This window comes from Rhodococcus chondri (genome assembly GCF_036327435.1).
Taxonomy (GTDB): Bacteria; Actinomycetota; Actinomycetes; order Mycobacteriales; family Mycobacteriaceae; genus Rhodococcus; species Rhodococcus chondri.
Genome location: NZ_JAUZMZ010000021.1, coordinates 1 through 45,207, shown reverse-complemented (window position 1 = coordinate 45,207; position 45,207 = coordinate 1). Strand labels below are relative to the sequence as shown.

The window sequence follows — 45,207 nt, the reverse complement described above, 5'->3', positions numbered from 1 at the left end:
CGCCCAAGTGCTTCTGGTACCACGCAAGGTTGTCGGTGGAGCTTCCGAAGAAGCTCACGCCCGCGCCCGCGAAGGTGATCTTCGAGGTCGAGGCCAGCGCGAACACCCGGTTGGGATGACCGGCTTCGGCGGCGAGCCCGAGAATGTCGATGGCAGGTGCCGTCTCCTCCACCAGTGGATGCACGGCGTAGGCGTTGTCCCAGAAGATGCGGAAGTCGGGGGCGGCGGTCGGCATCGAGACCAGCTCGCGGGCCACAGCCTCCGAGTAGACGGTGCCGGTGGGGTTCGAGTACGTCGGGACCGTCCACATGCCCTTGATCTGCGGATCGTTCGCGACCAGATCTGCGATCATCGCAACATCCGGACCGTCCTCACGCAGGGGCACCGGAATCATCTCGATGCCGTATCGCTCGGTGATTGCGAAGTGCCGGTCGTAGCCGGGCGCGGGGCACAGGAACTTCACGGCCGATTCCTGCGACCACGGGCGGGGCGAATCGACGGTGCCGTGCAGCAACGACCACACGATCAGGTCGTGCATGATCTCGAGGCTCGCGTTGTTGCCGGCGATCAGGTTGTCGACCGGAACAGCGAGGAGCTCGGCGAAGATGGCGCGCAGTTCCGGCAAGCCGGTCAGTCCACCGTAGTTGCGGCAGTCGGTACCGGATGCGTCTCGGTAATCGTCGGCGCCGGGCAGCGACAGCAGCTCCGCGGAGAGGTCGAGTTGTGCGGGCGACGGCTTGCCGCGGGTCAGGTCCAGCGTCAGCTTTTCCGTCTTCAACTTCTGGTAGTTGGCGGTCTGGCGCTCGTGCTCTGCAACGAGTTCCTCATGGCTCATCAACCCGATCTGGGTCTGCGTAGGCATGCGGAGGAACCTTTCACCGTGCACGGTGACACGGGCATCGGCGGAAATTAAGGGGACCCCGCGCACCCGGCAGAGCCCGTTGACCCTTGCTGCCTTCCGGCCCTGGGGGAGTTCACAGGATGCGCGCCGCGCGGGATCCATCGGCAAGTGTAGAGCAAGCCCGGCACGGGTGTGCACCACCCCCTCCGATGTCCGGCAAATACTCGGCAGACCTGCCCGTTTGGGTAATCCGCCGCGGCATTCGGTATGCTTCCCCACGGAGGATTCGCCTAGTGGCCTATGGCGCTCGCCTGGAACGCGGGTTGGGTTAACGCCCTCAGGGGTTCAAATCCCCTATCCTCCGCCAACGGGAAGCCCGTGATCGACAACAATGTCGATCACGGGCTTTTTCGTCGTCGGTGCCACGCAGCACTCGACGGGACCGCTAGCGTGGTCCAGATACGACGCGGCACCGCGCGTCTGGACAGAAGGAACCGCCGAGACCGTGCCCATCGAGAAGAACAGCGCCCTCGACCGCGAGGCCGATGCACTGCAGGCCGCCCAATGGCGCGAGATGCTCGATCGAGAGATCGACGCCGTCTCGGCGGCGATCGAGGATGTCGAGAAACGCGCCCTGGTCGAACACCGTGTCGGCGCCGTCGACCGTGCCCGCAAGTTCGACGCCGAAAGCGGACGCCTCCGCGACAACCTGCGCGAACTGCATCGGATGCGCCGCAACCTGAAGGATCGGTTCGCCTAGCCGAGCAGCGGCGCCTGCCGAGTCACCCCGGCTTCCTCCGATGGCCGATTATCTTGTGCCACAACCCCACCCGCATGGGATCGCGCGGCCTCGACCGTCGTGACGGCGGTCGAGGCCGGCCGCGAGATGCTCAGGCGCGGTTCTGTTGCCGGGCCGCTTCGAGACCGGCGAGGTAGCCGAACACCAGCCCGAGAGAGATCGTCCCTCCGGCGCCACCGTAGAACCCCTTCGTGGGGGCACCGCCCGAATTGCCGGCGGCGTACAGGCCCGGGATGACCTTGCCTTCGGTGTTCAGGGCGCGTCCCGAGGCATCGGTCCTGGGACCACCGACGGTGCCGAGCGCACTGGCGTGGACCTCGAGCGCGTAGTACGGCGCGGTGTCGACCGGCCCGAGCACACTCGACTTCGGGCTGTTCAACATCGGTCGGATGATCTTCGCGAGAGGGCCGACCACCGCGGAACGCATCCGGTCGGGGTCGTTCTTCTTCGCCACCCGTCCTGCGAGTTTGCTCACGATCGGACCGATTGCCGCCGCGATGACCGTTCGGGTCTTTGCGGTGGCGGCGGGGAACCGTGCGTCGGGCGAATTCTTGCCCAGGCGAGGGTAGAAGGCGCCGAAATACCGGTCGAACAATGTGTCACCGCGGTTGAACTGCGGGTCGCGAGCACGTGCGGCCTCGGGATTGAAGCGGTCGACCGTGCGGAGCAGACCCACCTCGTCGATCCCGATCTTGCGCGCCAGTTCGGCCAGGTTGTCGGCGCGGTGGAGGTAGTCGGGCACCTCTCCGCCGGGCGTGACGCCGAAGATCCCGAACTTCGTCCAGTAGTTGTGATCGAAGATCAGCCAGGCCGTGGCGTTGGGCATGGTGCCCGTGGCCGGGTCGACCTCGCGCATGATCCGGCCGAACTGGTCGTAGGCCAGGGCCTCGTTCGCGAAACGCTCGCCCTTGCTGTTGACCATGATGCTGTGCGGCAGCGCGCGCTCGCCGAGGAACACACGGCTCAGCGGACGGCCCTCGAGTTCCTCACCGGGCAACTGCACGCCGGGCATCCACCAGGCGTCCTCCATGCCGGTCAGGTCGGCGCCCACCTCCTGGGCCAGCTGCACCGCGATGCCGTCATGCCCCTTGGGGGAAACCTGCACATCGAACGGCGCGCCGAGGTAGGTCGTAGTGACCTCGGGCGAACTCTCGAACCCGCCGCTGGCCAACAGGACGCCCCTGGTGGCACGGACCGTGTGCTCGACGCCGTCGGCCTGGACCACGATGCCCCGTACCCCCGACTCGTCGGTGACGAGCCGCGTCGCGGGTGCCTCGACGCGCACGTCGACACCGTTGCGGAGGCCCGCCTCGAGCAGGGCTCCGATCAATGCCGGCCCGGCGAGCCACACGTCATCGATTCCTATGCCACCGAGCAGCCAGAACGGGAGCGGATTCTTGGCCATCCCCGTGGTCAAGGCCGGTCGGACATATTTTGCGTTCTCCCCCAGCCCCTCCGGAGAATACGGACCGGGGAACAGCGCCCGGCCGACGGATGCGCCGTCGATATCGGACCGGTAGTCCGGCCAGATCGTCGGGATCCACCCGAAGGCCGTGTTCTCCTCGATGTAGCGGGCGACGTGGGGGCCGGTTTCGAGAAACTTCTCGATCAGGTCGTGGTCGAGGATCTTGTCGCGGCCCTGCCCGTAGATGTATCGCCGGGTCTGATCCAGGTCGTCGTTCACCTTCAGGTCCTCGGTCGAGAAACCGTGGTTGGGGATCCAGGCGGCGCCCGCGGAGATTCCGGTGGCACCTCCGACGATCTCCCGGGATTCGACGACGAGAACTCGCGCGCCCTCCTTGGCTGCGGTCAGTGCCGCCATCAGGCCGGCGCCGCCGGACCCGACGATCACCACGTCCGCCTCGTCGGGGATGCCCTTCTCGGACACGTTCCCGATGGAGCCACTGCGCTGAGTCGATGTGCTGTCCATGATCCTCCGTACCGTCCTTTTCGGCCCTGCCCCTCCTCGAACCGGGAGAGTGCACCTCCTGCCATGTAGTTGAACACTCAACCATATTTTTCTATTCCTCGGAGCTGGGACCTGCCGGCCGGCGATACCCGTACGCCTGTCGTGGGCCGTTCGCTACGCCGTCCTACGGGTCCGACGGATACCGACGACCAGTCCGACGGCACAGGTCGCCACCGCTGCGGCGACGCCCTGCAGGACGTCGGGGTCGGTGAACGAGCCGCCGAGCAGTGCGCGTTCGAGATCGACGATGTAGGTCAGCGGATTGAACAGCGCGACCGTGCGCATCCAGCCCGGGCCGGTATCGAGCGGCAGCATCATGCCCGACAGGATCAGCAGCGGGAACAGAACCGTTTGCTGCACTGTCCAGAACAACCATTCGCGGTTCTGGGCGGCGAGCGCGAGCGCGCACGACAGCGCGCCGACCCCGATCCCGAAGATGCCGAGGACCACGAGCCCGGCAAGCAGATGCAGCGGGTGGAGGATGAATCCGAACGGCACGCACAAAACGACGATGAGCAGACCCTGCACGACGAGGGGCGCGAATTCCTTGAGCGCCCGCCCCACCAGGAGTGACGACCGGCTCAGCGGGGTTGCAAGGATGCGCTCGTAGGATCCGGTCATCAACTCGTACAACAGATTCGATCCGGTCATCGATGTTCCGAAAAGCGAGATCATCACGATCACGCCGGGCACGAACCACTGCAGCGTCTCCGCCGTGGAACCTTGGCCGAGAGCGCCGGTGAGCAGCGGTCCGAACAGAGCGAGGAAGACCAGTGGCTGCAGCAGCGAGAAGATCAGGGTCATCGGATCGCGCAGCAGCAGCAGGATCTCGCGAACGAAGACCGCAGAGGTGTCCGAGACGAATTTTGCGAGTCCGCTTCTCTCCGGTGACGACGCGTAGCCCCCGGTGCGCACCGGACCGGTTTCGATCCCGACGTTCATCACGCGGCCTCCTCTCGCAGGCTCCGGCCGGTGAGGTTGAGGAAGACGTCGTCCAGGCTGGCCTGCGCGAGCGACGCCGACCGGATGGACCAGCCCGCCAGACGTAGGGATTCCATTGCGGCAGGTAGACGTTCGGCACCGTGCGTGGTTGCGATGGTGACGGTGACGTCGCCGGCCGAGCCGTCGGAGCCGGATTGCACCCCTATGTCGCCGATCTCCGGGGGCAGGCACCGCGCGACGCCGGACACGGTTGCGCTCGATGCATCGGCAGGGCACGCGACGAGAGTGATGACGTCGTCGGCGTACTCCCGCTCGAGCTGGGCGGGCGGGGCGTCGGCGACGACCCGGCCGTGGTCGATCACGACGACCCGCTCGGCCATGTGGTCGGCCTCTTCGAGGTAGTGCGTCGTAAGCACGATCGTCATTCCGGATTGCTTCCGCAGGGCTCCGATGTGCTCCCACAGGTTGGCGCGACTGTGCGGATCGAGACCGGTCGTGGGCTCGTCGAGAAACAGCAGCGGCGGACGGTTCATGAGGCCGAGCGCGATGTCGAGGCGTCGCTTCTGGCCGCCGGACAGCGACTGGATGCCGCGTTTCCCGAGGCCGGTGAGCTCGAGCGATTCGACGAGATCCGCAGCGCGACGACGATATTCGGACGACGACAGCCCGTAGAAGCGGCCCTGGTTGTGCAGTTCGTCCCGCACCTTGTACGAGTAGCCGCCTCCGTTGCCCTGCCCGATGTAGCCGATGCGGGCGCGAACGCGCGCCGGGTCGCGGACGACGTCGAACCCGGCGACTTCGGCCGTTCCGGATGTGGGCGTGAGCAGACTGGTGAGCATTCGAATGGTGGTGGACTTCCCCGCACCGTTGGGGCCGAGGAACGCTACCAACTCGCCGTCCGCGACGTCGACATCGATGTTTTCGACCGCTCGGATCGTTTCGTTCTTGCGATGAAAAGTCTTGGTCAGACCGCGCGCTCGGATCATGGATCCTCTTTTCGTACGTTGTACCGAAATGAGGTAGCCAAGATTACCATGCGGTGTACGAGAATGGCTTCGACAAGGAGGAATACGTGACGAGCGAAGAGGGCGGCGAATGCGTTTCGCCGGACGATGACGAGATCGTCCGCACCCCCGAAATCACCCGTCGTCTGGCGTTGCTGTGGGATCCACCGGAACCCAAGACCCGGGGACGGCGAGCCAGCCTGACCCGCGCCGATGTCGTCCTGGCCGGCATCGCCCTCGCCGACGAGGGTGGCCTCGATGCACTGTCCATGCGCCGGGTCGCCGCCGCCCTGAACGTGGGCGCGATGTCGCTGTACACGTACGTCCCCGGTCGCACCGAACTGATCGACCTCATGATCGACCGCGCCTATGCCGAACTCGACCTACCCGAGGCCGGGGCACCGTGGCGCCCCGCGCTGTCCCAGTACGCACATCAGTGCTGGATGCTCTACCAGCGGCACCCATGGATCCTCCAGACCAACATGTGGCGCGCACCGCTGGCACCCCATGTCCTCGACGCTCAGGAGGCCGGACTGCGCATCCTCGTCGATACCGGCCCCACCGAGCGTCAGGTAGTCGAAATCCTCAGCGTGGTCGATAATTTCGTTCAGGGTCTGGCACGGACCGCGATCGCCGAGGATCGTGAACGGGAGAGCACCGGCCTCGACAGCGACGCCTACTGGACCTCCATGAGCAGCTTCTGGGCCGACTGGTTCGATGTCGAACGCTTCCCCACCATGAACCGCATCTGGGAGAAGGGCGGTTTCGACGACCCCGCCGGCCCACTCGAATCGAGCCTCGAACGGCTCCTGGACTCGATCGAGCTCACGATCGACCGGGCGCGAAACAGTTCGTGACACCGCCCGCTATTCGCAGGCGACACCGTCGCCGTCGCCGTCCATCTTCGGTCGGTAGCCCGGCTGGCCCACATAGAGCGGGGCGGCGCCCGCGGCGCGCGCCGCCGCGCAGTTCTCGTAGTACACCGACGACGACACATCGGGCGCTACCGGCGCAGGCTGGGGCTGGGGTGCGGGCTGGGGTTGAGGTGCGGGCTGCGGCTGGGGTGCGGGCTGCGGTTGAGGTGCAGTCGTCGGCGGCGGTGCGCCGACCGTGGTCTCGGAAGCGAGCCCGCCTCCGCACTCCGTGAGGATCCGCGCCATCGCATCGTGCTCGGCCTGCGTCACCCACAGCTGGTAGACGGCCTTGACCTGCACCTGACGAGAGACATACGTGCAGCGGTACGAGCGGTTCGGGGGCAGCCACGTCGCCGCGTCTCCGTCGCCCTTCTGCTGGTTGGTGGGTCCGTCGACGGCCTGCAGGTTGCGGGGGTCGTTCGCGAAGTCGACGCGGGTCTGCGGGTCGAGCTGCTGGGCACCCTTCTGCCACGCGTCGGACAGGGCGACGACGTGGTCGATCTGCACGGCGCTCGAGGTGTCCTGTCCGCGGGTGAACGCGATGGTGGTGCCGGTATACGCGTCCTGCAGCGTGCCCGAGAGCACCACGCAATCGCGTGTTCCCTGCCGGAAGGTGAGGTCGACGAGGTCGCGGCGCAAGATGTCGTTGCGGGTGTCGCAGCCGTTGTGTCCGCCGTCGACGTCGACGTCGTCGCTCCACGCCTGCCCGAACAGGTCCCGGTCGTAGCCGGTCTTGGGCGCGCGGCCCTTGATCGGCAACGTCGCGAGCTGCGTCAGCGCCGCGGACGCCCCCGACACCGCCGCGCCACCGCTGGGCACTTCGGCTGCGGGGGTGACAGGCGCGGGCGCTACCGTCGCCGTGGCCGATGCTCGGGTGGTGGGGTCGGTTGCCGACGTAGCCACCGGCGCGTCCGGTGCGCTCGATTGGGTAGCCGTATCGCCCGGAGAGCCGGCGCATCCCGCGAGCAGCACGGCGGCGGCGGCGAACCCGACGATGCCGCGGGCAAGACACGAGCCGGACGGTGCAACGCGTTTCGATACCAACGGGGGTTCTCCTGGGCGAAAGAAGGAAGCGACTACCCGCGTCTATCGTGACCACTCCCAGGTTGTTACATGTGCTACACAACTGTCGGCCGGAAGCGACCGATGCCCCGCAACTCTCTACCATGGCGCGAGTGGTGGGATACGGCAGGAAACTCCAAGCGCTGGCGGTCGCGCTGTCGTCACTCGCCGGTTTCGTCGACGCGATCGGATTCATCACCCTCGGGGGTGTCTTCGTCTCCTTCATGAGCGGCAACTCCACGCGCCTGAGCGTCGGACTCGCCGACGGCCTGTGGCACGAAGCAGGGATCGTCGCGGGTGTGCTCGCACTGTTCGTCGTCGGCGTGATCATCGGCGGAATCGTCGCCGAGCTCAACGACCACAGTCGGCGGGCCCGCAAGACCGCCGTGCTGGCCACCGTCACCGGATTGTTGTTCGTCGGCTCGATCGGTGCCGTACTGGACTGGACGCCCCTGTCCATCATCGCCATCATTCTCGCGATGGGCGCCGAGAATGCGGTGTTCCGCCGCAACGGTGAAGTCAGCATCGCTCTGACCTACATGACCGGCGCCCTCGTGAAGATCGGTCAGCGCATCGCCGCGGCATTCTTCGGCGGTCCTCGCTGGACCTGGTTGCCGTACCTCGGGTTGTGGGGTGGGCTCATCGGCGGAGCCATCCTGGGAGCCCTCGCACACAAGTTCCTCGGTCTGCACGCTCTGTGGATCGCGACCGCGTTCGCCGGAATTCTCACGGTCGGGGTCCACTCGCTGCCCTACCGTTCCTGACCGACTCCTTCGGGCGCCTGCCGGATATGTCCGGTGCCGGTCGGGCTGTACCGTGCGTCACCCATACCCCCGTACGGTACCGGTGCTCGGATACGGTGCATCCATGCGCGCCCGTCCCTACGCCACTACGAGCCCCTCCCGGCTCGCTGCTGCCCTTCTCGAAATCGCCGCCCGTAACGGCCTGGAGGCAGCCAGCGTACGCGAGGTCGCGAACGAGGCAGGCGTATCGATCGGTGCAGTGCAGCACCACTTTCCGACCAAGGACGAGATGCTCGCCTTTTCGTTCCGTGCACTCGCCGACCGTGTGCTCACCCGACTCGCGAGTGCCGATCCCGACATCGATCCGGCGCGTAGCCTGTTCTCCGCGCTGAGCCAACTGCTGCCCCTCGACGACCAGCGCGGAAGCGAAGCGCACGTGATGGGGGCATTCGCGGTGCGCGCGGTGACGTCGCCGTCGCTGAGGACCATCCGCAGCGCGACCCTGTTCACGATCAGGTCCGGCCTCGCAGCCGTATTGATCCGTATGGAAACCCCGGACCCCGAGACCCGGGCAGCACTGCTGCTCGCCGCAGTGAACGGTTTGGCCCTCGACGCCGCCTCGAGCCCGGAGCTGTACCCGCGCGAGTACCTCACGCATGCACTGCACACCCAGATCCACCTCGCGCTCGATTGCGCCGACGCGCGCTGAGACCCCGCTCCCGACCGTGACGGCCGGATGTCGCATCGCGGTGGTTAGTCTGCATGAATGTCACATTCGGCCCCACCCGGAGACGGACGCGGAGCCGGGGACGACCGGTACGACAACGGTCGGAGCGGCGCAGGCCGATTCGCGCCCAGCCCGTCCGGCGACCTGCATCTCGGTAACCTCCGCACCGCCGTCGTGGCATGGTTGTTCGCCCGCTCCACCGGCCGCCGGTTCCTGCTGCGCGTCGAAGACCTCGACCGTGTCCGATCCGGCGCCGAACAGTCGCAGCTCGGGGACCTCGCCGCGATCGGCCTGGATTGGGACGGCGAGGTGGTGCACCAGTCGCGCCGACTACGGTTGTACGACGCGGCGGTCGCGCGCCTCACCCGCGCAGGCCTGACATACGAGTGCTACTGCACACGACGAGAAATTCAGGAGGCGACGTCGGCTCCCCATGCTCCCGCCGGCGCCTATCCGGGCACGTGCCGGCATCTGAGCGCCGACGAGCGGGAAGCGAAGCGGGCTGCGGGCCGCCCACCCGCCGTCCGGCTACGGTCGGGCGAGCCGTTCTACACGATTCACGACCTGTTGCACGGCGACTTCACCGGCATCGTCGACGACCTGGTGCTGCGTCGCAACGACGGCACACCCGCCTACAACCTCGCCGTGGTCGTCGATGACGACGCGCAAGGCATCGACCAGGTTGTGCGCGGCGACGATCTGCTCACCTCCGCCCCCCGCCAGGCCTACCTCGCGGCGTTGCTGGGGTTGTCCGTCCCGGTCTATGCGCACATACCGCTCGCGTTGAACGCCGACGGAAAGCGCCTCGCCAAGCGCGACGGTGCCGTCACTCTCGCCGATCAGGCCGCCCGCGGCCACACGCCGGCCGATGTTCTCGGGACCATCGCCGCTTCCCTGAAATTGGCCGACCCCGGCGAGCCGGTATCCCTGCCGCTGCTTCTGGACCGTTGGAATCCGAAGCGGTTTCCCCACGAACCATGGATATTTCGCGATGATGCCGCTCCGTGACACCTCGGGTCCTGCCACACCGAAATAGTGCATTTCGACCGACCGACACGTAGTCTGCGCGGGAGAATGCATGTCATCCATCCATCCTTTGGAGAGGATCAGATGAGCAGCGGCGGCTTCGACCCGAACAAGGACCCTCAGGACCAAGGCGGCGATCCGGACCGGCCGGGTGGTTCATATCCTCCACCCGGCGGCGGTTACCCTCCTCCACAATTCGGCAATTACCCGCCACCGTCCGGTGAGGGCTATCCCCCACCCGGTGGTGGCTTTCCCCCGCCGCCACCCGGCGGTTATCCACCACCTCCCGGTGGTTACCCACCACCTCCCGGTGGTTACCCACCACCTCCCGGCGGTTACCCACCACCTCCCGGCGGGTTCGACAGTGGCTTTTCCTCCGCAGCACAGCTGAGTGTGGGCGACGCGATCTCCTACGGGTGGCGGAAGTTCAGCCAGAACCCCGGCGTGTGGCTCATATTCATGGTGATCGCCTTCGTCATCCAGGCTGTCCTCAACGGCCTCTTCAACGGATTCGATTTCTCGTTCTCGATGGACGGCACCGATAACGTGTTCACCGTCTGGTCGCTCGTCGGCAGCATCGTCACCGCCGTCGTCGGGTATCTGATCCAGGCAGCCTTCGTGCGTGGCGCGCTCAGTGAAGTCGACGGGCAGAAACCCGCGCTCGGAACATTCCTTCAGGTCGGTGCGGTCGGAGCGGTGATCGTCGCAGGTCTGCTGGTCGGCATCGCTACGGCAGTCGGCTTGATTCTGTGCATCGTTCCCGGCCTCGTCGTCGCGTTCCTGACGTGGTGGACCATGCAGTTCGTCGTCGATCGCAACCAGGATGCGATCACCGCGATCAAGTCGAGCTACAAGGCGGTGACGTCGAACGCCGGCACACTGCTCCTGCTGGCCTTGGCCCTGATCGGCATCAACATCGTCGGCGCGCTGTTGTGCGGACTCGGGCTCCTCGTCAGCATCCCGGTATCGATCATCGCGTCGACCTACGCCTACCGAGTCACTACCGGCGGACCTGTCGCTCCCTGATACCACCGCGTCACCCGGACGCTGTACGGTGGCGAATCCGCATGTAGATCATCAAGGGAGGCCCATGACCACCGGTGGATATCCGCCCCCGCCGTCCGACCCGCAGAATCCAGGCCAGTACCCCGGTTCGAACCCGCACTACGGCGGGCCACAGCCCGGATACGGGCAGCCGAACGATTACACCCAGCAGTTCCCCCGCCAGGGACAGCCCGGGAGTGCGCCCGACGGTGCCCAATACGGCAATCAGTACGGTGCGCCGCAGCAGGGGGCGCCGCAGTACGGGGCACCGCAGCAGGGCACGCCCCACTACGGCGCACCGCAGTACGGAGCACCGCAGTACGGAGCACCGCAGGGCGATCCGTACGGAGCCGGCCCCCAGTTCGGCAGTGGCGCTCCCGGATTCCCGCCGGCACCGGGTCCGGGGTTCGGTCCGAGTCGACCCGGAGATCTGTTGCCGCGCCTCGGTGCTCGCATCATCGACGGACTCATCGTGGGCATCCCCATGGGCATCCTCACCGCGATCGTGACCTTCGGCAGCAGTAGCGGATTCATGGCGCTGCTCATGTCCGTCCTGTCGGGCGCAGTGGCGTTCGGGTACTGGACGTATCTCGAGTCGTCGAAGGGCGCGACCTTCGGCAAGCAGCTGCTCGGGCTGTCGGTCGTCGCGCCGGGCGGGGGTCTTCCCACCCTCGAGCAGGCGGGCAAGCGCAACGCGTTCGTGGCGCTTCAGGCGCTCACCGGGATCCCGATCCTGGGCTGGCTGGTCAGCATCGCACTGCTCGCCGCGTATATCGGAATCGCCGTGACCATCGAGCAGGACGGCAACAAGCAGGGCTTCCACGACAAGTTCGCCGGAGGCACGCAGGTCGTCAAGTCCTGACGTTTCGGTTCGATCCACAGCAGGCCCTGTTCCTACCGGACGGGGCCTGCTCGGGGTCAGGGCGAGCGAAGCGACGGGGCTCGGTCGGGACAGGGCGAGCGAAGCGACGGGGCTCGGTCGGGACAGGGCGAGCGAAGCGACGGGGCTCGGTCGGGACAGGGCGAGCGAAGCGACGGGGCTCGGTCGGGACAGGGCGAGCGAAGCGACGGGGCTTGCGCAATCCTGTGCAACTTCGCGATCGGCGACCTGGAGTGCTTGGATATCCGGGTGACCGAGCACGGAACCAATTCCCCGACCATCGCACCCGCGCATGTGGCCTTCGCTCGGGTCGGGCACAGCTTCTACCCCGGGATCCTGGTCCTGTTCACCGCTGTGCTGATGATTTCCAACATCTCCGCCACCAAGGGCGTCGCCTTCTTCGGCGACACGGAGTTCGCGCTCGGCCCGCTTCAGATCCTGCCGATCATTACCGACGGCGGGTTCTTCCTGTTTCCCCTCGCGTACATCCTCGGCGACGTCCTCAGCGAGGTGTACGGGTTCGCCGCGACACGGCGCGCAGTCCTGTTCGGTTTCGGAGCTGTGGCGCTGTCGGCGCTGTGTTTCTGGCTCACGGGGCTGTTGCCGCCCGCCGACTTCTACGAAAACCAGGACTCGTTCGACGCGGTGCTCGGTGTGGTTCCGCGCATGCTGCTCGCGGGTCTGGCCGGATATCTCGTGGGGCAGTTGCTCAACTCGTACGTGCTCGTCCGCATCAAGGCGCGCACCCAGGAAAAGCACCTGTGGGCGCGGCTCATCGGGTCGACGGTCGTAGGCGAGTTCGCCGACACCCTCATCTTCTGTGCGATCGCGGCCGGTGCCATCGGCATCACCACCTGGTCCGACTTCGTGAACTTCGTGGTGGTCGGCTTCCTGTGGAAGACACTCGTGGAGATCGTGGTCCTGCCCGTCACGTATCGCGTCATCGCATACGTGAAGAGCCGCGAACCGAGCTACGGCTGACGTTTCGAGGCGTAGAAGCGTCCCAGCATCTCGGCCTTGTACTCGGCGAAGTAGCCGCCCTCGATACTGGCGCGGATGTCGTCGACGAGCCGCACCGTGAACCGCTCGTTGTGGATCGTGCACAGCGTCGAGGCGAGCATCTCCTTCGCCTTGAACAGGTGGTGGATGTACGCGCGGGTGTAATGCGCGCAGGTGTAGCAGTCGCAGTTCTCGTCGATGGGCGTGAAGTCGCGCCGGTACCGGCTGGTGTTGATGTTGAACCGGCCGTCGGGTCGATAGATCGCCGCGTTGCGTGCCACTCGTGACGGGTTGACGCAGTCGAACGTGTCGGCGCCCGCCTCGATCGCGACGAACATGTCGTCGGGTTCGCTGATGCCGAGCATGTGCCGGGGCTTGTGCTCGGGCAGTTCCTCGGAACACCACCGGACGATGGTGCCCAGGTTGTGCTTCTCGAGGGCACCGCCGATGCCGTAACCGTCGAATCCGCGCCCCGACTCGCCCTCGATCGATTCGAGCCCTCGGCATGCCTGGCGCCGCAGGTCCTCGTACTGCGCGCCCTGCACGACCCCGAACAGCGCCTGATAGGGACGGTGGGTGCGCTGTGCGGTGAGCTTCTCGTGCTCGGCGATGCATCGCACCGCCCACGCCTGCGTGCGCTCGATCGAACGCTCCTGGTAACCACGGGTGTTCATCAGGGTGGTCAGCTCGTCGAACGCGAACATGATGTCGGCGCCGAGCTGATGCTGGATCTGCATCGACACCTCGGGGGTGAACCGGTGCCGCGACCCGTCCAGATGCGATTTGAAGGTGACGCCGTCGTCGTCGACCCGTGCCAGACGTTCCTTGCCGTGCGCGATCACGTCGTCGTTCTGTTCGCCGACGGCTTCCATCGCAATGACCTTCTTGAAACCCACCCCGAGCGACATCACCTGGAAACCACCGCTGTCGGTGAAGGTCGGACCGGGCCAGTTCATGAATTTTCCGAGTCCACCGGCCTCGTCGACGATGTCGGCTCCGGGCTGGAGATACAGGTGGTAGGCGTTCGCGAGCAGCGCCTGCGCGCCGAGGTCCGCCATCGATTCGGGCAGCACCGCCTTGACCGTGGCCTTGGTGCCGACCGCCACGAAGGCCGGAGTCCGGATGTCGCCGTGCGGCGTGTGGATGGTGCCCGTGCGGCCCGAGTCGTTGTCGAGGCGGGCTCCGAGGGTGAAGAACGGGGAAGGCGGGGTCGGCACGGGAAGATCGGCGCTACTCGGGTCGGTCACCCCACGATTGTGTCATCGGTGCCCGTGACCGCTTCGTGCGCAGGGCAGCAGTCGCTCAGGTCGGGGTTGCTCAGGTCAGGGCCGCCGTGTCGGCCGACCTTCCCTGGCGAGCGTCGAAGCGGCGCGCGATCACCTTGCCGATCTCGTCGATCCACAACACCGAAGACCCCACCGCCACCGCCAGCAGCCACTGCTGCGAGGTGAGTGCCGTCGTGTCGAAGAACCCCTGCAGCACACCCATCTGCACTGCGCAGACCTGCAGGATGATCACGACGATGATCGCGATCCAGATGGTGTGGTTGGTCAGGGTCTGCATGGAGAACACCGAGCCGAGGTTCGACCGCACGTTGAACAGGTTGAACACCTGGAAGAACACGAACGTCGTGAACGCCAGCGTGGTCGCGAACAGCGGGTCGTCAGCGCTGTCGGGGAACAGCTCCGGACCGAAGTGGAGGACGGACAGGGTGCCGATGGCCATCACGACACCGAGGCCGAGGATTCGCTGGAGTCGCGACCTGTCGAGCAGAGCTTCCCGCGCCGGTCGCGGTGGCCGTTTCATCGCCCCGGGCTCGGCGGGATCGACACCCAGCGCCAGCGCCGGTGGACCGTCCATGATGATGTTCACCCACAGGATCTGCAGCGCCGTGAACGGTGCACCGCCCGCGAGACCCAGCACCCCCGCCGCGAGGAAGATGAGCACGAATCCCCATGCGGTGGTGAGCTGGAATTTCACGAATTTGACGATGTTGTCGTAGATTCCCCGGCCCTCGGCCACCGCGGCGACGATGGTCGCGAAGTTGTCGTCGGTGAGGATCATGTTCGCGGCGCCCTTGGACACGTCGGTGCCGGTGATGCCCATTGCGACACCGATATCGGCCTGCTCCAGAGCGGGCGCATCGTTGACGCCGTCACCCGTCATCGCGACGATCTGCCCGTCGGACTGCAGCGCCCCGACGTACCGGATCTTGTGTTCGGGCGCTACACGCGCAAGAACACCGAATTGCGGAGCGCGACGGCGAAGTTCGTCGTCGTCCAGGGCATCGAGATCGGCTCCCGATGCCGCCTCGCCCCGGATACCGAGTTCTGCGGCGATCGCCGTCGCCGTAACCAGATGATCACCGGTGATCATGTGCACGGCGATCCCTGCCTGATGCGCAACCTCGATGGCTGCCTTCGCCTCCGTGCGCGGCGGATCCACGATTCCCACCACCGCATACACGGTCAGCTCGGACACGTTGCGCTGCAACGCATCCGAGTCACCGCGCGGTACGGCTTCCAGATCGCGTCCCGCGATCATCAGCGTACGCAGGCCTTCTCCGGCGAGTGTATCCACCGCATCGCGGATGCGCCGCCGAGCCACGTCGTCCAGCGGGACCGCTCCGTCCGGGCCCCGGGTCGCCACGGCGCGTTCGAGTAGCACACCGGGCGCCCCCTTGGTGAAACAGCGGTATCCGCCATCGGGCAAGGCGTGAAAGGTCGCCATGTACTTGTAGTCCGAGTCGAACGGCACCTCTGCAAGCCGGGTCAGCGCCGCACGCGCACCCTCGACGTCGATGCCGCCCTTTTCCGCGAGCACCACGAGCGCACCCTCGGTGGGGTCGCCGACGAGTGTTCCGTCGCGCACCGCAGCGTCGTTGCACAGGGCCATCCCCAACAGGGCGTCGGTCAGGTCGGGGGCGGGCAAACCGTCGCCGACGAGGATCTTGCCGTCGGTGCCGTAGCCGCTGCCGGTGACACGGAAGTGGCGGCCGTGCGCCAGCAGCCGCTTCACGGTCATCTCGTTGAGGGTCAGGGTTCCGGTCTTGTCGGTCGCGATATGTGTGGTGCTGCCGAGCGTTTCCACTGCGGCAAGCTGTTTGACGATCGCACCCCGTTCGGCGAGCCTCGACGCACCCATCGCGAGGGTGAACGCGACCACCGCCGTCAGGCCCTCGGGAATGGTCGCCACCGCCAGCGACACCGCCGTTACGAGCAGCTCCGACCAACTCTGACCGCGCAACAGACCCAGCACGAACACGAGAATCACCGTGACGATCGCGACGATCGTCAGTGTCTGCGCGAGCTGCCCGATACGGCGCTGCAGCGGGGTCTGCTCGACACCGGCCGAGCCGAGAAGCGCCGCGATCGCCCCCATTTCGGTATGCATGCCGGTGTCGGTGACGACCATTGCCGCCCGGCCCCGCGTCACCTCGGTGTTCATGAACAGCATGTCGGTGCGGTCGCCGAGGGGCGCCTGCGGGTCGTCGACCGGGTCCACGCTCTTGTCCCCGGGTTGCGATTCGCCGGTGAGCGCCGCCTCGGCCACCTGCAGGCGCACGGCGGTGACGAGCCGGCCGTCGGCGGGCACCGTGTCGCCGGCTTCGAGGAGCACCACATCGCCCGGCACCAGATCGGCGCGAGAGAGCGACTGTTCGCGACCGTCGCGGCGCACTCTGGTCGTGGACACCGACATCTGTTTCAGTGCCTGCAGGCTGCTCTCGGCACGCGACTCCTGCACATAGTTCAGGACGGTGTTGAGGGTGATCACGGCGAAGATGACGACGGGTGTCTCCCACTCGCGCGACACGACAGCGCTGACGACCGCAGCCACCACCAGCACGATCGTCATCTTGTCGGCGAGCAGCGAGAGCACCTTGCGCCATGCAGGGATGCTTTTCGCCTCGGTGATCAGGTTCGGGCCGTGCTCTCGAAGTCGCTCTTCGGTCTCCGCCGCGGTCAACCCGCGCTCGGGGTCGACGGCCAATGCCTCGGCCACCTCGGAAGCCGGCACGGTATGCCATCGGAAATCGGTTGCGACGGGCATGGGCACTCCTCGGGGCGACGTCCGGCCGGCTCTACCGTAACCGCGCAGCGGGTTGCGAGTGCGTTCTGTCCGCATTCGTGATGAGGTGGAGAAACCCGGCATCGAATTCGAGGAGGATCGTCGTGAGTGAGATTCCGAACGACGACGAGCCCGTCACCGTTCTAACCGAAGAGCAGTGCTGGGACCTGCTCACGTCGGAACAGGTGGGGCGGCTCGTCGTGGTGGTGGACGAGCGTCCGGAGATCTACCCGGTCAACTATGCCGTCCGAGACCGCAAGGTGTATTTCCGCAGCGGCGAGGGCAGCAAGCTCGCCGAGCTGACTGTCCATCCCCAGGCCGCCTTCGAGGTCGACCACATTTCCGAGGACAACGCGTGGAGCGTGGTGGTGCACGGCCTCGCGCACATTCTGCGGCACTTCAGCGACGTGCAGGCCGTCGATGCACTCGGGCTGACACCGTGGGTTCCGACACCGAAATACAACTACGTCGAACTGACCGCCACCGAGATCACCGGCCGAAAATTCATCTTGGTCAAGCACTGAACCGATGACAGACGTGGGGCAGCACCGGTTGCTGATGCGGTTCATGCTGTTGTCCGTCGCAGCGGCCGTCGTGACGATTGTGCTCAAGGGGACCGCCGCGTGGCTCACGGGCTCAGTCGGTTTGCTGTCCGACGCGCTCGAATCGGGTGTCAACCTGGTCGCGGCGATCGTGGGGGTGCTCGCGCTGCGCACTGCCGCGAGACCCGCCGACTACAACCACAATTTCGGTCACGGCAAGGCCGAGTATCTGTCGGCGGCGGTCGAGGGCACGATGATCTTCGTCGCGGCGGCGGCGATTCTGTGGACGTCGGTGGACCGGTTGTTGTCGCCGCAGCCGGTCATGGAGGCCGGGATCGGTCTTGCCCTGTCGACATTGTCATCGGTGATCAATCTCGCGGTGGGTGTCACGTTGATACGCGTGGGCCGCCACCACCGCTCGATCACGCTCATCGCCGACGGCAATCACCTGCTGACCGATGTGTGGACGTCGGTCGGAGTGCTGATCGGTGTCGCACTGGTGGCGATCTCCGGCTGGCACATCCTCGATCCGATCGTCGCGATCGTGGTGGGGCTGAACATTCTGCGTATCGGTTACGGGCTGGTGAAACATTCGATTGTGGGGATGCTCGACAGCACTCTCCGTCCGGAGGACGTCGCGGAGGTGAACCGCGTACTCGACGACTATCGCAGCGAAGGCCCGGTCGAGATTCTGCCTCCTCGTACCCGCGAATCGGGACGGCAAAGATTCGTGTATCTGACGGTGCGGGTGCCGGGCGACTGGACCGTGCGCGCCGGGCACGACCTACTCGGCCGGCTCGAGGCGGACATCGAGCGGGCGTTGCCCGGCACAGTGGTGTTCACGCACCTCGAACCGGCGATGCGTGCCGAGCAGCCGTGACCGACGGCCGTCAGAGCAGCTCACGGATACCACACAGCGGCAGATGGATCCACCCCTCCCGGCTCGCGACAGCGTACTGCGCCGCATCGGGCCGAGCGGTTCTTCCGAGCGCTGCCGAGCGGGCGACGAGCGCGGCGACGACCGCGTCGAACGCGTCGTCGGAGGAGACGCAGAGCTCTCGGAAGCCGCCGAGCCTCAGCCCGGGAAGCGCTCGTTCCAGAGCCTCCACCGAGGCCGCCCGCGCCTCGCGGTTCTTCGCGTTCTTGTAACCCTTGAACGGCAGCTTCCAGCCTTGCAGCGCAGCCGCGGGATACACCTCGACCACGTCTCCGTCGACGCGATCGACATTCACCCCGACGGCCTCGAGCTCTGCGAGCAGGCCAGCGCACCGCAGCGCCACATGCGCGATGAGATCCGCCGACACGCTCAGTGGAACGATTCCCGTCCCGGCATGCACGACGCGGTCGGTCAACCGCCGTACCAGCGGGAGCCGTCCGGCGCGGCTGTTCAGTGCGCGTTCGCGCGAGTACTCGAGGCGATGGTGCGCGCCGACGAAGTCGACGAACGCGTCGGGCCATCCGAACGGCGCGTCGATGCCGCTGCGGCCCGCCGCGGCCACCGCGGTCACGACATCCGGGTCGGTCGCGCCGAGCCGTAACTCCGCAACTGTCGCGGTGCCGTGTTCCCAGGCGACGGTGGCGATCGCCGTCTTCGCCGGTTCCGCCGCGAGATCGACCCCTACCGTCTGCACGGACGCCACGGTATCCGCTGCCCGCGCCGACCGGCGGACGCACAACCGTGGATTACGTGCCACATCCGTGCCACGGTGGAAGCGGATATCACTTCCAGGAGGTGCAAACGTCATGGAGCCCACCCCGCAGAACAGCACCGCACACGAATGCCCGGACTGCCATGCGCTCGCCGCGGACCTCGAGGCCCACAAGCGATGGCATTCCAGGATCGTCCACGATCTCGCCGTCGCCGTCGAGAAAGAAGTGGAGAGACGAACGCGGACACCCTGACCGGAGCCGTCGGCAATCCTGTCCTGCAATTCTTCGGCCTGCGACGGATGACGCGCTGGTGGCGCCTCGCGGTCGCAGCCGTGCTCGTCGTTCTGCTCGCCGCAACGGACGCGATCCCTACGTGGCCGGGGCTGATCCACCTGGTGGCACTGCCGCCGCTGGATCAATTCGCCGACCTGCGCATCCTGCTGTCGCACGCATCGTCGTGGCCGCTGTTCCTGGTATTGCTCGCCGGGGTGACCGCGGTCCGGGTGGCGCTGATGGCGTGGCTCCTGGGTGGATTCGATGCGCGTCGTCTGCGTTTCGCGGCGCTGTTCTACACGGTTGCATTCGGGCCGGTGCTGCTCGCGGCGTTCGCCGACGCCACCGCCTACGCGGTCCTGTACTCGCGGCTGTTCTGGCCCGCCGTCGCCCTGATCGCAGTGCTGCTGCTCGTCCTCGGCCCGGTGCCGTGGCAGGGCGAGTCCCGGTTGCGCGACGCCGTCGCATCGACCTGGCGGCGGGGGCTGCGGGTCGAGGTGATGCTGCCGTACTGCGCGGTGGTCCTGACGCTGGGCGCGGTGGCCGACCGGGTCCCTGCCCTGACCTTGCCGCTCGTGCCGGTCTCGGCCGTCGCGACCGGCCTTGCGATCGCGCTGATGAACCGCCCGGCGCTGCGCCGGCCCGGAGCGGTGCCGACTGCGCTCGCCGCGGTGCTTGTCGTCGCGTCGACCGTATTCGTCGCGACCCGCGGATACGACGAGCCGGAACCCGGTCCGCCGCAGTCGGGTTCGCTGTTGCTCCTGTCCGGGATCAACTCGACGTCGGGACGGGGAACGATCCACGCGACCGACGTGCACCGCCTCGGCTATCGCTGCGATCAGGTGTACTACTTCTCCTATGCCGGGCCGGGCGACGGGCAGCCGCAGCGAGGCGCGACCTGCCCGATCCGCACGGGCGCCCCTTACGGCCCGAGCGACACCCAGCGTCCGTTCCAAGTGCAGGTCGATCTGTTCGTCGGGCAGGCGTCCGCGTTGCCTCGTCCACTGGTGGTGGCCGCACATTCGCACGCCGTCTGGGTGGTGTGGGAAGCGATCGCCACCGGCCGCGTCGGCGCCGATGCACTGTTGCTGGTCGGGCCTTTCCCGAGTACTCCGACCGGCTACCCTTCACCCCACGTGGACGCGCCCGGTCGCGTCTTCGGCGACCTGCTGCGGGTCGCAACACCGGTCGCCGATCTGGTCCGCTTCCACTTCGACCCGGACACCCCGGCCGCGCGGGAGCTACTCGGCACGGCGGGAGCTGCGGAATCCATCCTGTCTCGGCCACTTCCCGCGACCGTGCGGGCAATGGCCCTCCCCTCGGCCGCCGATCTACCCCTGATGCCGGACGGCCGGCGACTCGATGTCGAACGAAACGGTTGCCCGGCCCGCGTCTCCCACCCGAACCTGCCCGAATCGGCGGCATTCGAGGACGCGGCGATCCGCTTCCTCAACGGTCGTCCTCCCCCACCCTGCCCGCTCTGGCGGGACTGGGGTGCCGTGGTCGTGCGGCCGTTCGGAATGCCGCCGTCGCAGCGATGATTCTGCCGGCGCCCGCAGGTCTATCTCTTCGACCGAGACAAACCCAACTCATCGGGAGCACGGCATGGGCATGATCGATATCGAACTGTTCGCAACGCTCGATCTCGTCGGGCAGGCACCCGGTGGCCCCGACGAGGATCCGGTGGATTTCCCGTTCGGCGGCTGGCAGGCGCCCCTGATGGACGAGGTCACCGGAGCGCAGGTCGGCGACGCGTACGAGGGCACGGACGCCCTCCTGCTCGGCCGGCGGACGTATGACATCTTCGCCGCCTACTGGCCGTACCAGGGCGACGGCGAGGACAACGCGATCGCCACGCTCTTCAACAGCATCCCGAAGTACGTGGCTTCCCGCGGCCGGCCCGACCTCTCGTGGGCCGGCTCCACACAGCTCGGTCCGGATCTGGTCGACGCGGTCCGCGAGATCCGTGACAGGCACGAACACGTCAAGGTCGTCGGGAGCCTGAACCTCGTCCAGACCCTCCTGCGCGAGAAGCTCTTCGACCGTCTCGACCTCTGGGTGTACCCGATCGTGCTCGGTGTCGGAAAGAAGGTGTTCGACGACGGCGCGGTGCCCACGAACCTCACCCTCCTCGAGCCACCGGCAGCCGGCCCGAAGGGCGCTGTGCGCCTGCGGTACGGGCTCGCCGATGGCACACCCGAGACGGGAGACATGGGCGCACCCGATCGCGACGAGCCGTAGGTCTGCGCCGGCCGACCCCGGTCCACCGGACAGCAGATCCGGCTCCTTATCCGGCGGTGACCAGTCCGGCACCCAGTCCCAGCATCAATACCGCGACGCCGCCGTCGAGCACCCGCCACGACGCGGGCTTGGCGAACCACGCCCGCAGGTAGCGGGCGCCGTAGCCGAGCGCGGCGAACCACACCACGCTCGCCGCGACCGCGCCCGCCCCGAACCACCAGCGGCCCGGATTTCCGTAATGGTTCGCGACGGAACCGAGCATCAGCACGGTGTCGAGGTAGGTGTGCGGGTTGAGCCAGGTCAGCGCGAGGCAGGTGGCGAGAGCGGCGCCGATGGTGATCGCTCCGCCCGGCGCCGCGGACAGCGCCGACGGCCGCAGTGCTCGCCGGGCAGCGAGCAGTCCGTAGGAGATCAGGAAAGCCGCACCGCCCCAACGCATCACATCGATCGCGCCGGGCGCACGGTCCAGAATCGTCGCAATCCCGGCGATTCCTGCCGTGATCAGCACCGCATCGGAGATCGCGCATACCGCAATCACCGGCAGCACGTGGCGGCGGGCGATGGCCATGCGCAGCACGAATGCGTTCTGCGCCCCGATGGCGACGATGAGGGACAGACCTGTAGCGAAACCGGCGACGACGAGGGACATACCGGCCACGCTACGAACGCGCACAGAACAAGCAAAGTTGATTTTTCTAACGCAGCATTAGACTTTCTTCATATGGACGTCGACTTCGCGCAACTGCGCACCTTCGCCGCGGTGCTCGACGAAGGCACGTTCGACGGCGCCGCGGCCGTTCTCCGGATCACGCCGTCTGCCGTCAGCCAACGCATCAAGTCGCTCGAACAACACGTCGGGCAGGTTCTGCTGCGGCGCACCCGGCCGGTGACGGCCACCGAGTCGGGCGAGGCCGTGATGCGTCTGGCTCGTCAGGTTGCCCGCCTCGAACAAGACACCGCCGAAGCCCTGGGATTCACGGCCGACTCCCGCAGTTACGTGACAGTGCCACTGGTGGTCAACGCCGACTCGATGTCCACGTGGCTGCTGCGTGCGCTCGCTCGGATGCCGGTGCGTCACCGTGCCCTGTTCGAACTGCATCGCGAGGACGAGTTCCATTCCACCGCACTGTTGCGCGACGGCACCGCGATGGCCGCGGTGACCTCCGTACCCGAACCGGTACAGGGCTGCACGTCCGAAAAGCTCGGCGCCATGCGGTATCACGCGATGGCGAGTGTCGATTTCGCCGCCCGCTGGTTCCCGGACGGGATGACGTCGGCCGAACTGCGCGACGCACCGATGCTGACCTTCGATCGCAAGGACGACCTGCAGGACAGCTTCCTGCGCAAGCGCACCCGGCAACGGTTCGATCCGCCGCGCAACTATGTTCCCGGCGCTCTCGAATTCGTCGCCGCCGCGCAACTCGGGCTCGGCTGGGCGATGATCCCCGACGCCATGCTCACCGACACGACCGACCTCGTGCATCTCGCTCCCGACGACCCGTTCGACGTGCCGCTGTACTGGCAGCGCTGGCGCCTCGAATCGCCGGTACTGGACGCGCTCACCGACGCGGTGCGACGGACGGCACGGGAAGTGTTGCGCTAGCACAGTTGTCGTTCGCGACCACCTCGACCGGTTCGGCGCAGCGCTGACTGCTGGGCAATACCGCGAACTCTCCGATGTACAACATCGGCTCTGTCACTCCACGAGCGCCTTGAACTGCGCGTCGTACAACCGCGCATAGGCGCCGTTCGATTCGAGCAGGCCCTCGTGCGTACCCTGCTCGACGATCCGTCCGTCCTCCATGACGACGATGCGGTCGGCGTCGCGGATGGTCGAGAGGCGGTGGGCGATGACGAAGCTGGTGCGGTCGTCGCGCAACCGCGCGGTGGCCTGCTGCACCAGCAGCTCGGTGCGGGTGTCGACGGAGCTCGTCGCTTCGTCGAGGATGAGGATCGACGGCTTCGATACGAACGCGCGCGCGATCGTGATGAGCTGGCGCTCACCGGCGCTGAGGCTGCCCGACTCTTCGTCGACGACGGTGTCGTATCCGTCGGGCAGTGCCCGCACGAACCGGTCGACATAACTCATTCGGGCGGCGGACATGATCTGGTTCTCGGTCGCGTACGGGTTGCCATACGCGATGTTCTCGCGGATCGTTCCGCCGAACAGCCACGTGTCCTGAAGAACGATCCCGATGCGGGAGCGCAGCTCGTCGCGCGACATCGACGTGATGTCGACCCCGTCGACGAGGATCCGGCCGGCATCGACCTCGTAGAACCGCAGGATCAGGTTCACCAGCGTCGTCTTGCCGGCGCCGGTGGGACCGACGATCGCGATCATCTGGCCGGGTTCGGCCCGCAGCGACAGGTTCTCGATCAGCGGACGGTCCGGCAGATACGAGAACGACACGTCCTCGAACTCGACCAGGCCGTGCCGGCTCCACGGCATCGTGGGCGCCGGCGATTCCGGTTGCTCCTCGTCTTCGTCGAGGATCGCGAACACCCGCTCGGCCGACGCCGCTGCCGACTGCAGCAGGTTCACCATCGCGCCGATCTGAGCAAGAGGCTGCACGAGTTGGCGCGAGTACTGGATGAGCGCCTGGATCTCGCCGAGAGTCGCGGTGCCCGACGCGACCCGCAGGCCACCGAGAACCGCGACGACGACGTACCCGATGTTGCCGAGGAAGGTCACCAGCGGCATCACGAGCCCCGACACGAACTGGGCGCGGTAGGCCGCACGGAACAGCGATTCGTTGGTGTCGGTGAACCGTTCCTGCACCACCTCGGTCCGGCCGTATGCGGTGATGAGTTCGTGGCCGGTGAAGGCCTCCTCGATCTGCCCGTTGAGCACACCGGTCGCTTCCCACTGGGCTGCGAAGTGTTTCCGCGACCGTCGCGCCACGAGCACGGTGGCCACCACCGAGGCGGGCACCGTCAGGATCGCGACGAGTGCGAGCAGTGGGGAGATAACCAGCATCATCACGACGAGGCCGATGAGGGTGAGCACGGCCAGTACGAGCTGACTGATGGACTCCTGCATGCCGGCCGACACGTTGTCGATGTCGTTGGTGACGCGGCTGAGCAGATCGCCGCGCGAGTGGGTGTCGAAGTACTTGAGCGGTAGTTTGTGGATCTTGCGTTCGACGCTCGATCGCATGTCGCGCACCACACGCTGCACGATCTCGTTCAGGCCGTACGCGGCGGCCCAGATCAGCGCCGACGACAGCAGATACAGTGCGAGGACGATGACGAGGATCCGGCCGAGGTTGCCGAAGTCGATACCCACGCCCGGCACCACCGACATGCCCGACACCATGTCGGCGAACTGGTCGCGGCCTTCTGCGCGCAACCGGGCGACGGCGGCCTCTTTCGAGAGGCCGGCGGGCAGTTGCTGCCCGATGACCCCGTTGAAGATGACGTCGGTGCCGCGACCGAGCACGAACGGCGCGATCGACGAGCTCACCACTCCCAGGAACGCGGCGAGAAGCACCGAGTAGACCGCATACCGATGCGGGTGCAGCAGCCCGAGGACGCGGCCGACCGTGCGCATCCGCGACGGCGCGGCCTCTTCCGGAGTCGTCATAGCACCGCCATCCGCTGGGACTCGACGATTTCCGCGTACGTCCGGCACCGACCGAGTAGTCCGAGGTGGCTGCCGGAGTCGACCATGGTGCCGCTGTCGAGGACGACGATGTGGTCCGCATCCTGAACCGTCGACACGCGCTGCGCGATGATCACGACGCATGCGTTGCGGGTCTCCGGTTCGAGTGCCGCGCGCAGTCGCGCGTCGGTGGCGGGGTCGAGAGCGGAGAAGGCGTCGTCGAACAGGTAGATCGAGGGCCGGCGTACCAGCGCGCGGGCAATGGCCAGTCGCTGTCGCTGCCCGCCGGAGACGGTGGTGCCGCCCTGGGACAGCACGGTGTCCAATCGGTCGGGAGCGGCGTGCACGAAGTCGGCGGCCTGCGCGACTTCCAGCGCGTGCCACAGTTCGTCGTCGGTGGCGTCGGTGCGGCCGTACCGGAGGTTGTCGGCGATGGTGCCCGAGAACAGGTATGCCTTCTGCGGCACCACACCGATGCGGGCGCGTAGCACCGCGGGATCCATCGTCCGCACATCGAGGCCGGACACGAGCACCGCGCCGGAAGTCACGTCGATCAGCCGGGGTATCAGCCGCATGAGCGTGGTCTTGCCCGATCCGGTGCCGCCGATGATCGCGGTGGTGGTGCCCGGATCGGCCCGGAACGAGATGTCGCGCAGGACGGGCGCGTCCGCTCCCGGGTACGAGAAGCCCGCGCTGCGGAACTCGAGGGAGACCTGCTCGGGCAGATGCTGCACGGGCCGGGCAGGTTTCGCGACGGACGGTTCGGTGTCGAGGACCTCGAGGATGCGCTCGGCGCACACCGCGGCGCGCGGTGCCATCATCGCGACGAACGACGACATCAGTACCGCCATGAGGATCTGCGCGACGTAGGTGATCATCGCGGTAATCGAACCGACTTCCATGGCACCGGAGTCGATACGCTGCCCGCCGACCCACAGAACGGCGACCGTGCTGACGTTGGCGATCAGCATCACCGCCGGATACAGCATCGAGTTGACCCGGCCCACGCGCAGTGCCGTGGCGGTGAGGTCGTCGTTGGCGCGGTCGAAGCGGCCACGCTCGGTGTCGTCCTGGACGAATGCCCGCACCACCCGGATACCGGTGATCTGTTCGCGCAACACGCGGTTGACGCCGTCGATGCGCTTCTGCATGACCCGGAATCCGGGCAGCATCAACGCGATCAATCCGACCATCGTCAGGATCAGTGCCGGCACCGCGACCGCCAGGACGACCGAGGTGCCGGGATCCTCGCGCAGCGCCATGAAGATGCCGCCGATCCCCATGATCGGCGACACCACCACGATGGTGCAGGTCATGAGGACCAGCATCTGCACCTGCTGCACGTCGTTGGTGTTGCGGGTGATCAGCGACGGCGCACCGAACGTGCCGAATTCTCGGGACGAGAACTCTCCGACATGTTGTACGAGCGCGAGCCGGACGTCCCTGCCGAACGACATGGCGGCGCGCGCCGCAAAGTACAGCGCAGCGATCGAGCAACCGACCTCCACCGCGCTGAACAGCAGCATCAGCAGTCCGGTGCTCAGGATGAAGTCGATGTCGCCGACCGCGATACCGCGATCGATGATGTCCGCGTTGAGGCTCGGCAGCAGCAGCATGCTCCCGGTGGCGACGAGCTCCAGGAGCACCACTGCGATGAGTGCGCCCCGGTAGGGCGCGAGAAAGCGCCGCAGCAGCCGAACCAACATGGGCATTACGCTACCTTTGCAGATCGGCCGCTGCGGACGCCGTCACACCCGCGCCGTTTCCGGGGTGGGTTCGGACAGGCCGAGCTCGCGGGTGAGCTTTTCTCCTTCGACGTCGACGTTCGGCAGGATCTTGTCGAGCCGAGCCGGTAGCCACCAGGCCTTGTCGCCGAGCAGCGCCATGACCGCGGGGATGATGACCATGCGGACGATGAAGGCATCGAAGAAGACTGCCACGGCGAGCGCGAAGCCGATCGACTTGATCAGCGAGTCCGGTTCTGCGATGAACGCGGCGAACACGGAGATCATGATGACGGCGGCGGCACTGACCACGCGGGCGCCGTGGCCGAAACCGCTGCGGACCGCGTCGAGGGCGGACGCGCCGTGCACGTAGTCCTCACGCATGCGCGTCACCAGGAACACCTGATAGTCCATGGCGAGACCGAAGACGACGCCGATGAGGATGATCGGCATGAAGCTCACGAGGGGCTGCGGGTTCGAGATCAGCCCGCCCCAGCCGTTCTGGAATACGGCAACCGTGGCACCGAAGGTGGCCACAACGCTCAGCAGGAAGCCCAGGGTTGCGGTGAGCGGTACCAGAATCGAGCGGAACACGAGCATGAGCAGGATGAATGCGAGGCCCACGACCACTGCGAGGTATGGCACGAGCGCGCTCTGCAGGCTCGCGGACACGTCGCCCTCGAGCGCGGTCTGCCCGGTGACGCCGTAGGACACACCGAACTCGTCCTGCAGTTGCGCTTCCCCGTCCCGAATGCTCGAGACCAGATCCATGGTGGCGGGATCACTCGGGCCGCTGCGCGGGGTGACGAGGATCTGGGCGGTGTCACCGGCCTCGTTGACTGTCACGACCTGGGCATTGACCACTTCGTCGTGCTCGGACAGGGACGCGACGACGGCGCCGAAGGCGGCCGGCGGCGACACGTCGGCGTCGCGGGCGTCGGCGACGACGAGCAGCGGTCCGTTACGTCCGGGCCCGAAGCCTTCTTCGATCAGGTCGTAGGCCTGGCGGGCGCTGGTCTTCGGATCACCGGTCGCCTCCGACGGCAGGGCGAGCCGGAGACCGGTCGCGGGCAGTGCCAGCACACCGAGCAGCACGACACCGGCAACCAGCGGCACGAGTGGGCGACGGGTGACGGCACCGATGAACTTCAGGGCCGCACCGGGGGTGGCCTGGTCGCCCTCGGGATCGCTCTGACTCAGGCCCGGGATGCGGCCGGCGAACGCCTTCTCGCCGAACAGCGCGAGCACGGCGGGCAGCAGCGTGATCGCGATGAGCACGGCCATCAGCACCGTGAACGCGGCGGCGTAACCCATCACCGACAGGAACGGAATCCCGACGACGCTGAGCGCCATCAGCGCGATGATCACGGTCAGGCCGGCGAAGACTACGGCGGAGCCTGCGGTGCCGACTGCACGACCGGCGGCTTCGGCCCGATCGGAGCTGAGGGTGAGCTCGTGGCGGAACCGGGAGACGATGAACAGCGAATAGTCGATGGCGACGGCCAGGCCGATCATGATGGCCAGCGTCGGCGTCATCGAGCTCAAGTCCGCGAAGCCGGTCGCGATGGTGATACCGAGACTGCCGATGCCGATGCCGACGAGCGCGGTGATCAGGGGCAGACCGGCGGCGACGAGGGAGCCGAACGTGAGCGTCAGCACGATCGCGGCAATGCCGATACCGATGAGTTCGGCGGTGCCGCCGGGCATGGTCATCTCGGCGGCAGCGGTGCCGCTGACCTGTACATTCAGACCCGCATCCCGACCGAGGTCGGCGGCGGCGACAATCTTCTCACGCATCGTCTCGTTGGCGTCGGTGATCGCACCGTCGAACGGGACGGTCACGAAGCCGACGGTGCGGTCTGCACTCAGCGGCGACAGCGCCCGGGCGTCGGCGAGCGCGGCTTCCTCGGGAGTGCCCTGTTGCGCGGCGGCGGCCTTCATCTGTTCGACGAGGCCCGCGTCGGCGCGGACCGGATTGACCAGCACCCCGGCCTGCTGTTCGGGAGAGGCGGTCGCCGGATCGATCTTCGCCGGCGCGGAGACGCGCTCGATGCCACGGACCGCGGCGAGCACCTCCTCGACGGCCTCCTGGTTGGTGGGGTCGTCGAGGGTCTGCCCCTCGGGGGCCTGGAAGACGTACCGGGCGCTGAGGGCGCTCATCGGATCTTCGGCCGCCGGGAAGCGTTCGGCCATGAGGTCCTGCGTCTGCTGCGCCGGGGTGCCGGGCAGCGTGAACGAGTCGGTGGTGGGTCCGGACAGGGTCGCGGCACCGACTCCGAAGAGTACGAGGACCGCGATCCAGAAGGACAGGACCGCGCCTTTTCGCCGGTAGGCGAACTTGCCGATCCGATACAGGTAGGTTGCCACGGAAGGCACCTTTCTCGGGGAAACGTGTCGTGCGGGTGGTCGGCGGGCGGTGGACCGCTAGGGGAAACCGAGCCGTAGTTGGGCGAAGGCATCGCGGATGAGTGTTTCGGGCGACTGTTCGGCTCCGGCGAGATGCATTTCGATGGCCGCCTTGATGGCTCCCAGGGCCGTGTGGTGGACCAGATTGGGATACAGCTCCGTCGCCGGATCGGTACCGGTGCGTTCGGCGATGACGTCGACGAGCAGCCGCGCCGACCGCTTTTCGACCTCGATGCTCCGGGCAAGCAGTGCCGAGCTTTCCTCCACGACGGTGACGCACGCGCCGATCTCGTCGAACGACCAGTGCGGATCGGTCACGAGCCCGATCGCGCACTCCTGGAGCGAGAGCATGATGTGTTCGTCCGCGGGCCGCCGGCGCAGCAACCCGATCCACACTTCGATCAGACCCTCGAGGTGCACGAGGACCGCTTCTTCCTTGCTGGTGAAGTAGTTGTGGAAGGTGCGGGTGGACACACCCGCCCGCGCGGCGATCGCGTCGGCGGTGACGTCGTGCAGTCCGTACTCGCGGGCGAGTTCGGCTGCGGCTTCCGCCAACGCCGCCCGAGTGGCGGCTTTCTTTCGGTCGCGCAGACCGGGTTGGAGACTCACTACATCGACGGTACCGATTTTGCAGAGCTCTGTAACTTTGCAGAGCTCTGCAAAATTATGGAATCGGCCACACCCTCACCCCGACAGTCGCGCCGCTCACACCCCGCGCCGGGTCCAGGCCCCGGGATCCGCCGTGAGCTCCCGCACGAACGCGGGCAGATCATCCGCGACGACGTCCGCCAGCGTCACTTCTTCGAGCACCGCGCGCAGGTTCACCCGCACCGCAATCCATACGTCGCGCAACCGCTCGGCCGGGCCGGAGTAGACGACCTCCTCGGGCCGCTCGCCGCGCACCGAAGCGAGTGGACCCTCGACGGTGCGAATGACATCCGCGATCGAGATCTCGCTCGCCGGGCGGGCCAGCCAGTAGCCTCCCTCCGGGCCGCGGCGGCTGTTGACCAGTCCGCCGCGCCGCAGATCCGCCAGCACGGCCTCGAGAAACTTGTGCGGAATCCTCTGTGCCGTCGCAAGCCCTTCCGCCTTGGCCGGGCCGTCGCCGGCAGCCGCCAACTCGAGCAGCGTGCGCACGGCGTAGTCGACTCTCGCGGTGATGTGCACCCGTACGCCTCCTCGCGCGCTCGGCCGCGGGGAGCGACCGGCAATTCCTACCAAGATTAGGGAGAAGCCGGGCCCGCCCCTGCACCCTGGTGATACACAACACACTGCGGGTACATTGGACAGTCGTTCACATCTTCACCGGAGGTCCCGATGTGGGAGACCCTGCTTCAGTCGTGGGGATCGCTTCTCGAGCCGTTGCACGATCCCGTGACACTGGCGATACCGGCGTTCCTCCTCTTCCTCGTCCTCGAATGGACGGCGGCCCGCACTCTCGAGCACACCGAGCCCGGTCTCGACGGTCGCGCCCATCCCCCGCGCGGGGGCTACGAGCTGCGCGACGCCCGGGCGAGCCTGTCGATGGGGATCGTCTCCGTGGCGACCAGCGCCGCATGGAAGCTGCTCGCGCTCGTCGGCTACTCGGCGATCTGGGTGTACCTCGCGCCGTGGCACCTGCCCGCGGACGCCTGGTACACCTGGGTGATCCTGCTGCTCGGCGTCGACCTGCTCTGGTACTGGTACCACCGCATGGCGCACCGGGTGCGCCTGGTGTGGGCGACCCATCAGGCACACCACTCCAGCGAGTACTTCAACTTCGCCACCGCACTGCGGCAGAAGTGGAACAACAGCGGTGAGATCGTCATGTGGCTCCCGCTGCCGCTCATCGGCATTCCGCCGTGGATGGTGTTCGTCGGTTTCTCCGTGAACCTCGTCTACCAGTTCTTCGTGCACACCGAGCGGGTCGGCAAGTTGCCGCGCCCCGTCGAGTTCGTGTTCAACACTCCCTCGCACCACCGCGTGCACCACGGATCCGATCCCGAATATCTCGACCGCAACTACGGGGGCATCCTCATCCTGTGGGACCGGATGTTCGGTACATTCCAGGCCGAGACGCACCGCCCCACCTACGGGCTCACCAAACCGATCGGGACGTACAACATCTGGGATCTGCAAACCCACGAGTACCGGGCGATCGCGCGGGACTGGCGCGCGGCGGCCACGTGGCGCGCCAAGCTCGGCTACACGTTCGGGCCGCCCGGATGGGTACCGGCGGAGCCGTCGATCGAGCCGGTCAGTTCCGCTCGAGGGTGATCAGGAAGTCGACGCTGCCCGCGTCGTCCACCGTCACGAAGCCGAGGCTCGGCGGTTCGATTCCGTAGTCCGGCCAGGTGGTGGGGATGCTGCCGGACGCCACGATGTCCTCACCGCTGCGCAGCACCTCGATGTCGACGGTCGCCGGCCGCTCCGCACCGCGCAACGTCAGAGTTCCCGTGGCCCGCACGGTCGCGGTGGTGCCGTCGGTGGGCAGCGACGACAGATCGACGGGCTCGGTCAGCACGAATCCGGCGGTCGGATGGTTCGCGGTGTCCATGACCCGGGTCCGGAACTGCCCGTCGCGCTGCGAGATGTCGGTCGTGATGTCCTCCACCTGCACCACGACCTCACCGGCGGTCAGGGTTTCGTCCTCGATCGTCGCGGAACCGGTCACTTGATCGGTGCTACCCACCACCGTCACGTCGGCGCCGCGCAGGACCTCGTGAACGGTGTAACCGGCTGCGGTGCGGTTCGGTTCCGTTCCGGGCACCACCGTCCAGGTGCCGTCGAGCTCACCGGTCGCGGCCTCGGCTCCCGCCGTGGACACCGAAGCGGCCGGCGCGTCGTCCTCGGCTATGAAGTTTCCGTACACCCACGGCGCGACGAAGAAGCCCAGCAATGCCAAGATCACCACGGCTCCGAGCGAGAACCAGATTTTTCGCATGCGCCGAGAGTATTTGAGGCTCGGATCCGCGGGGTGCCGTCGAGGTGACAGGTTTCAGGATCGGTCCGGCTACCGCGCCTCGGCCGGTCCTGCCTGCGCGGCCACCGCGGTACCCACCCACCGCTGCAGGTAGCGGCGCATCTCGTCGTCGCTCCGCGGCGGGGTACCCGGCGACACGAAGAACGACTGCATGGTCCGCAGAAGATATTCGACGAGCTCCTCGAGCGAGGAGTCGTCGTATCCGTAGCGCTCCCAATCGACGTCGAAACGCTTGATCATCGTCATCCCGAACGCTTGCGCTTCGGTGGAGGTCAGACCGTCGGGGTGCACGGCCGAGTGCGAGCCCGAGAGCAGGATGCCCAGGTGCGGGGTTCGCCGCACCTCCGCGAGCGTGTAGACCACTCCTTCGACGACGGCGTCGACCGGGTCGTCCAGACCCATCACGTGCTGCGTCAGCCGATCGAGGAATCCGGCCACCGATGCGATGGCCGCGGCTCTGATCAGGGCTTCGGCGCTGGGAAAATACCGGTACACCGTCTGGCGGATGACGCCCAGCGATTCGGCCACGTCGGCGATGCCGATCGGCGCCCCGGTGCGTCCGATGAGCTCGACGGCAGCAGCAACAATTCGACGGGACGCCTCGTCGTCACTGTCCGGGGGGCTGCCGCCCCACCCACGTCTTCGTGCCACTGCGCTTCCTCCTGCATGAAGGGCCGACGCTAGCACGCGGCAACGTCCGCGACCTCTCACAGAAATGCTCCGCAAAAGTGATCATACAGACGGAGCGTCGTGTGTATGATTCACGCCACTGGGGCTTCCGCGCGTCCGAAAGGCCGCCGACCCGCCGACTTCCGAATACGAGGTGTCGCACCGTGACCGATCTTCAAGTTCGAAAGATGCGCTTCGCTTTCGAGGACTACGACGTGCCGTTCCTGTGGAACGAAGAAAATCCCGCCTTCTCGAGCATGGCCAACGCCGTCTCGTTCCTCGCGGTCGGCTTCGAGAAGATGATCGTGCAGATGATCGCGCAGACGAAACCGCTGATCACCGATCCTGCTGTCGCCGAGGAAGCCGACGCGTTCACACGCCAGGAGGGCCAGCACTCCACCGCGCATCGCCAGCATGTCCGAGCCCTGATCGCCCGGTATCCGGGCCTGCAGGAAACCCTCGACGACGTGATCCGCGCCTACGACAAGCTCACCGCCGAGACGTCTCTGAAGTACCGCCTGGCCTACACCGCCGATCTCGAAGCGACCTTCACCCCCGTCTTCAAACTGATGCTCGACAACGATTCGACCCTGTTCCGGCCGGGCGACGACCGGGTCGCGTCGCTGTTCATCTGGCACTTCGTCGAAGAAGTCGAGCATCGCAGTTCGGCCCTGATCATCTTCGAATCCGTCGTCGGCAGCGATCTCTACCGGATGCGCGTGGCGCCGTCCGTGTTCAAACACGTCCTCGACGTCATCAGGATCGCATGCGACGGTTTCAACCGGCACGTGCCGATCGAGGAGCGCAAGATCGACGCACTGTCGATGTTCGCCTCGCACCGCCGTAAGCAGAAGCTGCACAAGCTGATTCCGGGCTTGAAGGCCCAGGACCACGGCCCGATGCCGCGCGCATTCGACGATCTCTCACTCGGCGAACAACTCGTCGCTCTGCGGGGCGTCGTCCGCAGTCAGATGCCCCGGCACGATCCCGCACACGAGAATCTTCCCGCGCTGGCCGGGGTGTGGTTCGACCGCTACGACGCCGGCTACGACGTCACCAAGTGGTACACCGCCGAGACCGTCGCATCGCCGGGAGCCAACTGATGTCCGATCTGTGCTCCCCCACCTTCTCCGATCTCGCGGTGCGACTGGGCTTCTCGTGCGAGGAAGCCGGCGGTGTCGTCGAATTCCGCAGTCCGTTCGCGCTCGAGAACTGGACGCTGCCGGTCCTCGAGCTGACCATCGTCGTCGGTGCGGTGCTCGCGCTCGTGTTCGCCGTGCTGCGCTGGCGCCGGAACGGTGATCCCACCAACCTGGCGCTCTGGTTCGGCGCGACCGCGTTCCTGTTCATCATCGAACCGCCCCTGTACTTTCCCGGTGCCTTCGGTATCGAAGAGCACGTGGACACCATGTTCGCGCACAACGTGTTCACCGTGGACTTCATGTGGGGTCGGCTCCCGCTGTACATCGTCGCGATCTATCCGCTGATGGCCACGCTGGCCTTCGAGATCGTCCGGATGCTGGGCGTGTTCCGGAAGTACGGGCTGCTTGTCGGCGCCGCGTCCGTGGGCTTCGTCCATCACGCGTTCTACGAGATCTTCGACCACCTCGGACCGCAGCTGCGGTGGTGGGAGTGGTCGCTGGAGAACCCCGTCAACCAGCCCTTCTTCGACGCGGTGCCGCTCCCGAGTGTCGTCGTGTTCGCTGCGCTGTGGCCGATGTCGCTGGCGCTGTGCGTGCAGTTCTTCGTCGGCCGCCACGCCGACCAGGGCAGGAACTTCGCCGGGCCCGCGCTGGCTTGGCGCACGGTGGTGGTCGGTCTGCTGGCGTCGCTGGGCACCTTCATCCTGCCGCTTCCCGCGACCGTTCTCGGCCTGGCCGGCACACCGGTCCGCGGCATCGTCTACGCACTCGAACTCGTCGTGGTCTCCGTAGTTGCCGTGTGGGCGCTGACCGGCCAGTGGTCGCGGTTGCGACGGGAAGGCCCGGGTCCCGCCCCGCACACGAACGTTTTCGTCCAGCGGTTCAGCGTGATCTACCTGGGTGTGCTGGCCGTGCTGTGGGCGACCGCGTTGCCGGACTACTTCGCCGCCGAAGACGGTGTCACGAGCAACGGCGATCCCATCGGGAACCTCTGGTACACCCTGGCCTGTTTTGCCGTCGCAATCCTCTGCGTGATCGCCACGTACACCGTGCCGCGCGGCACGACGGCCGAGACCGACAAGGTGGAGGAATCCGCCACGACGTAGCTCCACGAGCTCGTTCCCGATCTTTGCGCGGTGAATGGGGATATACGTCGGCAATTCCGGCAGTAAATCTCCGTAGGGCGCGCAAACTTGCGGAGGCCGGGTTTCTGCAGCGGGCCGGTCGGGTATCCCCGCGTACCGGGTACCCGCAGCGAGTAGGTTCCTCGGCACGAGAGGAACGACCATGACTCGAGTCGGTGAAACGCGCAAGGGCGGACTCTTTCGCGTCAAGTCCGTGGAGCAATCCATTCGGGACACCGACGAACCCGACTCGAAACTGCGCAAAGACCTCACCGCGTGGGATCTCATCGTGTTCGGTGTCGCTGTCGTCATCGGCGCCGGCATCTTCACGCTCACGGCCCGCACTGCCGGCAACGTCGCCGGTCCGTCGGTGTCGCTGGCATTCGTCTTCGCGGCGATCGCGTGTGCGCTCGCGGCCCTGTGCTACGCGGAGTTCGCCTCGACCGTGCCCGTCGCCGGTAGCGCCTACACCTATTCGTTCGCGACGTTCGGCGAGTTCGTGGCCTGGATCATCGGCTGGGACCTCATCCTGGAGTTCGCACTTGCCTCTGCGGTGGTCGGCAAAGGCTGGTCGCTCTATCTCGGCGAAGTCATGGGGATCGCCCCGAGTTTCATGATCGGCTCGGTGAAGGTCGACTGGGGCGCGATCCTGATCGTCGTGGTGATCGGTGTGCTGATCGCGACAGGCACGAAACTGTCGTCGCGGGTATCGCTGGTCATCACGTCCATCAAGATCGCGGTGGTGCTGTTCGTGGTCGTCCTCGGCGCCTTCTACATCAAGGCGGAGAACTACTCGCCGTACATTCCTCCGTCGGAAGCCGGAGACACCGGCGAGGGCCTGCATCAGTCGCTGTTCTCGTTCGCCACCGGGGCCGGTGGCAGCACCTTCGGGTGGTACGGACTCCTTGCGGCGGCGAGCCTGGTGTTCTTCGCGTTCATCGGATTCGACGTGGTCGCTACGACCGCGGAGGAAACCCGCAATCCGCAGAAAGCCGTGCCCATCGGCATTCTCGGTTCCCTCGCGATCGTGACGGTGCTGTACGTCGCGGTGAGCCTGGTCCTCACCGGGATGGTGAACTACAAGGACCTCGAGGGCGACGACTCGACACTCGCGACAGCCTTCGCGCTCAACGGCATGGACTGGGCGAAGAATCTCATCTCGATCGGCGCCCTGGCCGGTCTGACGACGGTCGTGATGGTGCTGATGCTGGGGCAGACACGTGTGTTGTTCGCGATGGCCCGCGACGGCCTCATGCCGCGCCGGCTCTCGCACACCGGAAGGCACGGGACCCCGGTACGCACGACCGTCCTCGTGACCGTGGTGGTCGCCGTGCTCGCCGGCCTGATTCCGCTGGGCACGCTCGAAGAGATGGTCAACATCGGCACCCTGTTCGCGTTCGTCCTGGTGTCGCTCGGCGTGATCGTGCTGCGTCGTACCCGGCCGGATCTCGAACGGGGATTCCGCGTGCCGTGGGTACCGCTCGTGCCGATCCTCGCGGTTCTGGCATGCGTGTGGCTGATGGTGAACCTGTCGGTCGAGACATGGCTGCGGTTCGTGGTGTGGATGCTCATCGGCGTGGTCATCTACTTCGCGTACAGCCGGAAACGTTCCGTTCTCACGAGCTCGCCATAAAAAAGTCCCTCACCTGCCTGAACAGGTGAGGGACTCTTGGCGGTGGCGGTGGGATTTGAACCCACGGACGGGGGTTACCCGTCACACGCTTTCGAGGCGTGCTCCTTAGGCCGCTCGGACACGCCACCGCTAAAAGACAATACCGGATCGCGTGCCGGTGTCGAAATCCGCCGGTCAGGACGTCGCATCGGGGGTGCGATGGGTGCGGAAGAATTCCTCGAGGACCCCCGCGCACTCGTCGGCGAGAACGCCACCGCGAACCTGCGGGCGATGAGTGAGCCGACGGTCGCGCACCACGTCCCACAGCGACCCCACCGCGCCGGTCTTCGGCTCCCACGCACCGAACACAATCCGTTCGACGCGGGCAAGCACCGACGCACCGGCGCACATGGTGCACGGCTCCAGCGTCACCGCGAGCGTGGCACCCTCGAGACGCCAGCCGTCCCCGTGCACACGTGCTGCGGCCCGCAGCGCCAGAATCTCGGCGTGCGCCGTCGGGTCTCCCGTCGCCTCTCGAGAATTCGCCGCTCGCGCAAGTTCCGTGCCGTCGGCCGCGAACACCACCGCGCCCACCGGAACGTCTCCGGCGGGCGCCGCACTCGCCACCTCCAGCGCGACCCGGATGAGCTTCTCGTCGTCGCGCAGCGTCATCTAACGCAGTTTGTCCAGCGTCGCGCTCCACACATCCTCGAACCCGAGGCGCTGTGCGATCTCCTCGAGCTGCTCGTCCGGATACAGATCGGTCTCGGACAAGATCACCGACAACACCGGTTCCGGCAGCCCCATGTCCGACAGGATGCCGAGATCGCCCTCTTCCCAGGGCTCCACGTCGTCCAGCTCGTCCGGGTCGATGTCGGGGATCTCGACGTTCAGCGCATCGAGTACGTCCGCAGCGATGTCGTAGTCCACAGCCATCGTGGCGTCCGAGAGCAACAATTGGGTGCCCGCCGGAGCCGGCCGCACGATGATGAAGAATTCGTCGTCGACGTCGAGCAAGCCGAACACAGCACCGGAGCTACGCAACTCGCGCAGTTCCGTCACCGCCGCGTCCAAACTCGTCAACGCAGCCGCCGTCAGTGCACGGCACTTCCAGCGACCCTCCTCCCGTGTCACGGCGACGGCGAACCCGTCGATGTCGTCTGCCTCGGTCGAACTCACGGAAGGGCTCTTGTTCCCTACACGCTGTGCTGCCATGCGCGCAACGGTAGTCTGCCGCGTCCCCTGAATGAAGTCCACCGGTGAATATGCCAACCTGATGCTGTGTCCACAGCAGCCTCCGCCCCACCCGTCTGCGTCCTCGGCCTCGGTCTGATCGGCGGATCCGTCCTGCGTGCCGCGGTCGCGACCGGCCGCTCGGCCTGGGGCTACAACCGATCGCCGCAGGTTGTCGGCGCAGCAGTCGCGGACGGTTTCGACGCCTCCACCGACCTGACGGCGGCACTGACACGCGCCGCGGACACCGACGCCCTCGTCGTCGTCGCGGTGCCCATGCCTGCCGTCGACACCGTCCTTGCCGCAGTCGCCGAGCACGCACCGCACGTCGCCCTGACCGACGTGGTCAGCGTCAAGAAGGAAGTTGCGGCGGTGGTCACTGCGCACGGTCTCTCCGCGCGTTTCGTCGGCGGTCATCCGATGGCCGGCACCGCCGAATCCGGATGGTCCGCGGGTACGGCAGAGCTGTTCCGCGACGCCGTGTGGGTCGTCACCGTCGACGACGGCACCGACCCCGGCGTGTGGCAGCAGGTCGCCGACCTCGCCCTCGACTGCGGCTCCGTGGTCGTGCCCGCCGAGTCGGGTGAGCACGATGCCGCCGTCGCACGGATTTCCCACCTGCCGCACGTACTCGCCGAAGCCCTTGCACTGTCCGGGGCCGCAGGCGGCGACCTCGCCCTCGGGCTGGCCGCAGGATCGTTCCGCGACGGCACCCGCGTCGCCGCGACCGCTCCGGCGCTGGTCGATGCCATGTGCGAGGGAAATGCGACGGCTCTGCTCGCAACCCTCGACGAAACATTGGAGGTGCTGCGAATCGCCCGCGACCAGCTCGCCGACGGCAGCACACGTGATCTCACACGCGCCGGTCACAAAGCACGGCGACGCTACGAGCAGCGGGAGCGCCGGCCGATCACCGGCATAGCCCCCGGTGACGAGGGTTGGATCGAACGACTCCGCGATGCCGGTCGCCGGGGACAGGTGTGGACGCGATGAACCTGCGCGATACCGCGTCGGCCCTCGCCGCCGGGAAGACCACCTCCACCGATCACATCCGGAAGGTGCTGTCCGATCTCGACGCTCTCGACGGCACCGCATGGTCGAACATCGTCGCCGCCCGCGACGATCACGCCGCCCTCGAGGCCGCGGCACGTGCCGACGCGGAAATCGCCGCGGGCAATTGGATCGGCCCCCTGCACGGGGTCGCGGTGGCCGTCAAGGACAACATCGACGTCGCAGGATTGCCCACGCGCTGCGGCAGCAACGTCCTCGCCGACGCCCCGCCCGCCGGCCGCGACGCCCGCATCGTCGAGAAGCTGCGCGAAGCCGGTGCGATCGTCGTCGCCAAGACTCACCTGCACGAGTTCGCGTACGGTCCCACCGGGCTGATCAATGCGGCCGGTCCTGCCGCTCACCCCCATGATCCGACGCTGATCAGCGGTGGGTCGTCGTCCGGCTCGGCGGTAGTTGTGGCCAAAGGGATCGTGCCCGTCGCGCTCGGCACCGACACCGGCTGCAGCGTGCGCACCCCGGCCGCGCTGTGCGGCATCGCGGGATTCAAACCGAGTCGCCGGGCACTGCCGCGCGACGGCGTGTTCCCGCTGTCCACCACGTTCGACCACGTCGGACTGCTCACCGCCGACAGCCTCGACGCCGGACTCGCGTGGGGCGCGCTGCCCGGTGTCGCACACCTCCGCACCCCCGTGTCGGGCCTTCGGGTCGGACGACTGCGCGGCGGCATCTGGGACATCACCGACCCCGACTTCGACTCCGCCCTCGACACGGCCTGCCGGACCCTCGCCGACCTGGGGGCGGAAGTGGTGGACGTGACGCTTCCGGAGACCGACGACATGCTCGGCGTTTATCCCGTGGTGACCGGTTCGGAGGCCTACGAGACACACCAGCGCTGGTTCGAGGCAGATCCGGACCGATACCAGCCGGCGACCGCAGCGTTGCTCGAGGCGCAACGTGACCGGCGGGCCTCCGAGTACCTACGGGCGGCCCGGACCGCGCAGAAGCTGGCGCACGAGGCACTGCACCGCCTGCGCCGGATCGAGAAGCTGGACGCACTGATCACCGTGACCACCGGCCTGCGCTCCGCATCGATGGACGCCGACCCGGTCGACCTGCGCGGCCCACTCCTGCAGTGGTGCATCCCCTTCAGCGTGCTCGGGGTACCCGCCCTGTCGGTCCCCGCGCCCGGCGGCGGCCCGACACCGATCGGGTTGCAGATCATCGGGCTGACCACCGGCACCGACGGTCACGGCAGCCACCCATCCGAATCGGCGGCACTGGCAGTTGCGCTCGCGGTCGAGGAGACCGGAGAAAACTAGACGCGCTCCGTGAGTCCCCGGTAGGTCATGACGAAACCGTCCTCGTCGACCGTCACCGTCGACGACGACACCGGCGACAGGACATGGATTCCGTCGGCGGCACTGCTGTAGACGACGGTTGCCTCCTGCACGCCGAGATCGACCAGGTTCACGTACACCACCGGAACCTCGAGCTCGTCGGCGCCCGACTGCAGCCCGTACCGCCTGATCGGCAGCGCGTTGAAGAACGGACTGAGGATCACGTCGACGTCCAGGGCACCTCCGAACGGCGACCGCTGATGATGCGTGCCGTTGTCGACCATCCAGATGCCCTCTTCGGACCGCGTGATCGACATATGTCGCTCACCCGACGCCACCGTCGTGCGCACCGACAATCTGCGGGTGACACCGTTCTCGTCGGTCACCATGTCGTACGACGCGCTGAACGCGGGATGCTCGGAGCACTCGGCTCCGACAATGCGACCGGCGGCTTTGATCCGCCGACCACTCAGCTGCACACGCACGGATTCCATGCGGGGGACGTTGGTCGCCCGCCAGGTCAGAAGGGCAGGCCAGGTCGACGCTGGACTCGCCGCAGCGCGCGCGGCATCAGGGGCTGGGATGCTCACGGTCTATACCGTAAGGGACAACCGGCTCACGGGTAGCAGCGGCACCTCTATTTACCACATCGCTACACCGTGTCCGTCAGTGGTTCGCGCCGTGCGATCTGCCGCAAACGCTGGGAGAAGACCGAAAGCGCCGCAGCTCCGATCACCACATTGATCAGCGCACCGAATTCCTGCACCGCGAACTCGATGACATCGACGAAGAACACCGTGATCAGCGCGGCGCTGTGGAGAAGGCGTAGCGCCCACCGTCGCCCGTGCCGCAACCCCGCTGTGCCCGCCACGCACAGCACCGTGGTCGCCGCCGACGCGACGAACTGAAGGAGCGTGGTCGTGTCCCCACGATCCTCGGCCAGATCGTCGCGCAGCGTCACCGCAGCATGGACGAACATGCCTGCCGAGAAGACAGTGAGCAGCACAGCCGCCACCCAGCCGCTGCGGACTCCGCGGAACGTGTCGCGCAGACGAAGGACGATTGGCAGGTTCGAGATCGACGACGGGGCAGTGACGACACCGCACTGCCCGACCAGGCCCTCGATCCGGTCGACCACTGCATGATCGGCCCCGTCCGCGGCGCCGCCTCGAGTTGGGCCATCGCCTGATCTCGCGACGTCGGCGTGAGTCCGTGCACCAACCCCTCCACTACCGTGGCCGCGGCATTTGCCACATTCTCCTCGGGCGTCGGACGCCGGGCCGCGTGTACAGCCCGATTGGCCACCAGGACCAGCACCACGACCACATACATGATGGCGACCGAGGGACGGTAGAAGTAGTCGTTGGTCTTCGTCACGAACTTGCCGACCTCGTCGAGGAACAAGCCGAATCCGATTCCCCCGACGAGCACCGCGATCCGGTGTGGAGCGCGACCGAGAAACGACAGCAACACGACCAGGGCGGCCACCATCAGGAGACCGCCCCACAGCACGTGTGCGATATGGCAGCGGAGCAATGACCAGAACCTGTGGATCCCGGGAGGGCGCGCCTTCCCGGAAGATGATCGACGAAGTCACAGGATTCTGATCAAGACCAGCGTTGGCGCGCTGGCGGGAAGGCACGCCCGTGCTCACGGTAGTACACGAAGGCCAGGACCCGAACGAGTCCGGCGACGAGGCCGGTTCGGGGCGCTCGTTGCTCGACGAGATCGTCCGCGACGGTGCCCGGCAGATGCTCGCCGCAGCCCTGCAGGCCGAAGTCGCCGACTACATCTGCCGGCACGCCGGTGAGATCGACGAGGACGGCCACCGCCTGGTGGTCCGCAACGGGTATCACGCGCAGCGCGAGGTGATGACCGCCGCGGGTGCGGTGACGGTGAAGGCCCCGCGCGTCAACGACAAGCGCATCGATCCCGAGACGGGCCAGCGTAAGAGGTTCTCGTCGGCGATCCTGCCGGCGTGGGCCCGCAAGTCCACCCAGGTCTCCGAGGTGCTGCCACTGCTGTACCTGCACGGGCTGTCGACCAGCGACTTCGGGCCGGCGCTCGAGCAGTTCCTCGGCAGCGGCGCCGGCTTGTCGCCTGCCTCGATCACCCGGCTGACCGCGCAATGGCAGGACGAGGCGAAAGCCTTCGGACAGCGAGATCTCTCGCAGGTCGACTACGTGTATCTGTGGGTCGACGGCATCCACCTGAAGGTTCGTCTCGAGCAGGAGAAACTGTGCCTGCTGGTGATGCTCGGGGTGCGGGCGGACGGCCGCAAGGAACTCGTCGCGCTCACCGACGGCTACCGCGAGTCCACCGACTCCTGGGCGGACCTGCTGCGGGACTGCCGCCGGAGGGGAATGCGTGCGCCGGTGCTCGCGGTCGGGGACGGGGCTTTGGGATTCTGGCGGGCGCTGCGGGAGGTGTTCCCCGAGACCCGCGAACAACGCTGCTGGTTTCACAAACAAGCCAATGTTCTTGCTGCACTCCCGAAGTCCGCGCATCCGGGGGCGTTGGCGGCGATGAAGGAAATCATCGGAGCCGAGGACCTCGACAAGGCACAGGTGGCGATCGCGGCGTTCGAACGGGACTACGGCGCGAAGTATCCGAAGGCGGTCGCAAAGATCGTCGACGACGCCGATGTGCTGCTCGAGTACTTCCGGTATCCCGCCGAGCACTGGGTGCATCTACGCACGACGAATCCGATCGAATCTACCTTCGCGACAGTGCGTTTGAGGACCAGAGTGACGAAGGGGCCGGGATCGCGAGCAGCCGGCATGGCGATGGCCTACAAGCTGATCGAAGCGGCCCAGTCGCGGTGGCGGGCCGTCAACGCCCCGCAGTTGGTCGCTCTGGTGCGGGCCGGCGCGGTTTTCCACAAGGGCAAGCTCCTCGAGCGGCCGGTCGACATCACCCCGGAACCTTCGCCCGACACCCCAGTGTCCGAGGTCGCCTGACGACTCCCAATCCACAGGATTTGACTATTACTCTATGCAGCGTCGACCCGCCGACTTGGGGATAGCCCGTCAGGTGCAGATAGAGACGAGTCACCAAGATGGTGGCCACTGCGACGATGATCAAGGTCTCGACCCGCGCCGACGCGGTCGAATCGCGCAGGAGCCGAAATCCGGGCCGAGCCGCCACGGCACTCATGACACGGGAGCCTAGCTGGGACGACACGCCGGAAAGCACACTCGACAGGATCGATGGTGACGGCGCAGGCAAGCTCGGCTCACCCGTGCCGAATTAGCCTAGAGTCGCTACATGCGCACCGTGTGGACAGTTCCTCCGAACATCGCTCAGACCTTGCTGGAGTCTCCTGAGATCCAGATGTTCTTGACCAGCAACGAGCTGCCCGACACCGCCGACGACCCGCGCCAACGTCTCGCCGAGTTCACCCATGCCCTGGGCGAACTCGCACGCAACATCGGTCGCACCTTCGGTTCCGTCGACGCCGCCAACCGCGAACTGTTCGGCGGTTCCGCCGGCAAAGTCCCCGTGTCGCTGCGGCTGACCGTGCTGCGGGCACTCGTCACCCAAGTCGACGATCGCGCCCCCACACCCCAACCTCTACCCGAGCCCGTCGTCGAACAACTGGGGGCGTACGTCTACGCACTCGTCGATCCACGCGACCGCAGCATTCTGTACGTGGGCACCGGTCGCGCCAACAGGATCTTCACCCTCGTGTGGACCGCGCTCGGGGAGACACAGAAACTCGCCGACGCCGGCGAAAAAGCGCCGCCGGGAACCCCGGAAACCGAAGGCGCCCTGCGCCGTATCCGAGCGGTGTACAGCTCCGGGTACTCCGTCGAGCACTTCGTTGTCGCCGACGCACTGCACCCGGCGACCGATCCCGAGCACACCGCCGACGCGACCGCTCAAGCGGTGATCGCCGCCCTGGCGCTGCTCGAACCGCACCGCGGCGAGTACGTGCTCACCAATCTCGCCGGAGCCACCGAAGATTCGGAAGCGGACCGGACCGCAGTTCCGATCGCGGAGCTCGTACGCCAGTACTCCGCCCAGGCCGCCCCCGAACTGCCCACGCCGTGTGTCGTCCTGCGGATCAACGAGGCGAAGTCTGCATCACCTGGAGCCGTGCGCGATCTCGCATCCCGCGGGTGGCCGGCCGGTACTGCCGCACGCGGCATCGACGGTCTGCCGATCATCGTCGTCGCCGACAACATCGTGCGCGGTGCATATCGCGCGACCGGATGGGAAGCCGCGTCCCGCACAGAGGAGAACGGCGGCACTATCCTCTACCGGTTCGTGGGTGAGGCGGACGACGACCTCGAGAAGCAGTTCGTCGATACACGCCTGACGCCGGATCGGCTGGGTCTCAAGCGCTGGCCGTCGCACGGCTGGGCTCCGCGACTCACCCGGGCATTGCCGCGACCGGTCGCCCGTCCCAAGGCGCCCCGTCCGTAACGTGTTCGCCCCCCGGTCGCATTCGCGGCCGGGGGTGTATCTCATCCCGACCGCACGTGCCCGGAAATGCCGATGGCCCCCAACACATTTGCATGTGTTGGGGGCCATCGGTAACGGGTGTTCGGCGGTGTCCTACTCTCCCACACCCTGTCGAGTGCAGTACCATCGGCGCAGACAGGCTTAGCTTCCGGGTTCGGAATGGGACCGGGCGTTTCCCTGTCGCTGTGACCGCCG

Annotated in this window: 43 protein-coding genes, 2 tRNA genes, 1 rRNA gene and 1 other RNA gene; 23 read left to right on the top strand and 24 right to left on the bottom strand. The window is 66.9% G+C overall.

The genetic code is table 11. From position 1 onward, the window contains the following. The coding region (locus Q8814_RS06110) for an aminotransferase class I/II-fold pyridoxal phosphate-dependent enzyme (RefSeq protein ID WP_330151121.1) at nucleotides 1-862 on the bottom strand (862 nt) is incomplete at its 3' end. Between the two features lie 47 nt (nucleotides 863-909). Continuing rightward, nucleotides 910-1,004: signal recognition particle sRNA small type (gene ffs, locus Q8814_RS06105), an RNA gene on the bottom strand. A gap of 116 nt (nucleotides 1,005-1,120) precedes the next feature. Here ffs and Q8814_RS06100 point away from each other — a divergent pair. Together Q8814_RS06100 and Q8814_RS06095 are read left to right on the top strand one after the other, a co-directional pair. Beyond that, a tRNA-Ser gene (locus Q8814_RS06100) sits at nucleotides 1,121-1,208 on the top strand. A gap of 138 nt (nucleotides 1,209-1,346) precedes the next feature. Continuing rightward, nucleotides 1,347-1,601: a hypothetical protein gene (locus Q8814_RS06095; protein WP_330151120.1), complete on the top strand. Its 255-nt coding sequence runs from the start codon at nucleotides 1,347-1,349 to the stop codon at nucleotides 1,599-1,601. Between the two features lie 130 nt (nucleotides 1,602-1,731). Here the strand turns inward: Q8814_RS06095 and Q8814_RS06090 are convergent, their stop codons facing one another. The 3 genes from Q8814_RS06090 to Q8814_RS06080 form a co-directional block, all read right to left on the bottom strand. Further along, nucleotides 1,732-3,570, bottom strand: coding sequence for an FAD-dependent oxidoreductase (locus tag Q8814_RS06090; RefSeq protein WP_330151119.1), 1,839 nt, complete (start codon nucleotides 3,568-3,570; stop codon nucleotides 1,732-1,734). Between the two features lie 153 nt (nucleotides 3,571-3,723). Next, complete coding sequence (locus Q8814_RS06085; protein WP_330151127.1) at nucleotides 3,724-4,551, bottom strand: ABC transporter permease; 828 nt, start codon at nucleotides 4,549-4,551, stop codon at nucleotides 3,724-3,726. Continuing rightward, nucleotides 4,551-5,537 (bottom strand): ABC transporter ATP-binding protein, encoded by a 987-nt coding sequence (locus Q8814_RS06080; protein ID WP_330151118.1) that lies wholly within the window; start codon nucleotides 5,535-5,537, stop codon nucleotides 4,551-4,553. The genes Q8814_RS06085 and Q8814_RS06080 overlap by 1 nt, the downstream gene beginning before the upstream one ends. Nucleotides 5,538-5,623: 86 nt before the next feature. Here Q8814_RS06080 and Q8814_RS06075 point away from each other — a divergent pair, with 86 nt between their 5' ends. Beyond that, complete coding sequence (locus Q8814_RS06075) at nucleotides 5,624-6,412, top strand: TetR/AcrR family transcriptional regulator (RefSeq protein ID WP_330151117.1); 789 nt, start codon at nucleotides 5,624-5,626, stop codon at nucleotides 6,410-6,412. A 9-nt stretch (nucleotides 6,413-6,421) separates the two neighbouring features. Here Q8814_RS06075 and Q8814_RS06070 read toward each other — a convergent pair whose 3' ends face one another. Continuing rightward, on the bottom strand, nucleotides 6,422-7,513 hold the full coding sequence (locus tag Q8814_RS06070) for a GmrSD restriction endonuclease domain-containing protein (RefSeq protein WP_408015843.1): 1,092 nt from the start codon (nucleotides 7,511-7,513) through the stop codon (nucleotides 6,422-6,424). 131 nt (nucleotides 7,514-7,644) lie between these two features. On the opposite strand from Q8814_RS06070, the gene Q8814_RS06065 reads away from it, so the two are divergent. The 6 genes from Q8814_RS06065 to Q8814_RS06040 all read left to right on the top strand — a co-directional run bounded on the left by Q8814_RS06065 (nucleotide 7,645) and on the right by Q8814_RS06040 (nucleotide 12,932). Further along, complete coding sequence (locus Q8814_RS06065) at nucleotides 7,645-8,295, top strand: YoaK family protein (RefSeq protein WP_330151125.1); 651 nt, start codon at nucleotides 7,645-7,647, stop codon at nucleotides 8,293-8,295. A gap of 103 nt (nucleotides 8,296-8,398) precedes the next feature. Then, entirely contained in the window at nucleotides 8,399-8,983 is a 585-nt protein-coding gene (locus Q8814_RS06060) for a TetR/AcrR family transcriptional regulator (protein ID WP_330151116.1), read from the top strand. Between the two features lie 57 nt (nucleotides 8,984-9,040). Continuing rightward, nucleotides 9,041-10,009: a tRNA glutamyl-Q(34) synthetase GluQRS gene (gene gluQRS / locus Q8814_RS06055; protein ID WP_330151115.1), complete on the top strand. Its 969-nt coding sequence runs from the start codon at nucleotides 9,041-9,043 to the stop codon at nucleotides 10,007-10,009. Nucleotides 10,010-10,111: 102 nt separating this feature from the next. After that, nucleotides 10,112-11,053 (top strand): DUF2189 domain-containing protein, encoded by a 942-nt coding sequence (locus Q8814_RS06050; RefSeq protein ID WP_330151114.1) that lies wholly within the window; start codon nucleotides 10,112-10,114, stop codon nucleotides 11,051-11,053. A 64-nt stretch (nucleotides 11,054-11,117) separates the two neighbouring features. Further along, on the top strand, nucleotides 11,118-11,933 hold the full coding sequence (locus Q8814_RS06045) for an RDD family protein (RefSeq protein ID WP_330151113.1): 816 nt from the start codon (nucleotides 11,118-11,120) through the stop codon (nucleotides 11,931-11,933). A 267-nt stretch (nucleotides 11,934-12,200) separates the two neighbouring features. Continuing rightward, nucleotides 12,201-12,932: a queuosine precursor transporter gene (locus tag Q8814_RS06040; RefSeq protein ID WP_408015842.1), complete on the top strand. Its 732-nt coding sequence runs from the start codon at nucleotides 12,201-12,203 to the stop codon at nucleotides 12,930-12,932. Here Q8814_RS06040 and tgt read toward each other — a convergent pair. After that, nucleotides 12,923-14,197, bottom strand: coding sequence for a tRNA guanosine(34) transglycosylase Tgt (gene tgt, locus Q8814_RS06035; protein ID WP_330151112.1), 1,275 nt, complete (start codon nucleotides 14,195-14,197; stop codon nucleotides 12,923-12,925). The two genes, Q8814_RS06040 and tgt, sit on opposite strands and share 10 nt — an antisense overlap. Nucleotides 14,198-14,267: 70 nt before the next feature. After that, the gene (locus Q8814_RS06030; protein ID WP_330151111.1) at nucleotides 14,268-17,000 is read right to left on the bottom strand and encodes a calcium-translocating P-type ATPase, PMCA-type; all 2,733 of its coding nucleotides are present in this window, start codon (nucleotides 16,998-17,000) and stop codon (nucleotides 14,268-14,270) included. Between the two features lie 122 nt (nucleotides 17,001-17,122). On the opposite strand from Q8814_RS06030, the gene Q8814_RS06025 reads away from it, so the two are divergent. Together Q8814_RS06025 and Q8814_RS06020 are read left to right on the top strand one after the other, a co-directional pair. Beyond that, nucleotides 17,123-17,542: a pyridoxamine 5'-phosphate oxidase family protein gene (locus Q8814_RS06025; RefSeq protein WP_330151110.1), complete on the top strand. Its 420-nt coding sequence runs from the start codon at nucleotides 17,123-17,125 to the stop codon at nucleotides 17,540-17,542. A 4-nt stretch (nucleotides 17,543-17,546) separates the two neighbouring features. Continuing rightward, nucleotides 17,547-18,440, top strand: coding sequence for a cation diffusion facilitator family transporter (locus tag Q8814_RS06020; protein WP_330151109.1), 894 nt, complete (start codon nucleotides 17,547-17,549; stop codon nucleotides 18,438-18,440). A 10-nt stretch (nucleotides 18,441-18,450) separates the two neighbouring features. Here Q8814_RS06020 and Q8814_RS06015 read toward each other — a convergent pair whose 3' ends face one another. Continuing rightward, a complete protein-coding gene (locus Q8814_RS06015) occupies nucleotides 18,451-19,191 on the bottom strand; it encodes a DUF429 domain-containing protein (RefSeq protein ID WP_330151108.1) in 741 nt (246 codons plus the stop codon). Between the two features lie 112 nt (nucleotides 19,192-19,303). On the opposite strand from Q8814_RS06015, the gene Q8814_RS06010 reads away from it, so the two are divergent. The 3 genes from Q8814_RS06010 to Q8814_RS06000 all read left to right on the top strand — a co-directional run bounded on the left by Q8814_RS06010 (nucleotide 19,304) and on the right by Q8814_RS06000 (nucleotide 21,724). Further along, nucleotides 19,304-19,462, top strand: a complete 159-nt coding sequence (locus tag Q8814_RS06010; protein ID WP_330151107.1) for a hypothetical protein — start codon at nucleotides 19,304-19,306, stop codon at nucleotides 19,460-19,462. A 47-nt stretch (nucleotides 19,463-19,509) separates the two neighbouring features. Continuing rightward, nucleotides 19,510-21,024, top strand: a complete 1,515-nt coding sequence (locus Q8814_RS06005; RefSeq protein ID WP_330151106.1) for a hypothetical protein — start codon at nucleotides 19,510-19,512, stop codon at nucleotides 21,022-21,024. A 64-nt stretch (nucleotides 21,025-21,088) separates the two neighbouring features. Further along, nucleotides 21,089-21,724 carry a dihydrofolate reductase family protein gene (locus Q8814_RS06000; protein ID WP_330151105.1) on the top strand — a complete coding sequence of 212 codons (636 nt, stop codon included), beginning with the start codon at nucleotides 21,089-21,091 and terminating at the stop codon, nucleotides 21,722-21,724. 46 nt (nucleotides 21,725-21,770) lie between these two features. Here the strand turns inward: Q8814_RS06000 and Q8814_RS05995 are convergent, their stop codons facing one another. Then, the gene (locus tag Q8814_RS05995; protein ID WP_330151104.1) at nucleotides 21,771-22,373 is read right to left on the bottom strand and encodes a LysE/ArgO family amino acid transporter; all 603 of its coding nucleotides are present in this window, start codon (nucleotides 22,371-22,373) and stop codon (nucleotides 21,771-21,773) included. A 72-nt stretch (nucleotides 22,374-22,445) separates the two neighbouring features. On the opposite strand from Q8814_RS05995, the gene Q8814_RS05990 reads away from it, so the two are divergent. Continuing rightward, the gene (locus Q8814_RS05990; RefSeq protein ID WP_330151103.1) at nucleotides 22,446-23,327 is read left to right on the top strand and encodes a LysR family transcriptional regulator ArgP; all 882 of its coding nucleotides are present in this window, start codon (nucleotides 22,446-22,448) and stop codon (nucleotides 23,325-23,327) included. 93 nt (nucleotides 23,328-23,420) lie between these two features. On the opposite strand, the gene Q8814_RS05985 is transcribed toward Q8814_RS05990, so the two are convergent. From Q8814_RS05985 to Q8814_RS05965, 5 genes are all read right to left on the bottom strand, one after another. After that, a complete protein-coding gene (locus tag Q8814_RS05985; RefSeq protein WP_330151102.1) occupies nucleotides 23,421-25,307 on the bottom strand; it encodes an ABC transporter ATP-binding protein in 1,887 nt (628 codons plus the stop codon). After that, the gene (locus tag Q8814_RS05980) at nucleotides 25,304-27,031 is read right to left on the bottom strand and encodes an ABC transporter ATP-binding protein (protein WP_330151123.1); all 1,728 of its coding nucleotides are present in this window, start codon (nucleotides 27,029-27,031) and stop codon (nucleotides 25,304-25,306) included. The genes Q8814_RS05985 and Q8814_RS05980 overlap by 4 nt, the downstream gene beginning before the upstream one ends. Before the next feature lie 42 nt (nucleotides 27,032-27,073). Continuing rightward, nucleotides 27,074-29,416: an MMPL family transporter gene (locus tag Q8814_RS05975; RefSeq protein WP_330151101.1), complete on the bottom strand. Its 2,343-nt coding sequence runs from the start codon at nucleotides 29,414-29,416 to the stop codon at nucleotides 27,074-27,076. Nucleotides 29,417-29,473: 57 nt separating this feature from the next. After that, nucleotides 29,474-30,064: a TetR family transcriptional regulator gene (locus Q8814_RS05970; protein WP_330151100.1), complete on the bottom strand. Its 591-nt coding sequence runs from the start codon at nucleotides 30,062-30,064 to the stop codon at nucleotides 29,474-29,476. A gap of 96 nt (nucleotides 30,065-30,160) precedes the next feature. Next, on the bottom strand, nucleotides 30,161-30,622 hold the full coding sequence (locus tag Q8814_RS05965) for an RrF2 family transcriptional regulator (protein WP_330151099.1): 462 nt from the start codon (nucleotides 30,620-30,622) through the stop codon (nucleotides 30,161-30,163). Nucleotides 30,623-30,772: 150 nt separating this feature from the next. Between Q8814_RS05965 and Q8814_RS05960 the strand changes: the two genes are divergently transcribed. Continuing rightward, nucleotides 30,773-31,711 carry a sterol desaturase family protein gene (locus tag Q8814_RS05960; RefSeq protein WP_330151098.1) on the top strand — a complete coding sequence of 313 codons (939 nt, stop codon included), beginning with the start codon at nucleotides 30,773-30,775 and terminating at the stop codon, nucleotides 31,709-31,711. On the opposite strand, the gene Q8814_RS05955 is transcribed toward Q8814_RS05960, so the two are convergent. Both Q8814_RS05955 and Q8814_RS05950 read right to left on the bottom strand, forming a co-directional pair. Then, nucleotides 31,692-32,378, bottom strand: a complete 687-nt coding sequence (locus Q8814_RS05955) for a YceI family protein (RefSeq protein ID WP_330151097.1) — start codon at nucleotides 32,376-32,378, stop codon at nucleotides 31,692-31,694. The genes Q8814_RS05960 and Q8814_RS05955 overlap by 20 nt on opposite strands. A gap of 69 nt (nucleotides 32,379-32,447) precedes the next feature. Continuing rightward, a complete protein-coding gene (locus Q8814_RS05950) occupies nucleotides 32,448-33,068 on the bottom strand; it encodes a TetR/AcrR family transcriptional regulator (protein ID WP_330151096.1) in 621 nt (206 codons plus the stop codon). 182 nt (nucleotides 33,069-33,250) lie between these two features. On the opposite strand from Q8814_RS05950, the gene Q8814_RS05945 reads away from it, so the two are divergent. The 3 genes from Q8814_RS05945 to Q8814_RS05935 all read left to right on the top strand — a co-directional run bounded on the left by Q8814_RS05945 (nucleotide 33,251) and on the right by Q8814_RS05935 (nucleotide 36,985). Next, nucleotides 33,251-34,189, top strand: a complete 939-nt coding sequence (locus Q8814_RS05945) for a metal-dependent hydrolase (protein ID WP_330151095.1) — start codon at nucleotides 33,251-33,253, stop codon at nucleotides 34,187-34,189. Further along, entirely contained in the window at nucleotides 34,189-35,334 is a 1,146-nt protein-coding gene (locus Q8814_RS05940) for a hypothetical protein (RefSeq protein ID WP_330151094.1), read from the top strand. Before Q8814_RS05945 ends, Q8814_RS05940 begins: the two co-directional genes overlap by 1 nt. A 181-nt stretch (nucleotides 35,335-35,515) precedes the next feature. Continuing rightward, nucleotides 35,516-36,985, top strand: coding sequence for an amino acid permease (locus tag Q8814_RS05935; protein ID WP_330151093.1), 1,470 nt, complete (start codon nucleotides 35,516-35,518; stop codon nucleotides 36,983-36,985). 37 nt (nucleotides 36,986-37,022) lie between these two features. Here the strand turns inward: Q8814_RS05935 and Q8814_RS05930 are convergent. From Q8814_RS05930 to Q8814_RS05920, 3 genes are all read right to left on the bottom strand, one after another. Then, nucleotides 37,023-37,113, bottom strand: a tRNA-Ser gene (locus tag Q8814_RS05930). Nucleotides 37,114-37,159: 46 nt separating this feature from the next. Further along, nucleotides 37,160-37,636: a nucleoside deaminase gene (locus Q8814_RS05925; protein ID WP_330151092.1), complete on the bottom strand. Its 477-nt coding sequence runs from the start codon at nucleotides 37,634-37,636 to the stop codon at nucleotides 37,160-37,162. Beyond that, entirely contained in the window at nucleotides 37,637-38,179 is a 543-nt protein-coding gene (locus Q8814_RS05920; RefSeq protein WP_330151091.1) for a tRNA adenosine deaminase-associated protein, read from the bottom strand. A 66-nt stretch (nucleotides 38,180-38,245) separates the two neighbouring features. On the opposite strand from Q8814_RS05920, the gene Q8814_RS05915 reads away from it, so the two are divergent. Both Q8814_RS05915 and Q8814_RS05910 read left to right on the top strand, forming a co-directional pair. Beyond that, nucleotides 38,246-39,190, top strand: coding sequence for a prephenate dehydrogenase (locus Q8814_RS05915; protein WP_330151090.1), 945 nt, complete (start codon nucleotides 38,246-38,248; stop codon nucleotides 39,188-39,190). Further along, complete coding sequence (locus Q8814_RS05910) at nucleotides 39,178-40,527, top strand: amidase (protein ID WP_330151089.1); 1,350 nt, start codon at nucleotides 39,178-39,180, stop codon at nucleotides 40,525-40,527. Before Q8814_RS05915 ends, Q8814_RS05910 begins: the two co-directional genes overlap by 13 nt. Here the strand turns inward: Q8814_RS05910 and Q8814_RS05905 are convergent. The 3 genes from Q8814_RS05905 to Q8814_RS05895 form a co-directional block, all read right to left on the bottom strand. Next, on the bottom strand, nucleotides 40,524-41,135 hold the full coding sequence (locus Q8814_RS05905) for a putative glycolipid-binding domain-containing protein (RefSeq protein WP_408015841.1): 612 nt from the start codon (nucleotides 41,133-41,135) through the stop codon (nucleotides 40,524-40,526). The two genes, Q8814_RS05910 and Q8814_RS05905, sit on opposite strands and share 4 nt — an antisense overlap. A gap of 62 nt (nucleotides 41,136-41,197) precedes the next feature. Then, nucleotides 41,198-41,524 (bottom strand): hypothetical protein, encoded by a 327-nt coding sequence (locus Q8814_RS05900; protein WP_330151088.1) that lies wholly within the window; start codon nucleotides 41,522-41,524, stop codon nucleotides 41,198-41,200. Next, nucleotides 41,503-42,081 carry a hypothetical protein gene (locus Q8814_RS05895; protein ID WP_330151087.1) on the bottom strand — a complete coding sequence of 193 codons (579 nt, stop codon included), beginning with the start codon at nucleotides 42,079-42,081 and terminating at the stop codon, nucleotides 41,503-41,505. The genes Q8814_RS05900 and Q8814_RS05895 overlap by 22 nt, the downstream gene beginning before the upstream one ends. Before the next feature lie 110 nt (nucleotides 42,082-42,191). Here Q8814_RS05895 and Q8814_RS05890 point away from each other — a divergent pair, with 110 nt between their 5' ends. Then, nucleotides 42,192-43,505, top strand: coding sequence for an IS256 family transposase (locus tag Q8814_RS05890; RefSeq protein WP_330151086.1), 1,314 nt, complete (start codon nucleotides 42,192-42,194; stop codon nucleotides 43,503-43,505). Between the two features lie 307 nt (nucleotides 43,506-43,812). Beyond that, entirely contained in the window at nucleotides 43,813-44,973 is a 1,161-nt protein-coding gene (locus Q8814_RS05885; protein ID WP_330151085.1) for a GIY-YIG nuclease family protein, read from the top strand. 119 nt (nucleotides 44,974-45,092) lie between these two features. Here Q8814_RS05885 and rrf read toward each other — a convergent pair. Further along, a 5S ribosomal RNA gene (gene rrf, locus Q8814_RS05880) occupies nucleotides 45,093-45,207 on the bottom strand; the annotation flags it as partial.

Bases quoted from the DNA above. Each gene is read 5' to 3' on its own strand.
- Q8814_RS06090 (WP_330151119.1), bottom strand. From the start codon at position 3,570: ATGGACAGCACATCGACTCAGCGCAGTGGCTCCATCGGGAACGTGTCC.
- Q8814_RS06085 (WP_330151127.1), bottom strand. From the start codon at position 4,551: ATGAACGTCGGGATCGAAACCGGTCCGGTGCGCACCGGGGGCTACGCG.
- Q8814_RS06080 (WP_330151118.1), bottom strand. From the start codon at position 5,537: ATGATCCGAGCGCGCGGTCTGACCAAGACTTTTCATCGCAAGAACGAA.
- Q8814_RS06060 (WP_330151116.1), top strand. From the start codon at position 8,399: ATGCGCGCCCGTCCCTACGCCACTACGAGCCCCTCCCGGCTCGCTGCT.
- gluQRS (WP_330151115.1), top strand. From the start codon at position 9,041: ATGTCACATTCGGCCCCACCCGGAGACGGACGCGGAGCCGGGGACGAC.
- Q8814_RS06050 (WP_330151114.1), top strand. From the start codon at position 10,112: ATGAGCAGCGGCGGCTTCGACCCGAACAAGGACCCTCAGGACCAAGGC.
- Q8814_RS06045 (WP_330151113.1), top strand. From the start codon at position 11,118: ATGACCACCGGTGGATATCCGCCCCCGCCGTCCGACCCGCAGAATCCA.
- Q8814_RS06030 (WP_330151111.1), bottom strand. From the start codon at position 17,000: ATGCCCGTCGCAACCGATTTCCGATGGCATACCGTGCCGGCTTCCGAG.
- Q8814_RS06020 (WP_330151109.1), top strand. From the start codon at position 17,547: ATGACAGACGTGGGGCAGCACCGGTTGCTGATGCGGTTCATGCTGTTG.
- Q8814_RS06010 (WP_330151107.1), top strand. From the start codon at position 19,304: ATGGAGCCCACCCCGCAGAACAGCACCGCACACGAATGCCCGGACTGC.
- Q8814_RS06005 (WP_330151106.1), top strand. From the start codon at position 19,510: ATGACGCGCTGGTGGCGCCTCGCGGTCGCAGCCGTGCTCGTCGTTCTG.
- Q8814_RS06000 (WP_330151105.1), top strand. From the start codon at position 21,089: ATGGGCATGATCGATATCGAACTGTTCGCAACGCTCGATCTCGTCGGG.
- Q8814_RS05995 (WP_330151104.1), bottom strand. From the start codon at position 22,373: ATGTCCCTCGTCGTCGCCGGTTTCGCTACAGGTCTGTCCCTCATCGTC.
- Q8814_RS05990 (WP_330151103.1), top strand. From the start codon at position 22,446: ATGGACGTCGACTTCGCGCAACTGCGCACCTTCGCCGCGGTGCTCGAC.
- Q8814_RS05985 (WP_330151102.1), bottom strand. From the start codon at position 25,307: ATGACGACTCCGGAAGAGGCCGCGCCGTCGCGGATGCGCACGGTCGGC.
- Q8814_RS05980 (WP_330151123.1), bottom strand. From the start codon at position 27,031: ATGTTGGTTCGGCTGCTGCGGCGCTTTCTCGCGCCCTACCGGGGCGCA.
- Q8814_RS05960 (WP_330151098.1), top strand. From the start codon at position 30,773: ATGTGGGAGACCCTGCTTCAGTCGTGGGGATCGCTTCTCGAGCCGTTG.
- Q8814_RS05955 (WP_330151097.1), bottom strand. From the start codon at position 32,378: ATGCGAAAAATCTGGTTCTCGCTCGGAGCCGTGGTGATCTTGGCATTG.
- Q8814_RS05940 (WP_330151094.1), top strand. From the start codon at position 34,189: ATGTCCGATCTGTGCTCCCCCACCTTCTCCGATCTCGCGGTGCGACTG.
- Q8814_RS05935 (WP_330151093.1), top strand. From the start codon at position 35,516: ATGACTCGAGTCGGTGAAACGCGCAAGGGCGGACTCTTTCGCGTCAAG.
- Q8814_RS05925 (WP_330151092.1), bottom strand. From the start codon at position 37,636: ATGACGCTGCGCGACGACGAGAAGCTCATCCGGGTCGCGCTGGAGGTG.
- Q8814_RS05920 (WP_330151091.1), bottom strand. From the start codon at position 38,179: ATGGCAGCACAGCGTGTAGGGAACAAGAGCCCTTCCGTGAGTTCGACC.
- Q8814_RS05900 (WP_330151088.1), bottom strand. From the start codon at position 41,524: ATGTTCGTCCATGCTGCGGTGACGCTGCGCGACGATCTGGCCGAGGAT.
- Q8814_RS05885 (WP_330151085.1), top strand. From the start codon at position 43,813: ATGCGCACCGTGTGGACAGTTCCTCCGAACATCGCTCAGACCTTGCTG.